Here is a 55368-nt window from a genome sequence, read left to right as displayed (position 1 = left end):
CCGCCGCGCACGCGCTCGACTACGACGACGCCGGGCTGACCATGCCGATCCACCCCAGCGCGGTGCTGTGGCCGACCGTGCTGGCGCTGGCCACGCCGCAGACGCCGACCGCGCGGCTGCTCGCAGCGGTCGAGGCCGGACACGTGCTCATCCGCGCTCTCGCCGACGTGCTGCCGATCTCCGCCCACTACGACCGCGGCTGGCACGCGACCTCGACGCTCGGGGTGCTGGCCGCGACCGCCGCCGGTGCGGGCGTCGCCGGACTCAGCGCCGGCCAGGCCCGCACCGCGCTCGGCATCGCCGCCTCGACGGCGGCCGGGAGCCTGGCCAACTTCGGCACCATGACCAAGCCGTTCCATGCCGGGCGCGCCGCCAGCGACGCCGTCCAGGCGGTCGGGCTGGCGCAGGCCGGCTTCACCGCCAACCCCGGCGAGCTCGACGACCCCCGCGGCTTCCTCGCCCGCCACGGCGCCCCCACCGGTGTCGTCGGGGTCGACCTGGGCGAGCGGATCGCGCACTGGCTCGACGCGTGGGGCGAGGACTGCGCGGTCAAGCAGTTCGCCGCCTGCTTCGGCACCCACCGGGCCCTGGCCGCGACCGCCCGGCTGCGTCCCGAGGTCGCCGACCTGACCGCGATCCGCAGCATCCGGGTCGAGGCGCACCCCGCGACCCTGCGCCCCCTGCGCGCCGCGCTGCCCGTCACCGGCGACGAGGCGACGTTCTCGATGGCCTTCAACGTGGCGCAGGTCCTGCGCACCGGCGGTGTCGGTCCGGGCGACTTCACCATGGAGGCGATCGCCGCCAACGCCGGCCTGATGGCGCTCGTCGAGACCGTCGCCGCCGACTCCCCGAGCATCGGACCCGATCTGGGCGGTCGCCGCTTCGCCCGGGTCGAGCTGGTCCTGGCGGACGGTCGTACGCTCGCGCGGACCGTCACGCTCGACGAGCCCGCGGACCGCCCCGACGCTGCCGCCATCGACGACAAGCTAGTCCGCTGCCTGACCGCGGTCGGCGTCAGCGAGACCGACGCCGCAGGGCTCCCGGCCCGGATCCGCGCCGCCGCCGCCGCACCGGCCGCGACCGCACTGGACGCCGTACTGTCGTTGCACCTGACCGAGGAGGACGCATGAGCCGTCGCGAGGACCACGGACTGCCGCGGGTCGAGATCACCGACGAGAGCCTGCGCGAGGGGATGCAGATCGAGGACGCCTCGATCGACCCACAGGACAAGGTCCGCCTCCTCGACGCCCTCTCCGCGGCCGGCGTGCCGCGGCTGATCGTCGGCTCCTTCGTCTCCCCGACGTGGGTGCCGCAGATGGCCCAGGTGGAGGAGGTCATCGCCGGCTTCACCCCACGCGAGGGCACCACGTACACGGCGCTCGCGCTCAATGCGCGCGGCGCCGAGCGCCGTGCCGAGCTGACCGAGCCGTACGGCCCACTGACCGCCCTGCCGGACGTGCCACGGTCGACGATCCACCTGTGCGACGTCTTCGTGCGGCGCAACACGAACAAGAGCCAGGCCGACGAGATCGCCGCTCTGCCGCGCATCATCGCGGCCGCGGTCGAGCGCGATGTGCACGAGGCGACGGTCGCGATCAACGCCGCGTGGGGCTCCAACTGGCTCGGCCCGTTCACCCTCGAGCAGCGGATGGCCTACGCCGCCCACCAGTACGACGCCTGGACCGCCGCCGGCATCCGGGTCTCGACGTTCTGGCTCGGCGATCCGATGTCGTGGAACACCCCGCGCGCGTTGGAGGAGACCATCGCCGCGTTCCGTGACCGCTGGCCTGAGGTCGAGCGCTACCACCTGCACCTGCACGACGCCCGCGGCACCGCGCTGCTCTCCTTCTACCAGGCGCTGCGCGCGCTCTCGGCCGAGCACGTGCTCGGGGTCGACACCGCGATCGGCGGCATGGGGGGCTGCCCCTACTGCGGCAACGGCCGCGCCACCCGGATGATCCCCACCGAGGACCTGGTCGACCTGCTCCACGAGGAGGGCGTCGCCACCGGGATCGACCTCGACAAGCTGATCGAGGCGGCCTGGCTCGCCGAGGAGGTCGTCGGCCACGAGCTGTACGGCAAGGTCGCCAAGGCCGGTCCGCGACCCCGCGGCGCCGAGCTCTACCCCATGGACATGCCTTTCGTGGAGTCGATCGAGCAGGCCCAGCACTTCCGGCTCGGCTCGTCGGTCTACGCCGGTGCACCGTCGCCGTACAAGGAGCCGATCCGCTCCCCCGCCCGCGACGCGGTGGAGGCCGGCCTCCCCGTGCCCCTCGCCGTGCCCGCTGCCGTCACTGAGGAGAAGTGATGTCGTTCCTCGACCCCGCCGACTGGGAGCGCTCGCTCTTCACCGGCCACTGGGTGCCCGCGTCGTCCAGCGCGACGTCGCGCGAGCCCGCCACCGGCGAGAAGATCGGCGAGTACGGCGTCGCGTCGCCCGCCGATGTCGCCTCCTCGGTCGAAGCCGCCCGGGTCCCGCAGCGCGCGTGGGCCGCGGCGACCTATGACGTACGCGCGGCGGTGCTGCGCCGTGCCGCGGCCGCCTTCGTGGCCCACGCCGAGGAGATCGCGGAGGTGTTCGGTCGCGAGGCCGGGGCCGCCCGCGGGGTGGCCGCGCCGCAGGCGCACATCGCCGCCGAGGAGTGCTTCGAGGCCGCCGCGCTGGCAGCGATGCCGGCCGGCGACCTGCTCCGGTCACGCGCCCAACGGCTCTCCTTCGCCCGGCACGTGCCGGTCGGGGTGGTCGGCGTGATCGCGCCGTTCAACTCCCCCATCCTCCTCGCGATCCGCGCCATCGCCCCGGCGCTGGCACTCGGCAACGCGGTCGTGATCAAGCCCGATCCGCGCACCGCGGTCTGCGGCGGCGCGGTCTTCGCGGAGGTCTTCCGCGAGGCTGGCCTGCCGGAGGGGCTGCTGCACGTGCTGCCCGGCGATGCCGAGGTCGGTGCGGCGCTCGTGGCGCACCCGCACGTCCCGGTGATCGCCTTCACCGGCTCCACCGGCGGCGGCAAGGCGATCGCCCGCGCCGCGGCCGAGCGCCTCAAGCGCACCCACCTCGAGCTCGGTGGCAACTCCGCGCTGATCGTGCTCCCGGACGCCGACATCTCCGCAGCCGCGCGCGCGGGGGCGTGGGCGTCGTTCCGCCACGCCGGACAGATCTGCATGGCCGCCGGCCGGCACCTGGTGCACGAGTCGGTCTATGACGACTACGTGAGCGCGCTGGCCGAGGAGGCGGCGGCGCTGCGGGTCGGCGACCCGGTCCGCACCGACGCCGAGATCGGCCCGATCATCGACGAGCGGCAGCGCGACCACATCCATGGGCTGGTCACCGCCTCGGTCGATGCCGGCGCGGAGCTGCTCAGCGGCGGCACGTACGAGGGGCTGTTCTATCGGCCCACCGTGCTCGGCCGACCGCCGCTCGACGCCCCTGCGTACGCCGGCGAGGTCTTCGGGCCGGTCGCCTCCGTGGTGCCGTTCGCGACCCTCGAGGAGGCTGCCGACCTGGCGGCCGACTCGGAGTACGGACTGGCGCTGTCGATCTTCACCCGCGACGTGCTCGCTGGGCTCGACCTGGCCGAGCGGATCCCCGCCGGTCTGGTCCACATCAACGACCAGACCATCAACGACGAGCCGGTCGCACCGTTCGGCGGTGTCGGAGACTCCGGCAACGGCGCACGGCACGGCGGCCACCAGTCCAACCTGGAGGCGTTCACCGAGGTGCAGTGGGTCACCATGCGCCAGGCGCCGCCCGCGTACAGCTGGTAACCCCCGAAAGGACCCCTGCGATGACTGACGAGATCCTGCTGATCGAGGACCGTGGCCGCACCCGCTGGCTCACCCTCAACCGACCCGACGTGCGCAATGCCCTCAACCGCGACCTCAACGACGCGCTGATCGACGCGCTCATCGAGGCCGACCACGACCCGTCGGTCTACGTGGTTGCGATCACCGGCGCCGGGACGACGTTCTGCTCGGGTGCCGACCTGGGCGATGCGAAGAGGCTGGCCGATGCGGGCAAGCCGTTCTACGGTCCCCTGCACAACAACCGGCGCAGCCTCTTCGAGGTCATGATCGACACCCGCAAGCCGACCATCGCCGTGGTCAACGGGGCCGCGGTGGCCGGCGGCTTCGAACTGGTGCTCTCCTGCGACCTGCGGATCGCGGCCGAGGGCGCGTTCTTCGCGGTGCCGGAGGCCAAGCGCGGGCGGGGTGCCCACTACGCCTCGGTGGCGCTACCGCAGCTGGTGCCGAGCGCGATCGCGATGGAGTGGCTCTACACCGGTCGCCGGGTGTCGCTCGAGGAGGCGTCGCGATGGGGCCTGGTCAACCGCGTGCTGCCCGCTGACGGACTGGTGGCGGGTGCCGAGGAGTTCCTCGCCGTGCTGACCGACTCCGCCCCGCTCTCGCTCGAGCGGCTCAAGCTGACCTTCCGGCGGACCGCCGGCATGGATCCGCACGCTGCCATCCGCCTCGACATCGGCCCGGACGTCTACCTCTCCGAGGATCAGGTCGAGGGCACCCGCGCGTTCCTGGAGAAGCGTGCGCCCGAGTGGAAGGGTCGCTGACCCGGCACGATGTACTGAACGACACCGAAGGGGCGGCGTGCTGCGTACGCCGGCCCTTCGGTGTCTGTGCTACTCAGACGCCCTCGGGGCGCTTGTGGCCCCAGTAGTGCGCGGAGTCGTAGCGCACCGGGAGCCACGTCTCGTCGTCGATCAGGATGCCGCCGACGCCGAACTCGATGCCGAAGCCGGAGGGGCTGCGGACGTAGAACGAGATCATCTCGTCGTTGGTGTGCTTGCCCAGGGTGGACAGGATCGTCACGCCCGCCTCCTGGACCGCGTCCCACTGCCGACCCAGCAGGTCGAGATCGTCGATCTCGAACATGAAGTGCCCGATGCCCGCCTTGCGGTGCGGCGCGTTGGCGAAGGCGAAGGAGTGGTGGCGGGGGTTGCAGTGCAGGAAGGTGCCGAGGTCGCCCGGCATCTCGATGTGGTCGCTGAGCCGGAAGCCGAGCAGCTCCCGGAACAGCGTGTTGTACGCGTCGTTGCCGTGGTGCAACGCCTGGAAGGCGTGGCCCATGCCCAGGTCGCCGGCGACGAAGGTCGCGCCGATCGGGGAGACGAAGCGCTCGATGGTGCTCTTGAGCCCCCAGAACAGCTCGTGGTCGATGACGTCCTCGGGGTCCCGGAACCGGACGAGGTCGACCACCATCCGCTCGGCGATGAGCTCAGGGCTGCCCTGCTCGACCTGGTAGCCGGCTGCGGTCAGCCTCGCGGTGAGCTCGGCGAGCGCCTCCGGGCCGCCGACGTCCCACCCGAGCGCGACGGCGCCGCTCTCCTTGGCCTGACGCACGTCGAAGCGGTAGGCGTAGTGGTCCATCCGGAGCAGCAGTCGCTCCTCGTCGCGGTGGGCCACCTGCAGGCCGAGCAGGCCCGATCCGAACGCGACCCATTCGTCCAGGTCCGGTGCCGTGACCACTGCGTAGCCGAGGGCCTTGACCTTCGCTGTCATTCCACTCTCCTCATCTAGATGTCTGCTGTGCTGCTGCGCTCGGCCACGGCGCGACGACCGGCTCGTGGCGAGGAGCGGAAGAACGGCTAGCGCCGATCGGCGGCGGCCGTCTCGGCCCGGACGCGGAGCCGGGCTGCGCCGGCCTCGGCCACGGCCTTCAGCGCGACGATCCAGCCCTCGATGCGCACCACGCCCGCGCCGCGCGGCAGCCGTGAGAGCCGGATGGCGAGCCGGGTCTGCGCTTCGCCGGTGGCCAGCGGCACGATCACCGAGTGCAGGTCGTAGGTCTGGTCGGGGTCGAGCACCGGCTCGTAGAGGGAGGCGCTCTCGGCGATCATCTGCCGGATGCGCCGCTCGTGGATCGGCATCACGTCGACGCCCGAGTAGTCGCTCATCAGCGCGACCCGGTCCGTCGGGTCGTCGGGTACCAGCGAGAGCGAGTAGCCGTTGCGCCGCACGGCGGCCAGGTTGTCCCGGAAGCTGGCTCGGTCCTCGTCGGACGCCTTGGCCCGGTCGAGCCAGCGCTCCACCTCCGAGTCGGGCGCCTGAGCGCAGAAGACCGTGCCGACCGGTGGGATGAGCGGGATGCGGTGCCCGACCGCCAGGCTGCCCGGTTCGCTGTCGCCCCGGCTCGTGGCCGTGACGAAGACCGCCTCGTCCCCGACCCGGATCATGACGCTGCAGTCGGCACCCAGGTCGCGGGCCAGGTCCTCGAGCGGTCCGCGGACGATCTCGGCCATCTGCGCGCCCTCGATCAGCTCGGGGTCGGAGCTGGCCACCGGCGACGGCAGCGCGAAGCGGCCGTAGCCGCCCTGGAAGAACAGCAGCGGCAGGGTCGGGCGCTGCACCTCGAGGTCGAGGACGCGGCCCACCACGATCATGTGGTCGCCGCCGTCGAGCTCCTCGGCGACCTCGCACTCGATCCATCCGACCGTGCCGGGCAGGATCGGGGCTCCCTGGCCGCTGGGGCGCCAGCCCACGCCGGCGAACTTGTCCTCGGTCCGCGAGGCGAAGCGAGCACACAGGTCCTGCTGGTCCGCGGCCAGGATGTTGACGCAGAAGTGCCTGCTGGTGCGCAGTCGCGCGTAGCTGCCGGAGGCGCGGGTGGGCAGATAGGCGACCAGGGGCGGCTCGAGTGACACCGAGGTGAAGGAGCCGACCACCATGCCCACCGGCTCGCCGTCGCCGTCGATCGCGGTGATGACGACGACGCCGGTCGGGAAGTGGCCCAGCGTCTCGCGGAAGAGTGCCGAATCGAATCCGTGCGTGGTCTCCATGGTCGATCTCCTGTTCTGCGGTGCTGCTTCGGGGCCCGGCGCGCCAGCGGTCGTGCTGCGGGGACCTGGTCCGATGGTCACATCCGTACGTTCGCGGGCAGCTGCCCGCCGAAGGCCACGGTGCCCGTCGCCTGATAGATCTGTTCGGCGACGTTGGCGCCGTGTCCGAGCGCGATGTGGAGGTCGCGCCAGAACCGCTGGATGGGGTTGTCGAGCCGCATCGCGGACCCGCCGGCGATGGCGACCAGCCGGTCGACCGCTTCGCCCACGCGACCTGAGGCCCGGACCTGGTTGCGCCGGATCTCCGCGCGCAGCTCGATGCCGATCGGGGCGCCCGACGCCGCGGCGTCGTAGAGCCGATCGATGTCGGTGAGGAACTGGAGCCGACTGGCCTCGAGGTCGGCCGCGGCCGCCCCCAGCGCGTTCAGCTGCCGTGGGTCCGTCGCGGCGACCAGGCCGCGGGTCGAGACCCGCGGCCTGGGTGTAGGCCAGCCACGCGGCGAGAGCGCCCTCTGCGGCGGCGAGGGTGCCGGCGGTGATGGCGCCGCTGAACATGGTGTGGAACGGCATCCGGTACAGCGGGACACCACCGCGCCCCGCCTGCTCCGCGGCGGCCCCGGACTCGAGGTCACGCGGATCGATGAGCCGGTGATCGGGCACGAAGGCGCGCTCGATGACGACGTCCTTGCTGCCGCTGCCCTTGAGGCCCACGACGTTCCAGGAGTCCGGCACGATCGTGTAGTCGCTGCGCGGCAGGATGAAGTGCCGCAGCCCGTCGGGGCGGACCGCGCCGTCCTCATCGGTGAGCATCCCGCCGAGCACCACCCAGTCACACAGGTCGGTCCCGGAGGAGAACGGCCAGCGGCCGCTGAAGATCCAGCCGCCGTCGGTCCGCGCGGCCCGCCCGATCGGCGCGTACGGCGAGGCGACCCAGACGTCGGGGTCCGCGCCCCAGATCTCCTCCTGCACCTGCCGCGTACCCTGGGCGATCTCGAAGGAGTGCACGCCCACGACCGAGGAGACCCAGCCGGCGGACGCGGAGCGGCTCCCGATCGCCAGGACCGATTCGAAGAACTCGCGCGGATGCCCCTCGGCGCCGCCGAACTCCTTCGGCTGCAGCGCCTTGACGACCCCGGCCGCACGCAGCGCGCGGTGGGTGCGCTCCGGCAGATGGCCGAGGGCATCGGCCTCCTCCGCCTGGTCGAGGAGGAGGTCGGCAAGCTGCTCAACCCGTTCGAGCAATGCGCTCATCAGTTGTTCCTCTCGGCTCTCAGAAGGTGGCCGCGGAGGCCGACTCGATGAAGTCGCACACCAGCCGGTTGAACTCGTCGGCGTGCTCGAGCTGCGCCCAGTGACCGCATTGGTTGAGCAGGACCATGCGGGCGTCCTCGATCGTCGAGACCAGCCGTAGGGCCGCCTCGAAGTGGACGACCCGGTCGTCACGACCGTGGATGATCAGCGCCGGAGCCTTGATCGCGGCGATGTCCTCGAGGGTGGACTCGCCGCGGCGGGGACGCCCCAGCCCGGCCGCGAAGTTGGTGATGTGCTCGGGGTGGGCGGCGCAGCTCTGATAGCGCTGCTCGATGAGCTCGTCGCTGGCGAAGGACTGGTCGAACGCCATCACCCGGCACAGCGCCCGCATGTTCTCCCGCGAGGGCTCGCGGTAGCCCTGATGCAGCACCTTGAGCCCCTCCGAGGGGCCGCCGCCAGCGACGAACATCCGCGGGCCGGGTGCGCCCGAGCCCATCGTGACGACGTGGCTCACGCGGTCGGGGTGGCGCCCGGCGACCTTCAGCGCGGTGGCGCCGCCCATCGAATTGCCGACCAAGGCGGCCCGTTCGATGTCCAGCGCGTCCAGGAGTTGGATCGCGGCCGCGACATGGTCGCGCTCCTCGTAGGAGACGGGGTCCGAGGCACCCCAGCCGGGCATGTCCGGCGCGATCACCCGGAACCGCTCGGCGAAAGCGTCGAGGTTGGGACCGAAGTTGCTCCAGCCGGTGGCACCCGGGCCGCTGCCGTGCAGCATGACCACCGGGTGTCCCTCGCCGACCTGGTGCAGGTGGATGCGCCCGCTGGCGGTCTCGACGAACTGGCTGGACTCGCGCTCTGAAACCATCTGATGTCCTCTCCTCGCGTCTCGGGCGACGGCCGACGGCGGTGTTGTCTCAACCCTGCTGCGCCGGGGCGCGGCGCACGGGCCTTCTCGCAGCGGGTGGAAAACTCGCTGTCGTCCTCGTCACACGCGAGCGAGGGCCGCGGCCGCGCGATCCGCGCAGCGCCGGTCGGCCTCCGGCGCGCCACCACTGACGCCGATGGCGCCGATGAGCACGCCGTCCCGGAACAGCGGGACGCCGCCGTCGAGGGTCACCGGACGGAATCCGGCCTCGTCGGTGGCGATCGCGAGCACGTCGGAGAAGTGCTCGGCGAGGTGGGCCAGCTCCACGCTCGGTCTTCCGAACCTGGCCGCCGTCCGGGCCTTCGCCCGTGCCACGGCGCCCGTGAACCACGCCGCCGTCGCCTCGCGACCGACGGCGAGGTCGTTGCCGGCCGCGTCGACCACGGCGAACGCCCCGGTAAGGGACTCCTCGGCTGCCGCCGCGCGTGCGGCCTCGAGCACGGCGAGGGCCTTGCCGTAGGTCAGCATCACCATCTCACGCGGTCGCGACCGCGGGCTTCTTGATGTACGTGTAGATCTCGCTGCGCAGCTCCGCGAACCGCGGCTCGGCCTTGGTGCCGAGCTGGTCGCGCGGCGTCGGCAGGTCGACCGGGATCAGCGCCTTCACGGTGGCGGGCTTGCCGGACAGGACCAGCACCGTGTCGGCCAGGTAGACGGCCTCGTCGATGTCGTGGGTGACCAGCATGACCGCGATACCGAGCTCGTCGCGGACCTTCAGGACGAGGTCCTCCAAGTCCGCACGGGTCTGGGCGTCGACCGAGGCGAAGGGCTCGTCCATGACGATCGCCTTCGGGTTGAACGCCAGAGCGCGCGCGATCGCGACGCGCTGCTGCATGCCGCCCGAGAGCTGCCACGGGTAGGAGTCGAGGAAGTCCGCGAGGCCGACCTCGGCGAGCGCCTCGGCGGACCGGACGATGCGCTCCTTCTTGCCGACGCCCGCCGAGCGCAGCGGCAGCGCCACGTTGTCCCGTACCGAGAGCCACGGCATCAGCGAGCGGCTGTAGTCCTGGAAGACGATCGCGAGCCCCTGTGGGGTGCCCTTGACGAGCTCGCCGTCGAAGTGCACGGTCCCGTCGGTGGGCCTCTGAAGACCGGTCAGGCAGCCCAGCAGGGTGGTCTTGCCGACGCCGGAGGGGCCGACGATGCAGACGAACTCGCCCTTCTCGACGGAGAAGTCGAGGTCCTGGAAGATCTGCCGGGGGCCGTACGCGTGCCCGAGGCCCCGGACGCTGATCAGCGGCGCGCCGGGGCCGGCGGGCGTGGCGGGGTGCTGCGTCATCAGTTGCCTCCTTGGCTGTGTGCCATCAGTCCGTAGTGCCAGGCGATGAGCCGGCGCTCGACGAGGGCGAAGAGCTTGTTCAGGATGTAGCCGACCACGCCGAGCGCGATGATCCCGGACCAGAGGCCGGTGTAGTCGAAGGACGTGCTCGCGTTGAGCGTGAAGAAGCCGAGGCCACCGCCGATGCCGATCATCTCGGTCGCGGTCATCGCGATCACGCCGATGGCCAGGGCGGTGCGGGCGCCGGCGAAGATCTGCGGGGCCGCGCTCGGCAGGAGGATGAACCGCACGCGATCGGCGGTCGTCATCCGGTAGCTGCGGGCAACGTCGCTCAGCTGCGGTTCGACGCCGTGCACGCCGTCGATCGTGTTGAGCAGGACCGGCCAGCAGCACACCAGGGCAATGGTGACGATCTTGAAGCTGTCGCCGAGACCGAAGACCAGCGAGACCAGCGGCATCAGGGCGATACCGGGCGTCGAGCGCAAGAACTCGATGTAGGGACGCGACGCGTTGCTCAGCCAGTGCACCGAGCCGAGCACCAGACCCGCCAGCACGCCGACGACGCAAGCGATCAGGTAGCCGATCGCGAGGCGGCGCAGGCTGGGCAGGACGTCCTCACGGGTGCCCTCCCAGAACCAGAGCTCGCGGGAGCGGTCGAGGATGGCGTGCAAGGACGGGAAGTAGGTGTCGGTGCTGTTCGCGCTGACGATCCACCAGGCAGCCACCAGTACGAGCGGCAGCCAGATCTCCCAGGCGATGCGCTGCAGGATCCGCATTTCAGTCGACCTTTCCGCGCTGGGAGGGGTGCCACCACAGCACGCGCTTCTGCAGCACGACCAGCCCGACGTTGAGCATCAGGCCGAGGGCACCTGTGGTGAGCATGTAGACGAACGTGGCCCGCGGATCGGTCTCACCCGAGTCACGCATCTCGACGCCGAGGCCGGGCACGCGACCCAGGTACTCGGCGGTGACGGCGATCAGCAGGCTGATGCTCGCCGCGATCCGCAGCCCGGTCATCAGGAACGGCAGCATCGAGGGCGCGTACACGAACCGGATGCGCTCGATGGTGGAGATCCGGAAGGCCCTGACCACCTGCCGCGACTGCGGCGTGATCTGGGCGACCGCATAGGTCGCCTGGACCAGCAGCGGCCACACCGCGCCGAAGACGATGAGGAAGACCGCCATCGTCCGGCCGATGTGCAGCACCAGGATGGCCAGGGGCAGCAGCGCGATCACCGGGATCGTCCGGCCGAAGTCGACCAGGAACTGCGTGCTCAGCTGGGCCCGTCGACTCATCCCGATCAGCATGCCGAGCGGGATGCCGATCGCGGCGGCGATGACGAAGCCGATCAGCGCCGTCAGAAGGGTCTCGCTGACGGCATGCCAGTAGGCGGAGGTGCGCATCAGCTCGCCGAGCTTGTCGAGCGCCTGCGGGGGCGTGGGGAAGTTGGCGTCGGCGCCTTTGGTCCTGGCGAACCAGGTCCACAGGGCCAGGACGACGACCAGGGCGCCGAGACGCTGCGCCACGGTGATGAGGCGGGCGCGGACGTTACTCGGGCGCCCACCCCGGGAGTCGCGGCCGGACGTGACCGCCCTCGACTCCCCGGAGATGGTGCTGCTGCTCATGGATTTCGACCTTGCGAGGTGATTACGGGAGGAGGTCGGTGGCCTTCAGCGAGGAGCTCGCGTCCAGCATCTGGTACTTCTTCATCCGGTCGATGGAGAACTGGACGTCGTCGGCGGAGACCGCAGCGACCCCGAAGTTTGAGTACCGGGCCTTGGAGAGGAGCTCGGCCGGCCACTTGTCGTTGACGGTACCCGCCAGCTTGGCCTTGCCCGCGGCATCGAGGGCGTTGAAGGCGGTGTTGCCGTCGATGATGGCGGTGCGGAACTTGTCGACCACGTCGGCGTTCTTGGCGGCGAAGTCCTTGGTGGAGGCGAACGAGTACGCGATGTGGCCCTCGTTGCTGACGAAGCCGGCCAGGTGCGAGACCTTCGGGTCGGCGGCCCAGCCCGTACCGGTCGGCTCAGCGGAGGTGGTGGCGTCGATCTGGCCCGACTTGATCTGGGTCAGATTCTGGGTCGGGTCGGGGATCTGGACCCACTGGATCTTCGAGGAGTCGCCGCCGGCCGCGTCGACGTTGCTGCGCACGTCCAGCCACAGCTGGCTGTTGAGCTGCGGGATGCCGAACTTGCTGTTCTGCAGGTCCTTGACCGAGGTGATCTTGGAGCCCTTCTTCACCCACACGTTCGCCGTGCCCCAGCCGTCCGAGGTCAGCGGGGTGCCCTTGGTGGCGGGAGCGTCGAAGACGAACGGGGCCGAGGAGGCCTTGGCAGCAGCCAGGACCGGGGTGGTCATGTCCATCAGACCGAACTGGACCTGGCCGCTGGAGAGCAGCGGTGCCACGTCGGCGGGGGTGTTCACAGTGACGAACGAGACCTTCAGTCCGGCGTCCTTGAACGCGCCGTCCGCCATCGCCTCGTAGGCGCCGAGCGAGCTGAAGCTCGGGTAGACGGCGACCTTGACGGTACCGGTCGAGGCGGCGTTGGCATTGCCGCTCGAGGACGAGCCACAGGCGCTGAGGGTTCCGAGAGAGAGGGCAGCGACGGCCGCGGCGGCGACGGCGCTGAGCTTGTTCCGGTTCATGGGTTCTCCTTGGGGATCGGCCTGGCTCGGCCGGGGTATCTGTGACCCAGCACACCCGACGCAGGGCGGCCAGTCAGCACCAATTCCGGTAGGTGATCGGAGCCCCGGGAACCTTGTCCTGCCGTGGCTAGCGTCACGTTTCGAAGACGCCTGTAATGACTGTGACGCGAGGAGTGTGCGATGGCGACCCTGCCCGAGACCCTGACCGAGGACGGGACCAGTAGGACCGTCGAGACGCCCAGCGGCACGGTCCGTTACAACGCGGCCGGTCCGGCTGGAGCGCCCGTCGTGGTGATGCTGCACGGCAGCGGCCCGGGTGCGACCGGCTGGTCGAACTTCAAGAGCCAGATGCTGCACCTCGCTGACCGTTACCGGGTGATCGCGCCCGACATGCCCGGCTGGGGTGCCTCGGTCCCCGCCACGTACGAGGAGCGCAACCACCCCCGCACGGTGATCGAGCTGCTCGACGCCCTCGGCATCGAGCAGGTCGCCCTCGTCGGCAACTCGATGGGCGGCGCGACCTCGCTGAAGGTCGCAGCCGACAACCCGGAGCGGGTGACCCACCTCGTCACGCTCGGCGCCGGCGCACCGGGCAGCAAGCTCTTCCTGCCCGGCGGGGGCCCGTCCGAGGGCTACAAGCTGCTGCTCGCGGCCTACCGGGACGCCTCTCCGGAGCGGATGCAGAAGTTCGTCGACGTCTTCTGCTTCGACACGAAGTTCCGCAGCCCCGAGCTCGCCAAAGAGCGCTCCGACCGCGCCCTGGCCTACCCCGAGCACCTCGCGAACTTCGTGGCCGGCATCGGCAAGCCGCGACGCGGTACCGCCAGCGAGGACGAGATCGCCTCGATCCAGGCGTCGACGCTGATCATCCACGGCCGCGACGACCGCGTCGTGGTCTTCGAGAACGGCGTCAAGCTGCTCAGCCTCATCCCGAACTCGACGCTGGTCGCGTTCAACCAGTGCGGCCACTGGGCCCAGGTCGAGAAGGCCGCCCAGTTCAACCGCCTGCTGGACGTCCACCTCGAAGACCTCCTCGCCCACTGAGCCGGGCACTCGAAAGGACACCGAACATGAGCAACGACTTCAGCGTGCTGGCGAAGGTCGAGGAGCTGGCTGACTTCTTCGCGGCCCAGGCCGAGGAGGCCGACGCCCTCGGGCGCCTGCCCGACGCGACCGTGGCCACGATGAAGGCGACCGGGATCGCGAAGATCCTGCACCCGGCCGACCTCGGCGGCCTCGAGGGCTCTCCGGTGGAGTTCTTCCAGAGCCTGATCGCGATGGGGTCGCAGTCGACCTCGGCGGCCTGGGTCGCCGGCGTCGTCGGCGTGCACGCCTTCGAGCTCGCGCAGGCCGACCGTCGGCTGCAGGAGGAGATCTGGGGTGCGTCGGGCGAGAAGGCCGACACCTGGACCGCCTCTCCGTACGCCCCGTTCGGTCGGGCCAAGACCGTCGAGGGCGGGTACATCTTCAGCGGACGCTGGCCGTTCTCCTCGGGCACCGACCACTGTGAGTGGATCATCCTAGGCGGCCTGATCACCGACGCTGACGGTGCGCCGATCAAGGGCAACCCGCTGCGTCACTTCGTGTTGCCGCGTGCCGACTACGAGATCGACCAGGACTCGTGGAACGTCGCCGGCCTCAAGGGCACGGGCTCGAAGGACATCATCATCAACGATGCCTTCATCCCCGAGCACCGGGTGATCAACTCTGCCGACCTCGGCACGTTCGACCTGGCGAAGAACGCCGGCCGGTACGACTCCCCGACCTACCGGATGCCGTTCCACCAGATGTTCAACGGCGCCATCGCCGGCGCCACGCTGTCGGCCGCGGTCGGGGCGCTCGGCGCCGCATCGGCGTACATGCGCTCACGGGTGACGGTGAAGGGTGTATCCACCTCGACGGACCCACGCCACCTGTTCGTCCTCGCCGAGGCCGCCTCGGACATCGACGCCTCCGTCATGCAGTTCCTCGGCGGCTTCGAGCAGATGTGGGACCTGGCCCTCGAGGGTCGCGAGATCCCGCTCGACCTGCGCGCCCGCACCCGCCGCGATCAGGTCCGTGCCGTGCACCGCTCCGTCGGCGCCGTCGAGGAGCTGGTCAAGCTCGCGGGCGGCAACGCGCTGCGCGGCGGCAGTGCGATCAACCGGTTCTGGCGCGACGTGCACATGGGCGCCGCACACCAGGCCAACCAGGAGGACTCGACGTACCAGACCTTCGGGCTCAGCCACATGGGTCTGCCGCTGCCTCCCTCGGCGCGCGTCTGACGCTCTGCACCGCAAGGGCCCTGCTCCGGAATCCGGAACAGGGCCCTTCGCCGTCGATGCCCTCGCCGACTCCGACGCAGCACTGACGACAGGAGGCCCGACTCCTCACGGAACCGGGCCTCCTGCCAGGTGGGGATGTGCCGACGAGGGCCTACTCAGGCAGCTCGATCACGTTCTCCGCCGCCAGCGCGGCGACGTCGGCCTCACTGAATCCGAGCGAGGCGAGCACCTCGGCGGCACCCTCGCCCAGCACCGGCGGGGCGGTGCGCAGCTCGGGGTAGTCGCCGTCGAAGGTCATCGGCAGGTTCACGACCTGCAGGTCGTCGACAACCGGGTGCGGCAGCGGCTGCATCATCCCGATGGCCTGCACCTGGGGGTCTCGGAAGACGCGATCCACCGTGTTCACCGGCGAGTGCGGCACCCCGGCGGCCTCCAACAGGCCGACGATCTCGTCGAGCCCGAACGCCGAGGTCCGCTCGGAGAGCGCGGCGGTCACCTCGGCACGGCGCTCGTTGCGCTCCGGGTTGGTCTTGAAGCCGGGCCGCTCGTCGAGGTCGAGGGCGCCGATGGCGCCGAGCAGGCGACGCCACAGCGCGTCGTTTCCGGCCGAGATGAAGACGTGGCCGTCGGCGGTCGGGAAGGCGCCGTAGGGCACCACTCCGCGGAAGCCCGAGCCCAGCCGCGCGGGTGCCGGGTTGCCGGCCGCCTGGCCGATCATCGGCGAGGTCATCCAGGTCAACGCGGTCTGCAGCAGGGAGAGCTGCACGTGCGAGCCCACACCGCTGGCGTCACGACGGCGCAGTGCCTCGTAGACCGAGATCGCCATCCACATCCCGGTGCCCATGTCGAGCAGCGAGACGGGCACCCGGACCGGATCGCCACCGTCCTCACCGGTGATCGAGACGATGCCGGAGTACGCCTGCAGCAGCGGGTCGTACGCCGGCTGCGCGGCCCGCGGCCCGGTGTGCCCGAAGCCGGACAGGTCGGCGATGATCAGCCGCGGGTTGAGCGCGCGCAGCTCCTCGACGGAGAAGCCGGCCTTGGCCAGCGCGCCGGGTCGCAGGTTCTGCACCAGAACGTCCGCGGAGGTGACCAGCTTGCGCAGGACCTCCTGGCCCTCCACGGTCTTGTAGTCGAGCGCGAGCGACCTCTTGTTGCGGTTGAACGACATGAACGCGATCGACTCGCCCGACCAGCTCGGCGGGTTCCACGACCGGGTGTCGTCACCGCTGCCGAGCCGCTCGACCTTGATCACCTCGGCACCCATGTCACCCAGGATCTGGGTGCCGAACGGTGCCGCGACCGAGGTGCCGATCTCGACGACCCGCAGCCCGGTGAGGGATCCGGGGGCGCTCATCAGAACGACTTCGGCAGGCCGAGGGTGCCGTGCGCGATGCCGGCCAGGACGAGGTTGTTCGAGATGGGGGCGGTGCGCGGGAGGCGGGCCTCGGTCCACTTGCGCGCGATGCCGTACTCCTCGGTGGCGGCATAGCCGCCGAAGGTGGAGAACGCCGCGTCGGCGGCCTGCCACAGCGCCTCGCTGGCGAGGTACTTGGCGGCGCCGACCTCGAAGCGCGGGTTCTCCCCCGCGGCGTACATCTCGGCGGCGCGCCAGCGCATCAGGGAGGCCGCCTCGAGCCGGGCGTACGCCTCGGCGAGCGGGAACTGTACGCCCTGGTTCTGGCCGATCTTGCGGCCGAAGACCTCTCGGGTGTTCGCGTACTCGACGGCGCGGTCGATCAGGTGGAAGCCGGCGCCGATGTACTCCGAGGTGACGATGACACGCTCGGAGTTCATGCCCGAGAGGATCACCTTGAAGCCCTTGTGCTCCTCGCCGATCAGGTTCGCGGCCGGCACCCGGAGGTCGCGGATCGCGAGCTCGTTCGTCTCGTGGTTGACCATCGTGGCGATCGGGGTGACGACGATCTGGCCCGACGCGATCGCGTCCTTGAGCTCGACCAGGAAGACCGAGAACCCGTCGGAGGGCTTGGTGGCGTCCTCGCGCTTCTTGGTGCGGGTCAGCAGGAGCAGCAGGTCGGAGTGCTGGACGCGGCTGATGAAGATCTTGTTGCCGTTGATGACGTAGTCGTCGCCGTCACGGACGGCGAACGTCTTGATGCGGGTGGTGTCCGAGCCAGCGTTGGGCTCGGTGACGCCGAAGGACTGCAGGCGCAGCTCGCCGGAGGCGATCCGGGGCAGGTAGCGCTGCTTCTGCTCGTCGCTTCCGTGGCGCAGGATCGCGCCCATCGTGTACATGCCTGCGCGGGCCGCGCCGGCGTGGCAGCCGTTGCGCTCGAGCTGCTCGAGGACGACCGCGGCATCGCGGATGTCCGCACCGCCGCCGCCATACTCCTCGGGGATGAGCATGCTCATCCAGCCGTCGCGGTAGAGCGCGTCGACGAACTCCTCGGGGTACGTGTGGGTGCGGTCCTTTTCTCCCCAGTACTCGTTACCGAAGGGCTTGCAGAGCGTGTCGATCGCGTCGCGGATCGCGCGCTGCTCCTCGGTGAGGCTGAAGGCGGACGACTCGATAGCGGCCATGACGGACCTCTCTGATCAGCCTTCGCCGCGACAGGGACGACGAGGGCAGGCAACGGGAACGAGTCTCAGCACACCGCTTTCGGAGCGCGTATGGCAGGACTCGTATCACTGAGAGGAAATCTTTACGCGCACGGCGTTGCCAGTGACTGTCGTCACAACTATGCTGAACGACGTTCCGGATAAAGGAACGGGGTTCCGGATTGGAACGTCGTTCCGACTTTCCCAAAGCCTCACCCGCATTCCCGGAGGATCCGATGTCCACTGCCACGGCCGAGCTCTTCGAGAGCAAGCGATCCGTTCTCGGTCGCGCGTTCGACATCCTGGAGTGCTTCGCCGGCGGTGAGCAGGAGCAGTCGATCACGGCGCTCTGCGCGCACACCGGCCTCCCTCCGGCCACCGTTCACCGGATGCTGGCCAACCTCGTGGAGTGGGGTGCGATCGAGCGTGCCGGCCGTGGGCGCTACCGCCTCGGCCGCCGCCTGTGGCGCCTCGGCAGCGACGTCCCCAGCAGCCGCGCGCTCAAGGACGTGGCGCGTCCGTGCCTCGTCGACCTGCACGCCATGACCGGCGAGGTCGCCGTCCTCTCCTCCATCGACGGGGAGCGGATGGTGGTCGCCGACGTCATCGCCGGGCGTACCGCCTTCCGCAGCTGGACCGCCCCGCGCAACATGCCGATCGCCGGCACCGCACCGGGTCGCGTGATGCTTGCCCATCTGCCCCTGGAGGAGAGCCGTCGCCTGCTCGAGCGGGCCGACGCCGAGATCACCCACCAGGCGTCCGACTTCGGACTGCGCCAGCAGCTCGGCGAGATCCGCCGCACGGGTGTGGCGGTCGCCCCCTTTGCCGGCAAGGTGTGGGTCAGCGCTCCGATCTTCGACGAGGTCGGCGCGATCCGCTCGACCATCTCGGCCGTCGCCGACCAGGACCACCACAACCTCCCCGGCCTGACCCATATCGTCACCGGCGCCGCGCGCGCCGTGAGCCAGGGTCTGCGCGAGCGCGCCGCCTCGGCGGTCTGACGTGTCGGTGCTCGAGAAGGCCGCCCAGGTCATCGACGTCCTCAATCGCAATCTCGGGCCCGCCAAGCTCGGCGTCATCGCCGACGAGGTCGGGCTCCCCAAGTCCTCGGCCCACCGTCTTCTCAACGAGATGGTGGGCCTCGGCATGGCCCGGCGGCTCGAGGACGGCAACTACACCTCCGGCTACCGGCTGGTGCAGTGGGGCCACGCCGCAGACCTCGCCCTCGGCATCCGCCAGGCAGCCGAGCCGATCATGCGCCGCCTCTCCGACGAGGTCGCCGAGAGCGTCCACCTGCACGTCCCGGAGGGCAACCACCGCGTCTGCGCCGCGGGCGTCCCCGGACCCCAGACGCTGCGCCCGGTGATCCGGCTCGGCACGATCCTTCCCCTGGGCGTGGGCGCCTCCGGCAAGCTGCTGCTCGCCTATGCCACCGACCGGGCCCGTGCCGAGGCGCGTCAGCAGGCCGACGACGCCACCGAGGCGTCCTGGCCCGACGAGGGCCAACTCGCCCTCCTGCGCGAGCGCGGCTGGGCCACCTCCACCGCCGAGGTGGAGAGTGGCCTCACCGCCATCTCGGCCGCCGTTCTGACGCGTACGGGCGAGGCCCTCGGCGCCCTCACCGTCGCCGGCGCGTCCAGCCGACTGCCCGCCGAGCGCTGCGCCGAGCTGCGTCCGCTCGTGGTCGGCTCCGCCCGCGAGATCGCCCGCGCGCTCGGCGCCTGAGTCGCGGAACGGGCGACCCGCGGCCTCGTGCTGGCGACGTCCCGGGAAACCGAGGCAACCGTCCTATGCTGCGTTGATGGAGCACGATCCGCGCCGCAGCACCGGTGGCAACCGCCGCGGCCGGCGATCGCGCGAGGAGATCCTCGAGGTCGCCTCCCGGCTGATGGCAGAGCGCGGGTACGCCGCCACCTCGCTCTCCGTCCTCGGTGCCGAGACGGGTCTGCCGAAGAGCGCGGTCTATCACCACTTCCACTCCAAGGCCGGCCTGCTCACGGCCGTGATGGAGCGCGGCCTGCACGACTTCTTCCACGCGATGCGGGAGGCGCACGCGAACCCGCCGAGCGGCGGCACCCATCGCGAGCGGATGGCGTGGTACCTCGAGCGGACCGGCGAGGTCTTCACCGCGCGCCAGGAGTTCCTGCGCCTGCACATGATCCTGATCCTGTCGGCCGAGGCCGAGGAGGTCGAGGTCGCCGACACCATCACGAAGGTCCGCGACGAGGGCCGGCTCCTGATGAACACCATGATCCGCTCGACCTTCAGCGACCTGGGCGACGAGATCGCCGCCGCGGTCGCCGACGAGCTCGACCATTTCGGCATCGCCGGCTTCGACGGCGCCTTCATCGCGATGCAGGCCGATCCGTCGCGGGCACTCGGCGGGCCCAACGCGCACCTGGCCGAGGCACTCGTCCTGCTCGGCGAGCGGATCGCCGCGAGACTGCGCGACGGCGGCGACCCTGTCAGCCCCTGAACGCGCGCAGCGCCTCGACCGCGAGGGCGTGGTCGTCCTCCTGCGGGAGACCGGAGATCGTGAGCACGCCGACGATGCCGGTCCCCCTCACCCGGATCGGGAAGGCGCCGCCATGGGCGACGTACTCGGTGAAGGGAAGCTGCGTGCTCGCCGTGAAGTTGCCGCCGTGGCGCCGGCCGACGAGATAGGAGCTCGCGCCGAAGCGATACACCGTCCGGACCTTCCGCTCGATCCAGGCGTCCATGTCGGCCGTGGTGTTCTCGCGGGCGGCGTGGAAGATCTGCTGGATGCCCTTGCGGATGTCGATCACGACGGCGAGATCGCGCTGGCTCGCGAGGTCGTACGCGATGGTGCCGAGCCGCCAGGCGTCGTCGTTCGAGAAGCCGTCGAGGACGAGCTCGGCCTCCTCGGCCTCGATGCGGGCGATCAGGTCGGCGTCGATGTCGTGGGGCACGCTGAGAACCCTCTCATGTCGTCGTGGAACGATGGCCTCATGACCGCGAGCTGGAGCCGGCGAGCGACGCTGCTCGGCGGCGTCGGAGCACTCACCGGGCTGGCCGCGTGCGACAGCCAGGAGCCGGCGGCCGCTCGATCCTCTTCGCCGGCGCTCGCCTTGCCGGCCGGCTCGGCGTCCGCCGGGCCGATCCCCTGGCGCCGCCTCGCTCGGCACGTGCCGCTGGTGCGGCCCGCGTCGTCGTCGTACGACCAGCTGCGGCTGACCCCCAACCCGCGATGGGACTCCGCCCGGCCGCTCGCGATCGCGCGCTGCACCACCGCCGCGCAGGTCGCGACGACCCTCGCGTTCGCCCGCGAGCACCAGGTGCCGATCGCGCTGCGGGCCGGCGGGCACTCCTATCCCGGCTGGTCGGCGGGTGCGGGGCGGCTGGTCGTCGACGTGCGCCCGATGACGGCGATGTCGTGGTCGGGGACCTCTCTCACCGTGGGCGCCGGGCTGACCCTGGCGCCGATCGTCGCCGCGCTGGCCTCCCACGACCGAGCCTTGCCGACCGGCTCGTGCCCGACCGTCGGTGTCACCGGCCTGACCCAGGGCGGCGGGGTCGGGGTGCTGACCCGGGCGTACGGCCTGACCTGTGATCACCTGCGCTCGGCCGAGGTGGTGCTGGCCTCGGGGCAGCGCGTCACGGCCTCGGCGGACTCGCACCCGGATCTCTTCTGGGCGCTGCGTGGCGGGGGCGGTGGCCACCTCGGCGTCGTCACCGCGCTCACCTTCGCGACCGTCGCGGCGCCGACGGTGGTCTCGACCTATCTGACCTGGCCGGCGGCTCGTGCTGCGGCGGTCATCCCGGCGTGGCTCGACTGGATCGGCTCGGCCGACGCGCGGGCGTGGTCGACCCTCAAGCTCCTCGGCGGCGCCGCCCACCCGTCCGGGATGTCCATGGGTGCGACGGTGACCTGGGTCGGGCCACCGGCCGGCTTCGACGCGATGCTCGCGCCCCTGCTCGCGACCCGGCCGACCGGTCGCTTCGATCACACCCGCAGCTACCTGGCCGCGATGCAGGCCTACGCCGGGTCAGGTGCGCGCGAGGCGTTCGCCGCGACGTCGCATGTCGCGTACGACGCTCCGGGTGCCGCCGCTTCGACGATCGTGGCGCACGCCTCGGACGTGCCGCCGGGGCTGCACGAGGCAGGTATCTCGATCGACGCCCTCGGCGGTCACGTCGGCTCCCTCGCCCCGAGGTCGACGGCGTTCGTGCATCGCGCGGCCCTGGCCACGGTGCAGTACACGGCGACCTGGGCCAGCGGGGCCGACGCCACCCGGGCGCCTCACACCGCCCGCTCGTACGTCTCGTCGTTCCGTGCGGCGATGACCCCGGCGTGGGGCCAGCACGCGTACGTCAACTACGCCGACGCGTCGCTCGCCGACCCGGGGACCTCCTACTTCGGCGCCAACTGGCCGCGCCTTCAGCAGGTGCGCGCGACGTACGACCCCGACCGGCTCTTCACCCAGCCGCAGTAGCCGCGCGTCGCCGCAGACCCGTCACGACCAGGACGAGCGCAGCAACGGCCGCCACGGCCTCCGCGTAGACGCTCCAGGTCTTCTCGGCGTACCAGACCGGCTCGTACATGTCGGGGAGCGGTCCGAGCCGGCCGGGGTCGACGGAGTAGTAGAGGACGACCGCCACGACGCCACCCGCCGCGACGGCGAAGGCGATCGCGGCCGAGATCCAGCTGCGCCAGGCGATCAGCAGCACCGCCGCGACGAGGGCCGCGGCGCCCTCGATCCGGAACAGCGCCGCCTGGCTGATGAAGCGGGTCCGGACCAGCGCGTAGTCACCCGCCAGGTGGAGGTGCACGTAGGCATCGACCGCCAGCCCCGCGACGACGACGGCCACCAGCACCCACTCGAACCCACTGCGTCGCTCCATGCCGATGACACGAGGCGGAGTGCCCCTGAGTTCAATCCGATCCGGATTGAACCGACGCGCCGCGGACTCCGTGAAGGGGTCAGGGACCCGACCCGGGCCCACGAGGAGAAGGGGACCACCATGATCCGCACAGACATCAGGCGACCGGCCTCGCGGCGGCTCGCGCTGCCGGCCGTCGCCATGGCGGCCGTGGCCGTCCTCGCCGCCTGCGGCTCGACCTCCAACAACGCCACGGCCGGCGGTGGCGGTGCGACCGCTTCGGGGTCGTCCGGCGACGGCGAGGCGGAGACGATCGGCACGGCGAGCGGCGGGTACGGCACCTACCTCACGGCCGATGACGGCCGCGCGGTCTACCTGTGGATGGCGGACAAGGGCAGCACGTCGTCCTGCTCCGGCGCGTGCGCCACGGTGTGGCCACCGGTCCTCACCGACGGCGCCCCCAAGGCGACCCAGTCGGCCGTCGCCGCCGACCTGGGCACCACGACCCGCTCGGACGGGAAGACCCAGGTCACCTACCAGGGCCACCCGCTGTACTACTTCGCCTCGGACACGAAGGCCGGTCAGACCTCGGGCCAGGGCAGCGACGGCTTCGGTGCCAAGTGGTGGCTGCTCACCCCCGCCGGCGCGGCGATCACCAGCGACGCCGGCGGATCGAGTCCGGCCGGCGGCTCCAACGGCTACTGATGCGCGACAACGCGGCCATGCGGGGAGCACCATGATCGTTGTGCCGGTCGGCCCCGCACCGGAAGGTGCCCAACTGCTGCGCGCGCTCCATGACGAGCACGGCGCCGCGCTGTGGCGCTACGCGCTCCGCCTCACCGACGGCGACAGCGCCCGGGCGCAGGACGTGGTGCAGGAGACCTTCATCCGCGCCTGGCGCAATCCGAGGGCGTTCGATCCCGAGCGGGGCAGCGCGCGGCCGTGGCTATACGCGGTCGCGCGGCGCATCATCATCGACGACAGCCGCTCCGCGCGGGCCCGTCACGAGGCGGTCCGCGAGGAGCTGCCGGACGCGGGGGTGCCGGACGGGACCGAGGCGGTCGACGACCGAGACGTCGTACGGCAGGCGCTGGCCCGGCTCTCGCCGGAGCATCGGGCGGTGCTCCGCGAGTGCTACTACCGCCAGCGCAGCGTCGAGGAGGCCTCCGCGATCCTCGGCATCGCCCCGGGCACGGTCAAGTCACGCACGCACTACGCGATCCGCGCGCTGCGCATCGCCCTCGAGGAGCTGGGAGGCATGGCATGAGCCACGACCCGTACGCACAGAGCGCCGCGGCCTACGTCATGGGCGCGCTCGGGGCCGACGAGAGGGCGTCGTACGAGGAGCACCTCGCCACCTGCTCCGCGTGCCGCTCGGAGGTCGCCGACGTCGAGTCGGTGATGCCGTTCCTCCAGGTCAGCGAGGAGAGCGACCTCGACCAGGTCGAGGAGGTCCCGCCGCTGCCCGACACCCTGCTCCCCCGGCTGCTCACGGCCGAACGGCGGGAGCGCCGACGTCGCCGGACGCTCCGGCTCGGTCTCGGCGCGCTCGCCGCGGCGTGCGTCCTCATCCTGGGGGCGGTCCTGATCGCAGGCCGTTCGGATAGCGGCGCGGACAGCCGCCCGATGGCCGCCGTCCAGCCGACGTCGCTCAGCGCCACCGCGCGTCTGGAGACCACCGACACCGGCACCCGGATCACGGTGCACTGCTGGGATCGCACCGCCACGGCGGCGACGGGGTACGCGTACACGCTCTCGGCGCGCTCGCGCTCCGGGCAGGTGACGGCGCTCGGGACGTGGCAGCTCAACGACGGGCAGCCGATCACCTTCACCACGAGCTCCTCGCTCGCGGCCGACCAGATCGCGGCGATCGACATCAGCGACACCGGCGGCACGACCCTGCTGGAGCTGCAGAACTGACCCGGTGCGAGCCTCAGTCCGGCGGCTCCGGCGAGCCGGGGACCGACGGCGCGATGTCGGACTGATCGCCGCGGTCCTTGTCGGCGAGGTCGGGGCTGTCCTTCTTCTCCGTGGTGTCCTCGCCCGGGGTGGTCGCCTCGTGCTCGGCCCTGGTCTCGAGGTCCTCGACGATCTCCCGAGGATCGTCCGTGCCGTGCGGTGACTGGCTCATCGCTCTCTCCTTCGCCTGGTCGCGGGCCGTGCCGGCCGTGCGACCAGTACCCCACCAGGGGGCGGCGAAGACGCGGCGTAGCGTGTCGGTCGCGGCCTGGAGCCGCGAGCACCGATGACAGACCCCACCATCGAAGGGCAACCCCATGGCTGATCCACGCGCCGGCACCGTCGCCACTCTCGCGGACCTCGTCGATGTGGCCCAGCTGGTCACCGCGTACTTCACGCACACGCCCGATCCCGAGGACCCGGAGCAGCAGGTCGCCTTCGGGACCTCGGGCCACCGCGGGTCGTCGCTGCGCACCTCGTTCAACGAGCACCACATCCTCGCCACCACCCAGGCGATCTGCGACTACCGCCGCCTCCAGGGGTATGCGGGTCCGCTCTTCCTCGGCCGCGACACCCACGCCCTGTCCGCGCCGGCCTACGCCACCGCCATCGAGGTGCTGGTCGCCAACGACGTGACGGTGCTGGCTCAGGAGGGCTACCAGCCCACCCCCGCGGTCTCCCTCGCGATCATCACGGCGAACGCGGGCACCACCGGCGCATCGGCCCTGGCCGACGGCATCGTGATCACGCCCTCTCACAACCCGCCGGCGGACGGGGGCTTCAAGTACAACCCGCCGCACGGCGGCCCCGCCGGCTCCGAGGCCACCACCTGGATCGCCCGGCGCGCCAACGAGCTCATCCGGGGCGGCCTGCGCGACGTGCTGCGGGTGCCGTACGAGCGCGCGCTGCGGGCGATCACCTCGTACGACTTCCTCGGCGCGTACGTCAACGCCCTCCCTCAGGTCGTCGACCTCGACGCGATCCGCCGCGCAGGGGTCCGGATCGGCGCGGACCCCCTCGGCGGAGCCTCGGTGGAGTACTGGGCGCGGATCGCGGAGCAGCACGCACTCGACCTGACGGTGGTCAACCCCGTCGTCGATCCCACCTGGCGCTTCATGACGCTCGACTGGGATGCCAAGATCCGGATGGACTGCTCCTCGCCGTACTCGATGGCGTCGCTGGTCGAGCGGCGGGCGGACTTCGACATCAGCACGGGCAACGACGCGGACGCCGACCGTCACGGCATCGTCACGCCCGACGGCGGATTGATGAACCCCAACCACTTCCTGGCCGTCGCGATCGAGCACCTCTTCGGAGGCGCCCGCCCCGGTTGGCCGGAGACCGCCCGGATCGGCAAGACGCTGGTCTCCAGCTCGATGATCGACCGCGTCGCCGACTCGCTCGGCAAGCCGCTGGTGGAGGTCCCGGTGGGCTTCAAGTGGTTCGTCGACGGCCTCCAGGACGGGTCGTTCGGCTTCGGCGGGGAGGAGTCGGCGGGCGCCTCGTTCCTGCGGCACGACGGCTCGGTGTGGACCACCGACAAGGACGGCATCCTCCTGGCCCTGCTCGCCTCCGAGATCCTGGCGACGACGGGTTCGACGCCCTCGCAGCGCTATCGCGAGCTGGTCGCCGCCCACGGCGAGCCCGCGTACGCACGCACCGACGCCGCGGCCACCCGTGAGCAGAAGGCGGCACTCGCCCGGCTGACGCCGCAGGACGTGAGCGCCGCGGAGCTGGCCGGTGAGCCGATCACCGCCAAGCTGACCACCGCTCCCGGCAACGGCGCCGCGATCGGCGGACTCAAGGTGACCACGGAGTCGGCGTGGTTCGCCGCCCGTCCCTCGGGCACCGAGGACGTCTACAAGATCTACGCCGAGTCGTTCCGCGGACCCGAGCATCTCGCCCAGGTGCAGCAGGAGGCGCAGGCGGTCGTGACGGCGGCGCTCGGCTGAGCGCTGCCCGCGCTCGCTCTGGTCTGTCGATGTCGTCCGGGGTACCGGGCTGGATGAGACTCGCCCGCACCGCCATCCTGTTCGGCCTCGCGAAGAAGGCCTACGACATCGGCCGCAAGCCTGAGAACCAGCAGCGCATCAAGCAGGCAGCGGCTCGGCTCCAGGCCCAGCGCGCCGCCAGGCGCAAGGCGTAGCCGTACTGCCGACCCTCCTGGCACCACCTCCCCAATCCTGGTTAAACCTCTCCGTGAGCGTTGAAGAGCGCACGGGCGAGGGTAAAGCCGGAGGTAAGCGAGTCTCGGGAGGAACATCATGTCTGATCTCCGCGTGCCGGACCGTGAGCCCCTCGCCGTCTTCGCCGCGGGCGTCCTCGCCGGTGCTCTCGTCGTCGGGCTCACCTGGCTGGGCTTCTCGGTGGTGCACTCGGGGCACTCCGACGACCACGCGCGTCCGGACGCCAGCGGGGCGCGCCTGCTGAGCGGGTCATCGGCGGATCGGACCGCGATCGCCCGGGCGCAGGACTGCGCCGGGGTGTACTACGCGCAGAAGCCCCCGCTCCAGGCCGCCGACGCCGCGTTGGCGCAATGGGAGGTCCACATCGGGGCGATGAACAAGTTGGTCACCGGAGCCATCTCGCTCCAGCAGGCCACCCAGTTCTGGAACGATACGAGGGTGGGTGCGAAGGCGAACCTGCAGGCCTTCGCTCGCGCGGAGAAGCGTTACAGCAAGCGCAGCGACCACTGCCCGAAGAGCTGGATGGCATCCGCGGACCAGGACCTGCGCCGCTGTCATGCGGCGGTGGTCGCACGCAACCACTCGCTGGATCTCGCCGAGGTCACCTTGGCGACCTGGCGCCACCACGTGATGAGCATGGACATGCTCCGCAGCGGAACGCTCTCCCCCCAGGCGGCCGAGAGGATGTGGCTGGACAGCTGGATGCGCGGCAACAGGCAGGTGCATGCCTTCACCCGCTCCAGAGCGGCGGCGGAGCATCTGTCTTGCTGAGGCGGTCGAAGATTGTCTGATGGGAGCCCGGTCGCGGGTACCAGGGTTCCATGACCAGGTTCAGCGACACGTTGATGACGGAGCACGGCCCACGCGAGGTGGTGAGCCACGCCCACCAGGCGGAAGACGTCGAGCCGGCCACCGGCCCGTCACCGGCGCGGCTCCCAGTGCGGGAGGCGTGATGGACCCCTCCTCCGCGGCGGTGCTCTTCGACATCGACGGCACCCTCCTCGACTCGACGTACCACCACGCCCTCGCGTGGCAGCGCGCCTTCGCGCGACACGACCTGGTCGTCCCGATGTGGCGGATCCATCGCGCGATCGGCATGGGCGGTGACCGGCTGGTCGCACACGTGACAGGGGAGGCGACCGAGGAGCGGCTCGGCGACGCGCTCCGCGAAGCCTGGCGAACGGAGTACCTACCTCTGCGGCACGAGGTCGAGCCGCTTCCCGGTGCACGAGAGGTGATCGTCCGGCTCCGAGCGGAGGGCTACCGGGTGGCGCTCGCCTCCTCTGGTGATCCGGAGTTCTCCCAGGAGGCGGTCGAGCGGCTCAGAGTCGCCGACGAGATCGAGGCCCTCACGACCGCCGAGGACGTCGAGGAGTCCAAGCCGGAACCCGACCTCCTCGGCACAACGCTCGACCGGCTCCCGGGCGTCGGGCGCGCTGTCCTCGTCGGCGACACGGTCTACGACGTGCAATCGTCCGCACGCGCAGGCTTGTCCTGCATCGGGCTCCGTTCGGGCGGCATCAGCACCGCCGAACTCCTTGACGCAGGCGCCGCGCTTGTGGTCGACACGGTCCAGGACCTGATCGAACTGAGGTGGGATGACTACCTGTCCCCCGTCCATCGCTGACGAGTTCCTCATGACTGCGTGCCGGCAAGCGCTAAGTCCCTCGGCATCTGACACGGTGTCCGCTCGCTGCTAGCGAGAGATTCTTGCTTGGTGGCTATACCGCCGACGGTGTGTTGCGGGGCGTATATGTCACCAGCCCGCTTCACTGAGCCGACCAAGGCCCGCTCAGCTCGCACACGGCGCGTGGCACTCGAACCGTCGGGCCGTCTGGGGTCATCGAACCGACGACTTGCCCTGTCCTGACCCGAAGCGGTTGCATCGACGCGGCCGTGCCACGGCCTCACCCGGAACGCCCTCCGCCGGAGGAATCTGTGCACAGTGATTGCACAGCAATCAGGGCATGCCGCTCTGACCTGCGGAAACACGCCAGATCAGTAGTACCAGGGGTACGGGCTCCAGTCGGGCTCGCGCTTCTCCAGGAACTGGTCGCGGCCCTCCTGCGCCTCGTCCGTCATGTACGCCAGGCGGGTGGTCTCGCCGGCGAAGAGCTGCTGACCGACGAGCCCGTCGTCGAGCAGGTTGAAGGAGTACTTCAGCATCCGCTGGGCCGTGGGCGACTTGCCGTTGATCATCCGGCCCCAGTCGAGGGCGACCGCCTCGAGCTCGGCGTGCGGGACGGCGCGGTTGACGGTGCCCATCCGGACGCCGTCCTCGGCGGAGTACTCCTCGGCGAGGAAGAAGATCTCACGGGCGAACTTCTGGCCGACCTGGCGTGCCAGGTAGGCCGAGCCGTAGCCGCCGTCGAAGGAGCCCACGTCGGCGTCGGTCTGCTTGAAGCGGGCGTGCTCACGCGAGGCGATCGTGAGGTCGGAGACCACGTGCAGCGAGTGGCCGCCGCCGGCCGCCCAGCCCGGCACCACGCAGACGACGATCTTCGGCATGAACCGGATCAGCCGCTGGCACTCCAGGATGTGCAGCCGCGAGAGCTTGGCCTTGTCGATCGCGCTCGGCTCGGCGGCGCCGGTCGCGGAGGCGTCGTACGTGGAGCCCTGCTCCTCGTACTGGTAGCCCGCCTTGCCGCGGATGCGCTGGTCGCCGCCGGTGCAGAACGAGTGCTTGCCGTTCTTCGGCGACGGGCCGTTGCCGGTGAGGAGCACGCAGCCCACGTCCGCGGAGATGCGGGCGTGCTCGAGCACGCGCAGCAGCTCGTCGACGGTGTGCGGGCGGAACGCGTTGAGCACGTCGGGGCGGTCGAAGGCGATCCGCACGGTCCCGTGCGCCTTCGCGCGGTGGTAGGTCAGGTCCGTCAGGTCCTCGAAACCGGGCACCTCGTCCCACTGCTCGGGGTCGAAGGTGTCGCTCACGCCGTCGATCGCACTCATGGCGTGAGGCTATCCGCCCTGGAATATCCGGCCGCGGATGGGCACTGTGGATGTCATGACTGATCTCCTCGAAGGCGAGTACGAGCCCAGCCCGGCCGATTGGGTGCGCAACCAGGTCGAGGCCTACGAGTCGACCGGCGGCAAGGAGGCCTGGCATCTGGCGGATCGGGAGGACTGGCCGATCGTCGTCATCACCTCGAAGGGCGCGAAGAGCGGCAAGCTCCGCAAGAACCCGGTGATGCGCGTCGAGCACGACGGCGCCTACCTGGCCGTCGCGTCCAAGGGCGGCGCCCCGGAGCACCCGGTCTGGTATCACAACTTCCTCGCCAACCCGGTGGTCCAGCTGCAGGACGGCCCCGAGCCGGCGCTCTACCGGGCGCGCCTGATCGAGGACCAGAGCGAGTACGAGGCGTGGTGGGAGCGCGGCGTCGAGGTCTATGAGCCGTACGCCGAGTACCGCCCGCGCGCGGAGGCGGCGGGCCGTACGATCCCGCTCTTCGTCCTCGAGAGGATCTGACCTACCACCAGCTGCCGGTGTGGACGCCGACGTACCACAGCGTCCCGGAGCCGGCCACGGCGACGAGCCAGGCGCCCAGGCGGGTGCCCGCGATGCGGATGGTGTTGAGCCTGGCCACGACCGGACGCTCGGCGAAGCCGCGCAGACCGCCGTGGCTGCGCAGGTCCCAGAACCACTCGGGTGCGGCCTTGCCCAACACGGTGACGAGTCGCTGGAACTCGGCGGTGCTCAGCCCGGCGACGTAGGCCTGGTTGGTCTGGTCGTGACGTACGACGCTCTGCAGCGTCGGCCGGTTGTCGTCTTCGCGCACGCTGAGGCCGTTGCCGGCGCGGCCGGCGCCGTCGGGGTTGGCGCGGTGCCAGTCGCGGTCGCGGATGACGTCGTCGACCGCCGTCTTGCGCAGATCGGCGTCCGCCGCCCCGCGCGCAACCGCCGGCTCGGGCTTGTGCTCGTCGACCGCGGCGTCCGCGCCCGGGCGCGGTGCCTGCTCCGTACGGGCCTTCGCCTCCCAGGCATCGGGATCGGCCAGCGCCCAGCGGGCCTGGAGCTCCGCCTTCGGCGGCAGCTTGACGCCGGTGTTGATCTCGCGGAGCACCTGGTAGGCGTCGCGGAAGTCGATGCCCGTCTTCTTCAGCACGACGATCATCCGGTCGAGACTCGAGGCCTCGCGCTGCGGGCGGGCAGCCGGGGCCTGGGCGGAGGCGTCGGGCGCCGCCTCCTCGGCCTCGTCGGCGGGTACGGCGGTCGGCTGTGCTGTCGTGCCCTCAGCGAGCGGCTCGCCTGGGAGCGGCAGACCGCCCTGGGCCGCCGCGACCGCCGGCTGGCCGGGCTGGGGCGTGACGCGGACGGCGGCCGGACGGCCGTCGACCGTCGCCTCCTCGGCGCCCTCCTTGATGTCGGCGGCGTCGAACAGCTTGGGATCAGGCGTCCCCTTGGTCTCCAAGGTGCGCTTCGTGGTGATCCAGCCGCCGACGGCCTTGAGGTCCTCGGGCTTCTCGCGCTCGCCGAGCTCGACGACGATCGCCTCGTCCTTGCCACGCGCCGAGGTGTCAGCGGTGGGCCCCGCCGTCCGGCGGCGTGCAGCCCGGTTGACGGTGCCGCCGGCACCGGCTCGGGCGGCGGTGGTGGCCGCGTTCTCGCCGTCGGTCCCGCCGAGCTCCTCGGCGAGCGCGCGCTCCGCGTCACGCAGGGCGCGCTGGATCGCCTGTTGGGCGCCGCCCCCTCCGAGCGCAGGAATGCTCATATCGCGAGCATCGGCCATCGACTGCGCGACCTGAGTGGTCGGGGCGGTCCGCGGGGCACTCCGAGGTCAGGCGGGCAGCGTCACTCGCGGGCGATCGAGCCGGCCAGGCCGACGAGATGGCCGAGCCGGGCGAGCTCGGAGTCGAGGAAGTCGGGGCCGCCGCGGCGGCCGATCACGACCACCTCGTTGCCGTCGATGCGGGCACCGGCGTAGACGGTCTCGTCGTCCTCGCCGCCACTCACGTCGAGGCGGGCGGTCCGCTCGATCTCGACGAACGGCAGATCCTCGGGGGCACCCGAGGTGGCCTTGCCGCGCCCGGTGACGCGGTGGACGCGCACCGCCCAGTCGGCGCGGAACGTCTGGGGCAGCACGTCGACCAGCCGGTCGAGCGCCTCGGCGGGCGCCTCGGTGAGGTCCTCGACGGCCTCGAGGTCGAGGAAGAGGTTGCCACCGGCGTGGTAGCGACTGCACCAGATGACGTGCACGTCGCTGAGCGCGTTGCAGGCCGACACCACCGAGTCCGGCATCGCGTTGGGGGCCATCTCGAGGAGGACGTCGTCGATGGCGGTGCCGTCGTGGTTCTTCTCCACGATCTCGATCGCCTCGATGTCACCGCCGGCCTCACCGATGGCACTGGCCAGGCGACCGAGGGACCCCGGGATATCGGGGATCTGGACGCGGAGCAGGTACGGCATCCCTTGACTCTAGCGGGGAGATGTCTCCTTCACGTTTCAGACGTCAACAGTCGGTCACGCAGCCCCGTCGCCCGCTGGGCGCGCTGCTGGACGGCTGCGATGACCGCCTCACGGGTGCCGATCACGGTGACCCTCTCCTGGGCACGGGTGACGGCGGTGTAGAAGAGCTCGCGGGTGAGCAGCGGCGAGTCGGCGGGCGGCAGCAGCACGCTGATCTCGCGGGCCTGGCTGCCCTGGCTCTTGTGCACCGTCATCGCGTGCAGCGTCTCGACGTCACCCAGTCGCGAGGTCGCGTACGAGGAGCCGCCGGCGATCTGGACGGCGAGCGCGCCGTCCGGACCGGCGACGGTGACCCCGGTGTCGCCGTTGAAGAGGCCGACGCTGTAGTCGTTGGCGGTGATGAGCACGGGGCGGCCCGCGTACCAGTCACCGAGCCAGGTGCCGGCGCGCTCGGCGAGCGCGTGGTCGACCTGACGGTTCCAGTGCTGGACGCCCCAGGGGCCGTCGCGGTGGGCGCAGAGCAGGCGGTGGCTGTCGGCCTCGCCGAGGGCGCCGGCCACGTCGCCGGCCAGCGCGCGGTCGCGGAGCTCGACGGCGTGGCTGGTCAGGCGGGCCCGGAGCCCGGCCATCGCGGCGTCGTCGTCGGGGTCGATGCGTCGCAGCGTCGGGCCGCCGGCGTCGAGGAGGGCCAGCACCCTGCCGGGGTCGCCGTCACGCAACGCCGCGGCGAGCTCGCCGATCCCCTCGCCGAAGCGATGGCTGGTGCGCAGTGCCGCCACGGCGCTCGAGCCGCGTGCGGTCAGGCCGGCGACCAGGTCCGCGAGGACGGCCCCCGCCTCGACCGAGGCGAGCTGGTCGGGGTCGCCGACCAGGATCAGCCGGGTGTCGGTGCGGACGGCCTCGAGCAGCCGGGCCATCATCGTGAGCGAGACCATCGACGTCTCGTCGACGACGATCACGTCGTGCGGCAGCCGGTTGCCCCGGTGGTGGGCGAAGCGGGTCGAGGACCCGGGCCGCCAGCCGAGCAGACGGTGCATCGTCGAGGCGTTGAGCCCGGCGAGCCGCTGGCGGTCCTCGTCGGTGAACCGCTCATCACGCTGGGCCTCCTCGACCGCCTCCTGCAGTCGGGCGGCGGCCTTGCCGGTGGGGGCGGTGAGGGCGATGCGCAGCCGCGTCCCGCGGGCGGCGGCGTCCGCGGCGATGAGGGCGAGCAGGCCGGCCACGGTGGTGGTCTTGCCCGTGCCGGGGCCACCGGTGAGGACGGTCGTCCACTGCCTGGCGGCGGCGATCGCGGCCGCGCGCTGCTCGGCGTAGCCGTCTCCCGGGAAGAGCCGCTCGGCCTGCTCCGTGAGCAGGGCCGGGTCGACGAACGGCGCGATGCTGGCCTCGCGGGCGAGCAGGTCGTCGCGGACCTGACCCTCCTCGCGCCAGTACCGGTCGAGGTAGAGCAGGTCGCCCTCGATCCGGATCACGGAGGCGTCGGCCAGCGGGCTCGTCCGGACGCGCTCCAACCAGCCGGGGCGGGGCCAGGCGAGGCCGGCGCCGAGGTCCGGCTCGGTGGCCATGAGGTCGGCGAGGTCGACGCAGACGGAGCCGGCCCGCGCCGCGCGTACGGCGAGCGCCACTGCGAGCTGGACGTCCTCATCGACGCCGCCCACGAGCGCGGCCGTACGAGAGGCGACGTGCACGTCGGCGGCGGTGAGGATGCCGGCGGCGTTGAACGCGCCCAGCATCCCGGTCGCGGCTCGCGCGAACCGCGCGTCGGCGGGGTCGGTGATCTCGTCGGTCCAGCGCTCGATCATGCGGCGCCTCCGTCCAGCAGGTCCGAGAGGGCGGTGACCAGGCTCGCCGGCGGCTGCCAGGAGAAGACCCCGGCGGGGTGGCCGTCGACGAGCGGCGTCTGGGGGCCGCACATGCCGCGGACGTAGAGGTAGAGCACGCCACCGAGGTGGGTCGCGGGGTCGTAGCCGGGCAGGCGCCAGCGCAGGTAGCGGTGGACGACGACGCCGTAGAGCAGCGCCTGCAGCGGATAGTGCGAGTGCAGCATCGCGGCCGCGAGATCGGTGTAGTCGGCGGCGGCGGTGCCCAGGAAGTTGGTCTTGTAGTCGACGATCAGGAAGCGGCCGTCCGGGAGGCGCAGCACGGCATCGACGGAGCCGGAGAGGTAGCCCTTCAGGGGCTGGTCGCCGAGCAGCGGGCGCTCGAGTCGCTCCGCGTAGGGAGCGAGCGGGTCGTCGGCCGGAAGATGCGTGCGGAGCAGCGGGGCGACGTCGCGCAGCAGGACCTCCGGGCGACCAGGCGACCGGGTGTCGCCGCCGGTCAGCGGCAGCTCGAAGTCGAGCTCGCGCAGCCGGTCGCGCAGCGGGATCGCGCCCAGGGTGATGCCGGGTGCGAGCGGGCCGAGTGGGGTGTGGTGCAGGGGCACGAGGGCGGCGGCGAGCTCACCGGGGTCGACGCCGACCGGCGCGAAGCGGAGCTGCTCGACGACGTGGCGGCGCAGCTCGGCCTCGAGGTCGCCCGCCTCGGGGTCGGCGTGCTCCAGGACCGCGTGGACCAGGGTGCCGAAGTCGGCGCCGGCAGGCAGCTCGGCCATCGGCGAGATCACCTCGTCCTGCGCCTCACCCGCTTCGTCGGTCGCCACCACGACGAGGGCGTCGTCGGCGGCCGGCTCGTCGTCGGTGCCGGTCTCCTCGGGCTCGGAGGTGACGTGCGCGCCCTCCTCGACGCGGATGAGCGCGGAGTAGGAGGTGCGCCGCCAGTCGGCGTCGACCGTACGGTCGAAGGTGCGCACGGTAAGAGCCGCAGGAGCCCCGGAGTCCTCGGGCGGCGTCGCCGCCGACACGTCGGCGACCTCGGCGTGCGGCCCGCCGAGCCGTTCGATGAGGCCCAGGACGCGCTCGGCGTAGTCGTCGTCGCCGACCTCCTGCAGCGCCGGCACGTCGCGGGTGCCGGGCTGGCGACCGAAGAGGATCCGGTGCAGGCCGCCGATGCCGGTGTTGGCGGTCGGTGCCCACCAGGCGACGAGCTGGGACTGGGCACGGGTGGCGGCGACGTAGAGACGGCGCAGGTCCTCGCCGGACTCCTCGGCGCGGTGCTCGGCGCTGTGCCGGCCGGTGACGTCGAGCGTGCGGGTGCCGTCGGCGTCGTGGAAGAGCGCGACGTCCACGTCGAACTCGAAGCGCTGGTAGGCGAAGGGGAGGTAGACGATGGGGTATTCGAGGCCCTTGGAGGCGTGGACGGTCACGATCTGGACCGCAGCGGCGTCGGAGTCGAGCCGACGGGGCCGGTCACCGGAGCCGGCGCGGCTGCGCTCCTCGCGGAACCACGTCAGCAGCGCGGTCAGCCCGAGGCGCTCGCGCAAGGCGGTGTCGTGCAGCAACTGGCCCAGGTGACGCAGATCGGTGAGGAGCCGCTCGCCGTCGACCTGGCCGAGCACCCGGGCGGTGAGGCCACGCTCCTCCGCGGCCTCGAGGAGGGCCGCGACGCCGCGGTTGCGGAGCAGGAGCGCCCAGCCGCGCAACGTGTCGGCGACCGCGGCGGTGAGCGCCTCACCGCCGGCGTCGAGCGCGGCCACGTCGTGCCCGAGGAACGCGGTGAGCGCGGCGGCCCGGACCAGCGCTGAGCGGTGCGGGGACTCGAGGGCGGTCAGCAGCGCGAGCCAGTCGTCGCCGGCCGGGGTGAGGAAGACGTCGCCTCCGCCCTGGACGACCGCGGGGATCCCGCGGGCGTGCAGGGCCTGCTGGACGAGGGTGCCCTGGTCACGGGTCGCGACGAGGACGGCCAGGTCGCCGGCCCGGACCCGCCGGTCGCACCAGGTGGCCTCGGAGCCGAGCAGCTCAGCGACGTCACCGGCCAGGTCGCCGGCGATGAACGCCCGCGCCTCGGCCGCCGCGATCTGCCCGCGCTTGAGCCGGAAGCCCCGGCGCGGCACCCGCCGGATCCGGAAGGGCTCGCCGTGGGGCGCCCCGGCCAGCCGGGTGCCGGGATGGCGGGCCTGGACGTCGTGCACCACGATCGCCGGGTCGCCCAGCGCGGCACCGCCCAGCACGGTCTGCAGCGGGGCCAGGAGGTCGGCATCGCTGCGCCAGTTGGTGCCGAGCGTGGCGGTCGTCGTGGCGGTACGGGCGGCGGCGAGGTAGGTCGCGACGTCGCCGCCGCGGAAGGCGTAGATGGCCTGCTTGGGGTCGCCGATCAGCACCATCGCGCGGCCCTCGCCGTCGGCGCCGAACGCGCGCGACAGCACCTGCCACTGCACCGGGTCGGTGTCCTGGAACTCGTCGACCAGGACGATCCGCCACCGCTCCCGCATCCGGGCGCGGGCCGGCGAGTCGGCGTCCTCGAGCGCAGCCGCGAGCCGGCTGAGCAGGTCGTCGTACGAGAGGATCCCGAGGCGGCGCTTGCGACGCTCCACCTCGGCGCGCACCGCGGCGGCGAAGTCGACCCGGGCGGCCCCGGTCTCCGCGGTGGCCGGCGCGAGCACGGCCTGCGGATCGCCCACTACCTTGCGGGCCAGCGCCAGTGCCTCGTCGCGGCCGAACGGCGGCCGCTCGCGCAACCTGCCGAAGCGGGAGAGGTAGAGGTCGTCGACGACCTCGACCACGAACTCGTCGAGCGACTCGACCAGGGTCGCGCCGGCATCGCTGTCGCCGGCCACGCCGAGCGAGCGCAGCACGAGCTGGCAGAACTGGTGGGTGGTGGCGATCGTCGCGGCGTCGAAGTCCGCGACGGCGTCGCGCAGCCGCACCCGACGCCGCTCCCGCTCCTCGTCGTCGCCGTCGAGCAGGCAGCCCAGGAGGTCGCTGTCGCCGGCCTCCCCGGAGACCAGGGCCTGGTGCGCCTCGACCAGCTGGCCGCGGACGCGGTCGCGCAGCTCCTGGCTGGCCGCCCGGCCGAAGGTGATGACGAGCAGCTGGTCCAGGGTCGCGTGGCCCTCGGCGACGTAGCGGGTGACGAGCGCCGCGACCGTGAAGGTCTTGCCGGTGCCGGCGCTCGCCTCGAGCAGGGTCGTGCCGGTCGGCAGCGGGCCGCAGACGTCGAAGGTGTGGAGGTCGGTCATCACCAGCTCCCCTGCTCGGCGACCAGGAGGGGGCTCCAGACCCGCATCGCCAGGGCTCCGAAGCGATGGGTCTCGCCGTCGAAGGCCTCGCCGCTCAGCGGCGCCTGGCTCAGACCCGGGATCGGCGCCTTCGCGCCCCACGTGCGGACCTGCTCGGCGTCGCTGCACTCCCCGGGGAACCTGCCGTCGCGCCAGTCCCAGCCGGCCTTGTCGACGGCCTCGTCGCTGGTGCCGTGGGTGCGGCGCTGGCGCGCGTAGGTGAGCGACGACTTGAGCGGGAAGGGCAGCGGCTCGGTCAGCCCGGCGTCGCGCAGCGCCACCAGATCGCGCAGCAGCGCGGCCGCGCGGTGATCCAACGGCCCCAGCTGCGAGTGCCCGTACGGGACGCGGGAGCGACTGTTCGTCGGTCGCCCGATGGTGTGCGCGCTCCACGCCCGGTCCTCGTCCGAGGCGGCGAGCGCGAGGAGCTGGATCCAGGACTGCAGCCGATGGGTGGCGCCGAGCCGGCTGAACGAGACCGGGACGAGCCGGTCGCCGTAGACCTGCGGGACCGTGCCGCGCAGCCGCCTCCCGTCGCCGAGGTCGACGTCGATGTCGACGGCGGTGGCGGGCCGGGTGCGCAGCGTGAGCGCCTGACGCGCCAGGGGCTCGGCCTTGCCGATGAGGTCGGCGAGGACGCGCCAGCCGAGGAAGCCGGGTGGCAGGACGCCCCGACGCCACTCGTGCTGGCGGGCGGTCTCGACGTCGAGGCCGCCGAGCAGGTCGTGGAGCACGCGCTCGCCGACGCCCCACTGCAGGAGGTTGTCGATCTCGACCGGCATGCCGTCGTCGAGGAGCTCCTCCTCACGTGGGATCGCCAGGTCGAGCCGGTCGCGCAGGAAGGCCCGGACCGGGCTCTTCCAGAAGGCGAGCAGGTCCTCCAGGACCACGTCGTCCGGCGCGGCGGGCACCAGCGGGCCGGGCAGGAACGGCGCGACGGGCTGCTGGACGCGGGCCGCGGTCGCCCCGGCCAGTGCGGCCCGGTCGAAGGTGAAGGCGCGCTGGGGCACGAGCTCGCCGGCGATCAGGTTACGGGCGTCGAACGGCTGTAGCGGGTGATGCACGCTCACCTGATCCGACACCGAGTCACCGCGGGCTGCCGTGGCGGTCGTGTCGAGGGCGTCGAGGAGCTCGCCCAGCGGCACGGCCGGCGGCTTGGGCTGTCCGGTGTACTCGCCGGCGCCGGAGTAGGTGACGACCAGGGTCTCGGTGGCGGCGAGGATCGCGTCGAGGAAGAGCTGCCTGTCCTCGCTGCGGGGGTCGCGCTCGCCGGTGAGCGGGTCGCGGGCGAGCACGTCGTCGCCGTCGGTGATGCCCGAGCGCGGGAACACCCCGTCGTCGAGGCCGAGGAGGCACACGACGCGGTGGGGCACGGAGCGCATCGGCACCAGTGTCGCGACTGTCAGGGTGCCGGTGCGGAAGTTGGCGCGGGTCGGGCGGCCCTCCAGCCGGTCGCCGAGCAGCGCCCGGACGTCGGGCAGGCGGAGGGCGACGTCGGAGCGGTCGGCCGCGGTCTCGCGGACCTGGCCGAGCAGCCGCTGGACCTGCCCGCTCTGCCATCCCTCGGTGGCGGGGACGTCGGTCAGCACCGCGATCCCCTCGCCGAGCGCGCTCAACCACTCCTCGAGCGGGTGGGTGCCGACGAGCCGGTCGGTGGCCTCGCGGACGCGGTCGACGAACTCGGTCAGCCGGCCGACCAGGTCGATGTCGCCGCTGCCGACGTCGTCCAGCGGCAGGGTGCGGTCGAGCCAGGTGCCGGCGTCCTCGGACATGGTCACGCCGGCGAGCAGCCGGTCGAGCCCGAACTCCCAGGTGTTGGCGACGTAGTCCTGCAGCCCGAACTCGCTGCGGTGCGCGGCGTCGAAGCCCCACCGCACGCCTGCCTCGCGAGCCCAGTCGCCGAGCTGCTGGAGGTCGTCCTCGCGGAACCGGAAGCGGCGCCGCACCGGCTCCAGGTGGGCCAGGTCGAGCACGTCACCGACCCCGGCGCGACCGCCGGCCAGGTCGAGCAGCCGGGTGGCCAGGTCGAGCAGTGGGTTGGTGCGATCGAGCGCCCGGTCGGCGAGCCGGACCCGCAGCCGGTGCGCGGGGTGCCCGGCCGGGCCGACGACGTCGGCGAGCCCGAAGCAGGCCTCGATCAGGGGCGCGTACGTCTCGACGTCGGGGCACATCACCAGCACGTCGCGCGGCTCGAGGGTGGGGTCGTCCGAGAGCAGGCCGAGCAGGACCTCGCGCAGCACCTCGACCTGCCGCGCAGGGCCGTGGCAGGCGTGCACCTGCACCGAGCGATCGTGCTCGGCCACCGTCCGAGCCCGGCGATCACCCACGGCGTTGGCGCGCAGGTCGCCCTGCAGCCACCCGAGCAGCGTCGCGGGCGCCTCGAGCGCGGCGCTCACCGGCTCGTCGACGAGCGGGATCGCGGCCAGCGAGCGCTGCAGCTCGCGGGTGTCACGACCGAGTGTGGCCAGCAACGGGTGCGCCACGCGCTCGACCGACCGGTCCTCACGGCGCAGCACGGCACCACCCTCGACATCGCCGAGGGCGTCCCAGAGCGCCGGCGACGGATGCGGCAGCCACAGATGCACGTCGCGGTGCTCGCCGAGGGCGGCCAGCAGCTCGATCTCGGTGCTCGGGAGCCGGGTGTGCCCGAAGAGCGAGAGCCGCTCGGGCAGATCGAAGGCGCCGGGCTCGGAGCGCAGCGATGCCACCGTCGCGCGCTGCCGCTCGACCGGATCGGGTCCGCCGACCGCGGCGACGAGCCGGCGCCACAGCTCCGGCTGCCAGGCCAGATCCGCGGGAAGCGCGGTCAGGTCGCCCGGGGAGTCGGCCCAGGCGGCGAGCAGGGCGGGTCGCTGCACGGCGTACGAGGAGAAGAGCCGGGCCAGTCGCCGAGCCGTGGCCAGGCGGCGGCCTGCCCGCAGGTCGGCCTCCTCGGCGGGGAGGCCGTGGCCCAGGTGCCGGGCCAGCACAGCGGCCCACGGCTGCTCGATCGCGTCGTCGATGACGCCCAACAGCGGCCAGGTCAGCGCGTCGGGCGACCAGGGATCGTCGTCGTCCGCGCGCAGCGCGCCGAACAGCGACCAGGGCGAGCGGAACTCGACGCCCGCACAGATGCCGTCCTCGCGCCCCGGAGCCGCGCCGAGCAGGTGGGAGAGGCGCTGGGAGAGCCATCGCTCCACGCCCTTGGCCGGCACCACCACGACCTCCGTGGCGAACGGATCGGCGAGCGGCACGGCGAGCAGCTCGCCGAGAGCGTCGGCGAGCTGGTCGGTGCGCGTCGCGCGATGGAGCCGGACAGCCACAGCGGCAACCTACAAGTGACCCCCGACACTTCGCCGAGGGCCCGGCTCAGCCGGCCGGTTGCTCGTCCGCCCGGTCGGCCTCCTCGATCTCGCGCTCGACCGCCTCGCGCGCCTCCGGATGGCCGTGGAACCGGCGATAGCTGAGCGCCAGCAGCGCGAAGGCGATCGCCGCGGAGATCTCCAGCGTCACGCCGGTCTCCCAGCCGCCGATCAGCCACAGCGAGTCCGCCAGCGGCCACCAGCCCGGCGGCGCGGGATCCACGATCCACAGCACCCCGGCCGCCACCAGCCCGAGCATCGCGAGCAGGGACATCGTGAGCTGGAGCGGGCTCTCCACACCGTCGGCCGCCGCCCGTACGGCCCGCAGCCGCAGCGGCGCCAGCCGCCGGCGCGCCCACTCGTACTCCCGCGAGAGCAGCGCGACGCCGAGCACGAGGAGCAGCAGCCCGGGGCCGGGCAGCACGAGGGCGGCGAGCCCGAGCACGACCAGGATCCAGCCGATGACCTCGAGGACCAGCCGACGCAACCTGCTCACAACTACGAGCGTGCCAGACGTCTCCCAGTCACGAGAACCTCGTTCTCCGGCACCTCGTGGCCGGCGGCGCAGCGCAGCGCGACCTCCACCGGCTCACCACACCCGGCGTGGCTCAGCGTCGGGCCGCCGCCGGGGATGTGCGCCTTGCCCCAGGCCGTCAGCGCCATCAGGACGGGAAGCAGCTCGTGGCCGGCGTCGGTGAGCACGTACTCGTACCGGGTGCGCTGACCGGGCTCGCGGTACGGCGACTTCTCCAGGACACCGGCCGCGACGAGCTCGCGCAGCCGCTGGGAGGCGACCGCCTCGGTGACGCCCACCCGCCGCACCATGTCGTCGAAGCGCGTCGCCCCGTAGAACGCCTCGCGCAGGAGCAGGACGGCGGTGCGGTTGCCGACCAGCTGCATGGTGCGGTCGATCGGGCAGTGGTCGCCGAGCGGCACCGTCCGCTCCGCGAGGGCCCCGGCGAGCTGAAGAGTCATGGGAGCATCCTACCTTGCCTCTTCCAAAGCCAGCCCGCTAGATTGCTGGCTATGGAGTCCACGAGCCAGCCCCGAGTGCGGCATCAGCGCGCGGCGATCGGCATCCTCACCGGCGCGGCCTTCCTCGCCAGCCTCGACCTCTTCATCGTCAACGTCGCCTTCGACGAGATCGGTCGCGACTTCGGCACCGCCTCGCTCGGCCGGCTCAGCTGGATCCTCAACGCCTACGCCGTCGTCTACGCCGCCCTCCTGGTCCCCGCCGGCCGGCTCACCGACCGCTACGGCCGCAAGCAGGGCTTCGTCGCCGGCACCGCGCTCTTCACCCTCGCCAGCCTGCTGTGCGGGCTGGCGCCCGGTGTCTGGTGGCTCGTCTCGGCCCGCGTCCTGCAGGCGGTCGGCGCCGCGCTGATGACGCCCGCCTCCCTCGGCCTGCTGCTCGCCACACTCCCGCCCGAGAAGCGAGCGGCCGGCGCGCGGCTCTTCGCGATGACCGGCGCGGTCGCCGCAGCGTTCGGGCCGGCGGTCGGCGGAGGCCTCGTCCAGATCTCGTGGCAGACCGCCTTCTGGATCAACGTCCCGCTCGGCATCGGCCTGGTCGTCGCTGCGATCCGCGTCGTCCCGGACGTACGCCACAACCAGGACGCCCCGCGACCCGACCTCCTCGGCGGCCTCATCCTCGCGCTCGCCATCGCCGCACTGGTGCTCGGCATCGTCCAGGGCAACGACTGGGGCTGGACCTCGGCCGGCGTCCTCGCGGCCTGGGGCATCGCGCTCGCCGGGACCGCCGCCCTCGCGCATCGCATCAGCCACCACCACGCCCCGGTGATCGACCCCGAGCTGCTCCGGATCCCGGCCTTCGCCTGGGCCAACATCAGCCAGCTCGTCTTCAACATCGCGTTCGGCGTCGGCCTGCTCAGCCGGATCCTGTGGATGCAGGAGCACTGGGACTACTCGGCGCTGCGCACCGGCTTCGCCGTCGCGGTCGGACCGGCCTTCGTGCCGATCACCTCGATCCTGGCGACCCGCTTCCTGCCCCGGCTCTCCTCGGGTGCGCAGATCGCGATCGGCACCACCCTCTTCGCCGTCTCCGGTCTCTGGCAGGCGCTCGCCACCGGCACCCACCCCGCCTACGTCAGCGAGATGCTCGGCCCGTGGATCATCGGCGGCATCGGCGTCGGCCTCGCCCTCCCCCAGCTGATGGCCGCCGCGACCTCGAGCCTGCCGCCGCACCAGGCCGCCACCGGCTCCGGCGTGGTCAACATGGGGCGACAGGTCGGCCTGGTCCTCGGCATCTCGGTGATGGTCGGCCTCCTCGGCACCGGCCTGCCCGACCTCGCCCACTTCCAGCGCGTCTGGGTCTTCATGGCGATCGCATCGCTCACGGCCGCGGTCGCCGCCCTCGCGATGGAGGCCGTACGACGCCCCCGCCCGGTCCGTGAGAGCGAGGCCACTACCGTGAAGGCATGACGTACACCCCCGATCCCGAGCGCTACGACGGCCGGATGCCCTACCACCGCACCGGCCGCACGGGCCTCCTCCTGCCGGCCCTCAGCCTGGGCCTGTGGCACAACTTCGGCGACGACACGGCCTTCGAGCGCCAGGAGCAGATCCTCCAGGCGGCCTTCAACGCGGGCATCACCCACTTCGACCTGGCCAACAACTACGGGCCCGAGCGCGGCTCCGCCGAGATCAACTTCGGCCGCCACCTGCGGAGCACGTTCCGGGGGCTGCGCGACGAGCTGGTGATCGCGACCAAGGCCGGGTGGGACATGTGGCCCGGCCCGTACGGGAAGCCCAGCGGCTCGCGGAAGTACCTCGTCTCGAGCCTCGACCAGTCGCTGCAGCGGATGGGCCTCGACTACGTCGACATCTACTACCACCACCGCCCCGACGCGGAGACCCCGCTCGAGGAGACGATGACCGCCCTGGACGCGATCGTCCGCAGTGGCAAGGCGCTCTACGTCGGCATCTCCTCGTACACTCCCGAGCGCAGCCGCGAGGCCGCCGCGATCCTGCGCGAGCTCGGCACGCCGCTGGCGATCCACCAGCCGTCGTACTCGATGCTCAACCGCTGGACCGAGACCGACGGCCTGCTCGACGCGCTCGAGGACGAGGGGGTCGGCTGCATCGCGTTCAGTCCGCTGCACCAGGGCATCCTGACCAACCGCTACCTCGGCGGCGTGCCCAAGGGCAGCCGCGCGACCAAGGGCGTCTTCCTCAGCGAGGACCGCCTCACCCCGGAGCTGATGGCGTCCGTACGCGGCCTCCACGAGCTCGCCGAGGGCCGCGGTCAGACGCTCGCGCAGATGGCGCTGGCCTGGGCGCTGCGCGACCCGCGGATGACCTCGCTGGTCATCGGCGCCTCCTCGGCCCAGCAGGTCAACGACTCGGTCGGCGCCCTCCGGGCCCGCGACTTCACCGCCGACGAGCTGGCCACGATCGACCGGCTCTGCGAGGCCTCCGGCGTCGACGTCCACAAGCGCGAGCGCGGCGACGTCAACGACCTGCGCAACTAAGAGATGGTCCGGGACGAAAGGGTTGTCTCAGGGTCCTGTGACCCCACCAGTTCGTCCCGGACCATCGGGTTCAGGCGGCGTCGTAGCGCGCGCCCTCGGGCTTCTCCATCGAGGCCCACCACACGATCAGGATGATCCAGCCCACGATCGGGATGAGGACCAGCAGCTGCCACCAGCCGGAGCGGTTGGTGTCGTGCAGCCGGCGGGCGCCGAGCGCGAGCGAGGGGCAGATCGTCGCCAGGCCCCACAGGTCCGTGAGGATCCCGGTGCCGATGACGGCCGCGACGATCGCGAGCACGATCGCGATGCAGAAGGCGATCAGCTCCCACCACCAGAACTCCGAGCGGCTGGCGCGACCGCGGAAGAGCGCGTAGCGCTTGAAGAAGCGCTCGGCGGCCTGCTGGGGCGTGGCGCCGCGCAGCGGCGCGACGGTGGGGTCGCCTGACGGGATCGGCGCACCATACCCGTACGGCTCCGGGGGCGGCGGCGGATAGGGCTCGTACGACATGGGGTCCTCCTGCGGACCGAGGCTGTTCGGACATCTGCACGCTAGCGCCGAGTACGCGCCCGTGCGCGCAACCGACGCGAGATTCTCCAGTCAGGTTTTCCCCAGGGTGCGGTCACACAATGGGACCATGGCACGCGTAGGCATCTGTGAGGACGACCCGACGATCCGACGGATCGTCACCGAATCCCTGCGACTCTCCGGACACGAGACGGTCGCCGCCCACACCGGAGCCGAGGCGATCCGGCTCTTCCGCGACGACGACGAGCTCGACGTCGTCATCCTCGACATCGGCCTGCCTGACGCCGACGGCCGCGACGTCTGCCAGGCGCTGCGCAGCGGCGGTCAGGTCTCGCCGGTCCTCTTCCTGACCGCGCTCGGCCAGCTGCACGACAAGGTCGCCGGCTTCGCGGCCGGCGCGGATGACTACCTGGCCAAGCCGTTCGACGTGAAGGAGCTCGCGGCCCGCGTCGACGCGCTCGCCCGCCGCGGCCGCCTCGTCCAGCCCCGCAACCCCACCGACCTGGTCCTCGACCCCGCCCGGCACGCGATCGTGTGCCAGGACAAGGAGGTCATGCTGACGCCCACGGAGTTCCGGATGCTCGCCGCCATCACCAGCCGTCCGGGCGAGGTCGTGCGCCGCCGTACGGTCGTCGCGGCCGCCTGGCCGGACGGTGCGATCGTCAGCGAGAACACCATCGACTCCTATGCCGCCCGGCTGCGCCGCAAGCTCACCGAGGTCGGCTCGCCGGTCGAGCTGAAGACCGTCCGAGGGGTCGGCTTCACCCTCAAGTGACCCACTCCGAGCAGCGAGGCGCTTGAATGAGCGGCATGCTCCGCCTGCGGCCCCGCGGCTTCCGTGCGCAGATCGTCGCCTCGACGATCCTGCTGATGGCGTTCGTGATGGTCGTGCTGACGGCGGGCACGCAGGCGGTCCTGCAGTGGAACGCCGGCAACGACGTCCGGCGGGCCCTCGACGAGCGCACCCACGCGGTGCTCGCGGTGGCGCGGACGACCGACGAGCCGCTCACCGACCAGTCGTGGGACGAGCTCGACCCCCTCAGCAAGATCTACGACTCCCACGGCGACCCGGTCGGCGGCAGCATCCAGCGCTCCGCCGCCTCGGCGGCGCGCCGGCTCGCCGCCGAGGCGCTGCGCACCGACGCCCAGCAGGACGGCCACGTCGGCGACACCCTCAACCTGCGCGCGGTCCCGTTCCGCACCGAGCTCGGTGAGCGCGGTGTCGCCGTCGTGATCGAGGACTCCGACCCGTACGAGCGAGCCGAGCTCGAGACCCTGATCGCGATGATCGTGCTCGGCACCCTGGTGGTGGCGACCGCCGCCGGCATCGCGTTCCGCGTCACCCGCCAGGCGCTCGAGCCGGTGCAGCAGATGGCCGAGCGCGCCGACGACTGGTCCGAGCACGACCTCTCGCACCGCTTCGACCTGGGGCCGCCCGACAACGAGCTGAGCCGTCTCGGCCAGACCCTCGACCACCTCCTCGATCGGGTCGCCGCTGCGATCCGCGCCGAGCAGCGCCTGACCGCCGAGTTGGCCCACGAGCTGCGCACCCCGCTGACGGCGATCCAGGGCTCGGCCGACCTGGCGCTCATGCGCGGCGTGGAGGACGCGTCCGCCCGCGAGGACCTCGAGGAGATCGCCGCCGCCGCCCGCCGGATGGGCACCGCGATCACCACCCTGCTCGAGCTGGCGCGCGAGCGCAGCGAGCGTGGGAAGGCCAGCACCCCGATCGCCGCGGTCGTGGATGCGGTCCGTCCGCTCGTGCCCGAGGGGCTCCGGCTCGTCGACGAGGCCTCCGCGGTCACCGTCCCGGTCGCCGCACCGGTCGAGCTCGTGGTGCGCACCGTCTCCCCGCTCGTCGAGAACGCCGTACGGTACGCCGACAGCACCGTCACGCTCTCCGCTCGGGTCACCCCCGACCGGATCGAGCTGGTCGTCGCCGACGACGGTCCCGGCCTGGACCCCGAGATCCGCGACAGCGTGTTCGAGCCCGGCACCTCCTCGTCGGGAAGCACCGGGCTCGGGCTGGGGATCGCTCGCCGGGTGGCGAGCTCACTCGGAGGCGAGGTCCAGATCGACGCCGAGGTGGGCGTGACGACCGGGGCCGCCTTCGTGGTGAGCCTGCCGCGCCGCTGAGGCCGCCGCCGAGATGTCCGGCACCGGCACCCGGCCGGCGCTGACCCGCCCGGCGAGGCGCTCGGTGACCACCACGTAGCCGAGCAGCAGGGCGAAGAGCACCAGCCCGAGCGCGGTCACGGTGCCCGTGGTCCAGCCGAGGCCGCCGTGCGCGTGGCTGACGGCGAGGCCGTCGGCGATCGAGGCGCCGAGCGGACGGGTGAGCGAGTACGACGCCCAGAAGCAGAGCACCGCGTTGGCGCCGAGACGCCAGCCGATCAGCGGGACCACGATGAGGGCGCCGAAGATGACGACGGACCAGCCGTAGCCGAGGTGCAGGTTGGACGCGGTGGTGTCGCCCAGCGCGGTGCCGAGACCGAAGGTCATCAGCACGGTGCCCCAGTAGAACCGCTCGCGCCGGCCGGTCGTGATCGAGTGGATGTCGAGGGTGCCCTCCGAGCGGTACCACCACAGGAGCAGGCCCGCGAGCAGGACGAGGTAGATCGCCGAGTCGACGTAGTAGGGCGTGCCGAGCGCGACGTGCGGTCCGTCGGCGATCATCGTGCCGAAGACGGCGACGAACAGGACGGTCACCCAGTAGCGCACCGGGTGGTAGCTGTCGGAGCGCAGCTGCCAGATCAGCGCGGCGAAGAAGCCGCCGACACCGACGACGCCCGCCGCGACCAGGCTGTGGGTCCCCATGAAGTCGGAGGCGGTCTCGCCGATACCGGTGGTGAGCAGCTTGATCACCCAGAAGATCACGAAGACCTCGGGGACCTTGGGCGCAGCGAAGGTCCGGGTACGGACGGGAGCTGTGGCTGTCATGGCCCCGACGGTAGGGAGGTCCTGCTGACCCCCACCTGACCAGCGGCCCGGGCCGGGGCACTCCCGGCGCACGACCAGGGTGATGACTAGTCCTCACCCCAGGGCAACTCCCGCCGATCAATACGGCGATCGCCATGAAGCACTCCGTACGACTCCTCGCCTCCGTCGCCAGCGCTGTGGTCCTGACCGCCGCCCCGCTGGCCCCCGCCCATGCCACGAAGCCCAGGGCTGCGAAGGCGACGAGCGCGCCGGTCTCGAGCCGGGCCTCGTCGTGGACGCTGGAGGACCCGTCGTTCCCGTTCCGATGGGACGGCTGCGAGGCGATCCCGTACCGGGTGAATCTCGCCGGCACTCCGCGCCGCAACCTCACGGTCCTGCGTGCCGCGCTCCGCCAGATCGCCGACGCGACCGGCTTCACCTTCCGCTACGCCGGCTCCACCAGCGTGGTGCCGTTCCGCAAGGGCCGCAGCACGATCGAGCAGGTGCCCGACGACGCGCTCTACGTCGCCTGGACGACGTCCTCGGTGGTGCCGCGGCTGGCCGGCAACGTGATCGGCCTGGGCGGCCCCGGCACCTCGTACAGCCGGATCGGCACGCAGTGGCGCGTCGAGAGCGCGGGCGTCGTGATCGACAAGAGCGCGCACCTCAGCACCGCGATCGGCAAGAACGGCGCCACCCTGCAGAGCCTGCTGCTGCACGAGCTCGGGCACGCGATGGGCCTCGGCCACAGCGAGTCCAAGGCCAACGTCATGTACGAGGGGCTCGGCAACTGGTCGCGGCCCCACCTCGGGCCCGGCGACCGCGCCGGCCTGCACGATCTCAGCAGCCGTACGAGCTGCTGACGCCCGCCCCCAGGCGGGCCCACGAACGCCGAAGCCCTGACCGCGGGGGCGGTCAGGGCTTCGGTGACAAGCAGGGGACGGCGATCAGCCGGCAGCCTCATCCAGGGCCTTGGCGACGCGACGGTGCGCCTCCCAGATCTCCTCGGGCAGGCGGAACTGCTTGAGGTGCTCCTCGCGGAAGCCCATCTCCTGACGCCAGCGCTCGACGTCGATGGAGAGCAGCTTCTCGAGATCGCCGTCCCGGAAGGACATGCCCTCGAGGTTGAGCTCCTCGGCCTTCGGCAGGACGCCGACGGGCGACACCACACCCTCGACCTCGCCGGCCTGGTACTGCTGCAGCCACAGCAGGGCCCGCACGTTGTCGCGGAAGCCGTTCCAGAGGAAGTGGCCATCCTTCGGGTCGCGCTGGAACCAGTTGACGTGGGCGAAGATCGGCGGCTGGGTGGCCTTGCCGATGATGTTCAGCCAGTGCTGCGCGTAGTCGCCCTCCTCGTACGCCATGAAGGGACGCATCGACATGGGGTCGTAGCGGAGCTGGCCGTCGAGACCGTCGGCGGCGAACGTCGCCTCCGCACCGAGGGTCATGCCGTCGTAGACGCCCTCGGCGATGTCGGTGATCGCCCGGACCAGGGGCTCGCGGTCACGCGTGCGGCCACCGAAGATGATCGCGTCGACGACGACGCCGGCCGGGTCGTCGAAGTCGGGAGCAGCGTTGGGGACGTGCGCGATCGGCGTGGTGAAACGGCTGTTGGGGTGTGCCCACGGCTCGCTCTGCTCGCCGGGACCGCGGTCGGCGATCCGCTCGCCCTTCCAGTCCAGCCAGCCGTCCAGGTCGTCGGGGTGGTGCTTGGTCTTGCCCTCCCACCACACGTCCTGGGTCTTCTCGTTGTAGGCGACGTTGGTGAAGATGGCGCCGGTGCCCGGCAGGATCGCCTCGACGGCACCCGGGTTGGTCTGCTCGTTGGTGTCGCGGGCGACGCCGAAGACGCCGTACTCGGGGTTGAACGCCCGGACCTTGCCCTCCTCGTCGACCCACATCCAGGCGATGTCGTCGCCGTAGAAGGTGACCTCGTAGCGGTCACCGAGCACGTCGGGCGCCAGCGTCATCGAGAGGTTGGTCTTGCCGGAGGCGCTCGGGAAGCCGCCGACGACGTGGAACGTCTTGCCGGTCTGCTTGTCCTTGATCCCCAGCAGCAGGAACTGCTCGGCGAGGAACTCCTTGGAGGCCCAGCCGTCGTAACAGGCCTGGCGCAGACCGTGGGCGATCTTGCCGAGCAGCGCGTTGCCGCCGTACGAGGAGCCGAAGTGCAGGATCGTGCGCTGGTCGGCGACCGTGGCGAACAGCCGCTGGTCGTTCGGGGTGCCCTGGCCCAGGTTCGGCAGGTCGCCCTCGACGTGGACCGCGCGGACGAAGGAGTCCTGGTCGGCCAGCTCGTTGATGTAGCTGATGCCCACGCGGGCCATCCGGATCATCTGGTTGACGACCGGGCGGCTGTCGGTGAGCTGCACGCCGGCGGCGTACTTCTCCAGCGCGCTGCCCTGGGGCGCCATCAGGTAGGGGATGACGTACATCGTCTTGCCCCGGGAGGCGCCGGTCATGCGCTCGGTGAGCGTCCTGACCGTCTCCTCGGCGGGGCGCCAGTTGTTGTACGCGCCCTTGTCGACCTCGTTCGAGGTCGCGACGACCGTGCGCTCCTCGGTGCGCGCGGTGTCCTTGAAGTAGGAGCGGCTGTAGTACCGACCGCCCTCCACCGGAAGGATCTCACCGGCAGCGAGGGACTCCTCGAGCAGACGGGCATCGTCCTCCGCGCTGACCACCTCGACGGCGTCCGCACCAGTGATACCGGCCCAGTAAGCGACGTACTCCCGCACGTGCTTGTTCGTGAGTCCTGCATCGTCGAGGACCTTCTCAACGTCAACCATTTCCGCAACCCTTCTTGCCGAGGATGCAGGCACGCTACCGGAGGAAAATGGGCCTCCAGACCGCCGTCCTGTTACCCAGAATGAGTCGTGCGTCACCCTCTGGACGAATGGATCGATCCAAATCTGACTTCCACTTTCGAGGGGCAAAAGGGCTGTTTCCCGCAGGCCGAGAGGCGTCCTTCGCGGGCCCTTCTCGAGGAGCTTTCGCGAGGGCGCTTGTGGTTGCGAAGGAGGGTCCGGAGAGGTCGGCGGGAGGCCGGCCTGGTGGCGCGGAGCCTCGAAATGGAGTCACGCCCGGAGCGCGGCCAATGTGGGGTACCGATGGGGTTCGGTGATGGTCGCGATCCGGGCGTGAGTGCTGGGGCGAAGGTCTCGGGTCCTCCGCCCCAGCAGGACCATCATGAACCATTCAACGACCTCCCCGCAGCCGAATCGCGAACCCGTCCCGCATCGGTCTGGACCGGTCATTCGGACCCGCACAATACTAGAACGTGTTCTCGTTCTGAACTACGATCCGGTCATGGACGACCGCTACGCGCTGGAGCGCCTGAAGTACCGCTACCTCCGCACCCTGGACCTCAAGCAGTGGGACGAGTTCGCCGCGTGCTTCGTCCCGGAGGCCACCGCCGACTACGCCGGACTCGCCTTCGGATCGCGCGACGAGCTGGTCGGCTACATGCGCGCCAACCTCGGCCCCGGGCTGATCACGATGCACACCGCCCACCACCCCGAGATCGAGGTGAGCGGCGACGAGGCGACCGCGATCTGGTACCTCGAGGACACCGTGCTCGCGCCGGAGCTGAGCTTCGCGCTCGAGGGCGCGGCGTTCTACGAGGACCACTGCGTGCGGACGCCCGACGGGTGGCGGATCGTCCACACCGGCTACCGCCGCACGTACGAGAAGTCGTGGAGCACCAGTGACGTGGCGTCGCTGAAGATCACCACGGGCACCGCCTACGAGGCGCCGCCGCGCCTCTAGCCGCTGCTATTGCCACACGGCGCCTCCTGCCGGATGCCCAGCTCGCGGACGGGCGGGGGCCTTGCGCTCGCTCCCCTCGAAGCGACCCGCGATCCAGATGCGAACGGGCCCGTGTGCAGCGCACACGGGCCCGTCCCAGGAAGGAATCGGTCGGGTCAGACAACACCCTCGGTCAGGTCGCGGACCTCGGCGTAGCGAGCGCGGACGGCCGGGTCGACCGGGGCCTCGTACGTCTCGACGCCGCCGGCGTTCCAGACCGGCGCCTCCGCGTCGCCGGAGAGCGCCCAGGCGGCCTGGCGGGCGGCGCCGTCGGCGACGTACTCGCCCGGCTCCGGGACGACGACCGGACGGCCGAGAACGATCGGGGCGATCTGGCGGACCGCGGCGGACTTGGCGCCGCCGCCGACCAGCAGGATCCGCTTCACGTCGACGCCCTGCGCGACGAGGGCGTCGATGCCGTCGGCGAGACCGCACAGCAGTCCTTCGACCGCGGCGCGGGCGACGTGGGCCGGCGTCATGGTGTGCAGCGTCAGGCCGTGGAAGGCGCCCTTGGCGTGGGGACGGTTCGGGGTGCGCTCGCCCTCGAGGAACGGGACCAGGACGAGGCCGTCGGCGCCGGAGGGCGCGGAGAGGGCCAGCTCGGCGAGCCTGTCGAGATCGACATCGAGCATCGCGGCGGTCGAGGCCAGGACACGGGCGGCGTTGAGGGTCGCGACCAGCGGCAGCGACCGGCCGGTGGCGTCGGCGAAGCCGGCGACCGTGCCGGTGACGTCAGCCGCGGGGACCTCCGAGACGGCGCAGGCGACGCCGGAGGTGCCGATGGAGAGGACGACGTCGCCCGGGATGGCGCCGAGGCCGAGGGCCGAGCCCGCGTTGTCACCGGCACCGGCGCCGAGGATGGCGCCGGCCGGGGTCGCGAGACCCGACTCGGCCGGGCCGAGCACGCGCGGCAGGACGAGGTCGTCGCGGCCGAAGGCCAGCTTGAGCAGGTCGAGGCGGTACCCGTCCTTGGCCGACCAGTAGCCGGTGCCGCTCGCGTCGGAGCGGTCGGTGACCAGGTCGTTGATGTCCGTGGAGCCCGACAGCTTCCAGGTCAGCCAGTCGTGCGGGAGGCAGACCGCGGCGACGCGAGCCGCGTTGTCCGGCTCGTTGTCACGCAACCAGCGCAGCTTGGTGATGGTGAAGCTGGCGACCAGGACCGAGCCGACCGCGTCGGCCCAGGCCTTGTTGCCCAGCTCGTTGTTGAGGTCGGTGGCGGCCTGCGCGGAACGGGTGTCGTTCCACAGCAGGGCCGGCCGTACGACATCGCCTGCCTGGTCGAGGCAGACCATCCCGTGCTGCTGACCGCCGACCGAGATCGCAGCGACGTCGTCGAGCCCACCGGCCGCGGTAGCGGCCTCCTGAAGGGCCGACCACCAGTGGTCGGGGTGGACCTCGGTGCCGTCGGGGTGCTTCGCCGAGCCGGAGCGGACGAGCGCCCCGGTCTCGGCGTCGCGTACGACGATCTTGCACGACTGGGTCGAGGAGTCGACTCCTGCGACGAGCGTCATCTGCGGTCTCTTTCGGTCAGCGGTCAGTCAGCGCAACTGGTGGAGCAGGTGGGACGGATGCTCAGCGAGCGCCGAGCAGGTGCTCCATGGCGAGCTGGTCGAGCTGCTCGAAGGCGAAGCCGTGGCTGGCCATGGCGTCGATGTCGAACTCCTCGTCGCGCACCGTCGCCAGCGACTCGCCCTCGGCCAGGGTCGGGGCGGCCAGCTGGTCGAGACCCGAGCGCTGCAGGGCGGCCTGGACCTCGGGGTCGGCACGGAACGCGGCGGCGCGCTCCTTGAGGATGAGGTAGTTGCGGATACCGCCCTCGGCGGAGGCCCACACGCCCTCCTCGTCCTCGGTCCGCGGCGGCTTGAAGTCGAAGTGACGCGGGCCGTCGTAGCCGCTGGACTCGAGCAGGTCGACCAGGTTGAACGCGCCACGCAGGTTGCCGGCGCCGAAGCGCAGGTCCTGGTCGAAGCGGGGACCGTGCTGGCCGTTGAGGTCGATGTGGAAGAGCTTCTTGTGCCACAGCGCCTGGCCGATGCCGGCGGCGAAGTTGAGGCCCGCCATCTCCTCGTGGCCCGTCTCCGGGTTGAGGCCGACCATCTCGGAGTCGTCGAGGGTGTCGATGAACGCCAGGGCGTGACCGATCGTCGGCAGGAGGATGTCGCCACGGGGCTCGTTGGGCTTGGGCTCGATCGCGAAGCGGATGTTGTAGCCCTGCTCCTTGACGTAGGCCGTCAGGGTGTTGAAGCCCTCGCGGAAGCGGTCGAGCGCGTCGCCGACGTTCTTGGCGAAGTTGCTCTCCGCGCCCTCGCGGCCGCCCCAGAACACGTACGTCTCGGCGCCGAGCTCGGCGGCGAGGTCGATGTTCTTGGCGATCTTGGCGAGCGCGAAGCGACGCACGCGGCGGTCGTTCGAGGTGAAGCCGCCGTCCTTGAAGACCGGGTGGCCGAAGGTGTTGGTGGTGACCATCGGCACCTTGAGGCCGTTGGCCTCGACGGCCTTGCGGAACGTGTCGATCTTGGCGAGACGCTCGGACTCGCTGGCGTCGAACTCGAAGACGTCGTTGTCGTGGAACGTCACACCGTACGCACCGAGCTCGGCGAGCTTGCCCACCGCGTGAGCCGTCTCCATCGGCGGACGCACCGCGCCACCGAAGACGTCGACGCCCTGCCAGCCGACGGTCCACAGACCGAAGGTGAACTTGTCAGCGGGGGTGGCCTTGTAGTCGCCCATCGCACGCATCCTTTCCAGGGAAGTATTTCGTTCAGGTTGTGAACTATTAGTGTGATCCAACCCGCATCACCGCGTGATGTCAAGCGGGCGCGGCAGAGTTGTCAAGGTGTTCAGGTCTTGGTCTAATCACCGGCATGGCCGGTCCGGTACAGCACGCGCAGATGCGGGCGAGCAACCTCGCCCTGGTCCTGCGCGCCATCGCTGACGCCGGGACGATCACCCGCGTCCAGACCGCCACCGCGACCGGTCTCACGAAGTCGTCGATCTCCGGTCTCGTCACGGACCTGGTCACCGCCGGCCTGGTCGAGGAGACCGAGGCGGTGCCCGGCCGCGCCGGCGACCGCGGGCGGCCGAGCGCGATGATCGCTCTGCATCGTGGCGGGGCGGCGGGTCTCGGCCTGGAGCTCAACGTCGACTATCTCGCCGCGCTCATGGTCGATCTCGGCGGCACCGTCCGCTACCGCCACGTCGTCACCCGCGACAACCGCGGCCGCCCTCCGGTGGAGGTGCTCGAGGAGCTGGGCCGGCTCGCCCAGGAGGCCGTCACCGCCGCAGCCGAGCAGGGCCTGACCCTGGCCGGCGCCTGCGTCGCGGTTCCCGGCGCGGCCGACGGCACCACGATCAGCCGCGCGCCCAACCTCGGCTGGGCCGACGTGCCGGTGGAGCTGCCGCTACCGCGGACGGCGTACGGGCTCGCGATCGAGAACGAGGCCAACCTCGCCGCTCTCGGCGAGCTCTGGTTCGGCGCGCAGGTGCCGCGGGACTTCGTGCACGTCTCCGGCGAGATCGGCATCGGCGCCGGCATCGTCGTCGACGGCGAGCTCTTCCGTGGTGCGCACGCTCGCGCCGGCGAGCTCGGCCATGTCGTCGTCGACCCGGCCGGACCGCCCTGCTCGTGCGGTGGCCGTGGGTGCCTCGAGAGGCTCGCCGGCCTGGACGCGATCCTGGCGGCGGCCGGCGTCGACTCGCGCGGCGAGCTCGAGCGGCGCTGCGCCGCGGGCGAGCCCACCGCTCTCGGCGCGGTGGCCGACGCGGGCCGCCTGGTCGGGGTCGCGCTCTCGTCGGCGACCAACCTGCTCGACCCGGACGCGGTGGTGCTCGGCGGCGTCTTCGCGGCGCTGGCCCCGTGGCTCGCGCCGGCCGTCGCGGACTCGCTGGCGGCCCATGCCGTCGGGCCCGAGCTGCTGGTCTCCAGCCTCGGCGCCGACGCCGCCGTCCGGGGCGCTGCCGGCTCGGTGATCCGCCGGGTCATCGACGACCCGGCGACCTTCCTCAGCGCCCAGGGCTAGTCGCTCAGTAGGGGTAGAAGCCGTGGCCGGACTTCTTGCCCAGCAGGCCGGCATCGACCATCCGGT

52 protein-coding genes (1 of these 52 only partly in view) are annotated in these 55368 nt (G+C 71.7%); 25 read left to right on the top strand and 27 right to left on the bottom strand.

All coding sequences use genetic code 11. The features are described 5' to 3' along the window. The 4 genes in view from KSO98_RS10195 to KSO98_RS10180 are tightly spaced (at most 20 nt apart) and all read left to right on the top strand, a layout consistent with a single transcriptional unit that may run on beyond the window. On the top strand, positions 1–1130 hold the 3' portion of the coding sequence (locus KSO98_RS10195; RefSeq protein WP_225285388.1) for an MmgE/PrpD family protein. 292 nt of this gene lie to the left of the window's left edge; only the last 1130 of its 1422 coding nucleotides appear in the window; its start codon lies off the left edge, out of view; its stop codon occupies positions 1128–1130. After that, positions 1127–2308, top strand: coding sequence for a hydroxymethylglutaryl-CoA lyase-like TIM-barrel protein (locus tag KSO98_RS10190; protein ID WP_225285387.1), 1182 nt, complete (start codon positions 1127–1129; stop codon positions 2306–2308). Before KSO98_RS10195 ends, KSO98_RS10190 begins: the two co-directional genes overlap by 4 nt. Next, positions 2308–3765 carry an aldehyde dehydrogenase family protein gene (locus tag KSO98_RS10185; protein WP_225285385.1) on the top strand — a complete coding sequence of 486 codons (1458 nt, stop codon included), beginning with the start codon at positions 2308–2310 and terminating at the stop codon, positions 3763–3765. The genes KSO98_RS10190 and KSO98_RS10185 overlap by 1 nt, the downstream gene beginning before the upstream one ends. A gap of 20 nt (positions 3766–3785) precedes the next feature. Further along, positions 3786–4565: an enoyl-CoA hydratase/isomerase family protein gene (locus KSO98_RS10180; RefSeq protein ID WP_225285384.1), complete on the top strand. Its 780-nt coding sequence runs from the start codon at positions 3786–3788 to the stop codon at positions 4563–4565. A gap of 73 nt (positions 4566–4638) precedes the next feature. Here the strand turns inward: KSO98_RS10180 and KSO98_RS10175 are convergent, their stop codons facing one another. From KSO98_RS10175 to KSO98_RS10135, 9 genes are all read right to left on the bottom strand, one after another. Beyond that, positions 4639–5514: a VOC family protein gene (locus KSO98_RS10175; protein WP_225285381.1), complete on the bottom strand. Its 876-nt coding sequence runs from the start codon at positions 5512–5514 to the stop codon at positions 4639–4641. A gap of 86 nt (positions 5515–5600) precedes the next feature. Further along, positions 5601–6791, bottom strand: a complete 1191-nt coding sequence (locus KSO98_RS19045; RefSeq protein ID WP_225285380.1) for a flavin reductase — start codon at positions 6789–6791, stop codon at positions 5601–5603. Between the two features lie 77 nt (positions 6792–6868). Next, positions 6869–7591: an acyl-CoA dehydrogenase family protein gene (locus KSO98_RS19040; protein WP_225285378.1), complete on the bottom strand. Its 723-nt coding sequence runs from the start codon at positions 7589–7591 to the stop codon at positions 6869–6871. A gap of 470 nt (positions 7592–8061) precedes the next feature. Then, positions 8062–8907, bottom strand: coding sequence for an alpha/beta fold hydrolase (locus tag KSO98_RS10160; RefSeq protein ID WP_225285377.1), 846 nt, complete (start codon positions 8905–8907; stop codon positions 8062–8064). Between the two features lie 120 nt (positions 8908–9027). Further along, positions 9028–9441, bottom strand: coding sequence for a heme-binding protein (locus tag KSO98_RS10155; protein ID WP_225285374.1), 414 nt, complete (start codon positions 9439–9441; stop codon positions 9028–9030). A 1-nt stretch (position 9442) separates the two neighbouring features. Continuing rightward, on the bottom strand, positions 9443–10246 hold the full coding sequence (locus KSO98_RS10150) for an ABC transporter ATP-binding protein (RefSeq protein ID WP_225285373.1): 804 nt from the start codon (positions 10244–10246) through the stop codon (positions 9443–9445). After that, positions 10246–11022, bottom strand: coding sequence for an ABC transporter permease (locus KSO98_RS10145; RefSeq protein WP_225285371.1), 777 nt, complete (start codon positions 11020–11022; stop codon positions 10246–10248). The genes KSO98_RS10150 and KSO98_RS10145 overlap by 1 nt, the downstream gene beginning before the upstream one ends. Before the next feature lies 1 nt (position 11023). Continuing rightward, the gene (locus tag KSO98_RS10140; protein WP_225285370.1) at positions 11024–11872 is read right to left on the bottom strand and encodes an ABC transporter permease; all 849 of its coding nucleotides are present in this window, start codon (positions 11870–11872) and stop codon (positions 11024–11026) included. A 22-nt stretch (positions 11873–11894) separates the two neighbouring features. Further along, a complete protein-coding gene (locus KSO98_RS10135; RefSeq protein WP_225285368.1) occupies positions 11895–12893 on the bottom strand; it encodes an ABC transporter substrate-binding protein in 999 nt (332 codons plus the stop codon). Between the two features lie 180 nt (positions 12894–13073). Between KSO98_RS10135 and KSO98_RS10130 the strand changes: the two genes are divergently transcribed. Together KSO98_RS10130 and KSO98_RS10125 are read left to right on the top strand one after the other, a co-directional pair. After that, positions 13074–13937: an alpha/beta fold hydrolase gene (locus KSO98_RS10130; RefSeq protein WP_225285366.1), complete on the top strand. Its 864-nt coding sequence runs from the start codon at positions 13074–13076 to the stop codon at positions 13935–13937. Between the two features lie 26 nt (positions 13938–13963). Further along, complete coding sequence (locus KSO98_RS10125; RefSeq protein ID WP_225285365.1) at positions 13964–15157, top strand: acyl-CoA dehydrogenase family protein; 1194 nt, start codon at positions 13964–13966, stop codon at positions 15155–15157. Positions 15158–15308: 151 nt separating this feature from the next. Here KSO98_RS10125 and KSO98_RS10120 read toward each other — a convergent pair whose 3' ends face one another. Continuing rightward, the gene (locus tag KSO98_RS10120; RefSeq protein WP_225285363.1) at positions 15309–16514 is read right to left on the bottom strand and encodes a CaiB/BaiF CoA transferase family protein; all 1206 of its coding nucleotides are present in this window, start codon (positions 16512–16514) and stop codon (positions 15309–15311) included. Beyond that, positions 16514–17698, bottom strand: a complete 1185-nt coding sequence (locus tag KSO98_RS10115) for an acyl-CoA dehydrogenase family protein (RefSeq protein ID WP_225285362.1) — start codon at positions 17696–17698, stop codon at positions 16514–16516. The genes KSO98_RS10120 and KSO98_RS10115 overlap by 1 nt, the downstream gene beginning before the upstream one ends. Positions 17699–17952: 254 nt before the next feature. Between KSO98_RS10115 and KSO98_RS10110 the strand changes: the two genes are divergently transcribed. From KSO98_RS10110 to KSO98_RS10100, 3 genes are all read left to right on the top strand, one after another. After that, complete coding sequence (locus KSO98_RS10110) at positions 17953–18717, top strand: IclR family transcriptional regulator (protein WP_225285360.1); 765 nt, start codon at positions 17953–17955, stop codon at positions 18715–18717. Position 18718: 1 nt separating this feature from the next. Beyond that, on the top strand, positions 18719–19441 hold the full coding sequence (locus KSO98_RS10105; protein ID WP_225285359.1) for an IclR family transcriptional regulator: 723 nt from the start codon (positions 18719–18721) through the stop codon (positions 19439–19441). Between the two features lie 76 nt (positions 19442–19517). Continuing rightward, positions 19518–20192 (top strand): TetR/AcrR family transcriptional regulator, encoded by a 675-nt coding sequence (locus tag KSO98_RS10100; protein WP_225285357.1) that lies wholly within the window; start codon positions 19518–19520, stop codon positions 20190–20192. On the opposite strand, the gene KSO98_RS10095 is transcribed toward KSO98_RS10100, so the two are convergent. After that, on the bottom strand, positions 20182–20646 hold the full coding sequence (locus KSO98_RS10095; RefSeq protein ID WP_225285356.1) for a heme-degrading domain-containing protein: 465 nt from the start codon (positions 20644–20646) through the stop codon (positions 20182–20184). The two genes, KSO98_RS10100 and KSO98_RS10095, sit on opposite strands and share 11 nt — an antisense overlap. Before the next feature lie 39 nt (positions 20647–20685). On the opposite strand from KSO98_RS10095, the gene KSO98_RS10090 reads away from it, so the two are divergent. Beyond that, positions 20686–22170 carry an FAD-binding oxidoreductase gene (locus KSO98_RS10090; RefSeq protein WP_225285354.1) on the top strand — a complete coding sequence of 495 codons (1485 nt, stop codon included), beginning with the start codon at positions 20686–20688 and terminating at the stop codon, positions 22168–22170. Here KSO98_RS10090 and KSO98_RS10085 read toward each other — a convergent pair. After that, positions 22154–22579: a hypothetical protein gene (locus KSO98_RS10085; protein ID WP_225285352.1), complete on the bottom strand. Its 426-nt coding sequence runs from the start codon at positions 22577–22579 to the stop codon at positions 22154–22156. The two genes, KSO98_RS10090 and KSO98_RS10085, sit on opposite strands and share 17 nt — an antisense overlap. Positions 22580–22699: 120 nt before the next feature. On the opposite strand from KSO98_RS10085, the gene KSO98_RS10080 reads away from it, so the two are divergent. Genes KSO98_RS10080 through KSO98_RS10070 form a run of 3 tightly spaced genes read left to right on the top strand, consistent with a single transcriptional unit; the run spans position 22700 to position 24478 of the window. Continuing rightward, positions 22700–23263, top strand: a complete 564-nt coding sequence (locus KSO98_RS10080) for a COG4315 family predicted lipoprotein (RefSeq protein WP_225285349.1) — start codon at positions 22700–22702, stop codon at positions 23261–23263. 31 nt (positions 23264–23294) lie between these two features. Continuing rightward, positions 23295–23825 (top strand): sigma-70 family RNA polymerase sigma factor, encoded by a 531-nt coding sequence (locus KSO98_RS10075; RefSeq protein ID WP_225285347.1) that lies wholly within the window; start codon positions 23295–23297, stop codon positions 23823–23825. Next, positions 23822–24478, top strand: coding sequence for a zf-HC2 domain-containing protein (locus KSO98_RS10070; RefSeq protein WP_225285346.1), 657 nt, complete (start codon positions 23822–23824; stop codon positions 24476–24478). The genes KSO98_RS10075 and KSO98_RS10070 overlap by 4 nt, the downstream gene beginning before the upstream one ends. Positions 24479–24491: 13 nt before the next feature. On the opposite strand, the gene KSO98_RS10065 is transcribed toward KSO98_RS10070, so the two are convergent. Further along, the gene (locus KSO98_RS10065; protein ID WP_225285344.1) at positions 24492–24689 is read right to left on the bottom strand and encodes a hypothetical protein; all 198 of its coding nucleotides are present in this window, start codon (positions 24687–24689) and stop codon (positions 24492–24494) included. 145 nt (positions 24690–24834) lie between these two features. Here KSO98_RS10065 and pgm point away from each other — a divergent pair, with 145 nt between their 5' ends. The 4 genes from pgm (at position 24835) to KSO98_RS10045 (ending at position 28330) form a co-directional block, all read left to right on the top strand. Further along, positions 24835–26469 carry a phosphoglucomutase (alpha-D-glucose-1,6-bisphosphate-dependent) gene (gene pgm, locus KSO98_RS10060; protein WP_225285343.1) on the top strand — a complete coding sequence of 545 codons (1635 nt, stop codon included), beginning with the start codon at positions 24835–24837 and terminating at the stop codon, positions 26467–26469. Positions 26470–26498: 29 nt separating this feature from the next. Beyond that, positions 26499–26663 (top strand): hypothetical protein, encoded by a 165-nt coding sequence (locus tag KSO98_RS10055; protein WP_225285341.1) that lies wholly within the window; start codon positions 26499–26501, stop codon positions 26661–26663. A gap of 118 nt (positions 26664–26781) precedes the next feature. Then, positions 26782–27474 (top strand): hypothetical protein, encoded by a 693-nt coding sequence (locus KSO98_RS10050; protein ID WP_225285340.1) that lies wholly within the window; start codon positions 26782–26784, stop codon positions 27472–27474. A gap of 181 nt (positions 27475–27655) precedes the next feature. After that, positions 27656–28330, top strand: coding sequence for an HAD family hydrolase (locus KSO98_RS10045; RefSeq protein ID WP_225285338.1), 675 nt, complete (start codon positions 27656–27658; stop codon positions 28328–28330). 371 nt (positions 28331–28701) lie between these two features. Here the strand turns inward: KSO98_RS10045 and KSO98_RS10040 are convergent, their stop codons facing one another. After that, entirely contained in the window at positions 28702–29652 is a 951-nt protein-coding gene (locus KSO98_RS10040; protein WP_225285337.1) for a 1,4-dihydroxy-2-naphthoyl-CoA synthase, read from the bottom strand. Positions 29653–29707: 55 nt separating this feature from the next. On the opposite strand from KSO98_RS10040, the gene KSO98_RS10035 reads away from it, so the two are divergent. Beyond that, positions 29708–30169: a nitroreductase family deazaflavin-dependent oxidoreductase gene (locus KSO98_RS10035; RefSeq protein WP_225285336.1), complete on the top strand. Its 462-nt coding sequence runs from the start codon at positions 29708–29710 to the stop codon at positions 30167–30169. A 1-nt stretch (position 30170) separates the two neighbouring features. Here the strand turns inward: KSO98_RS10035 and KSO98_RS10030 are convergent, their stop codons facing one another. The 7 genes from KSO98_RS10030 to KSO98_RS10000 all read right to left on the bottom strand — a co-directional run bounded on the left by KSO98_RS10030 (position 30171) and on the right by KSO98_RS10000 (position 41518). Continuing rightward, positions 30171–31412 carry a hypothetical protein gene (locus KSO98_RS10030; protein ID WP_225285334.1) on the bottom strand — a complete coding sequence of 414 codons (1242 nt, stop codon included), beginning with the start codon at positions 31410–31412 and terminating at the stop codon, positions 30171–30173. An 80-nt stretch (positions 31413–31492) separates the two neighbouring features. Beyond that, positions 31493–32107, bottom strand: a complete 615-nt coding sequence (locus KSO98_RS10025) for an ACT domain-containing protein (protein WP_225285333.1) — start codon at positions 32105–32107, stop codon at positions 31493–31495. Between the two features lie 29 nt (positions 32108–32136). Then, the gene (gene recD, locus KSO98_RS10020; protein WP_225285331.1) at positions 32137–33909 is read right to left on the bottom strand and encodes an exodeoxyribonuclease V subunit alpha; all 1773 of its coding nucleotides are present in this window, start codon (positions 33907–33909) and stop codon (positions 32137–32139) included. Beyond that, positions 33906–37163, bottom strand: coding sequence for a UvrD-helicase domain-containing protein (locus tag KSO98_RS10015; protein WP_225285329.1), 3258 nt, complete (start codon positions 37161–37163; stop codon positions 33906–33908). Before KSO98_RS10015 ends, recD begins: the two co-directional genes overlap by 4 nt. Further along, entirely contained in the window at positions 37163–40504 is a 3342-nt protein-coding gene (recC, locus tag KSO98_RS10010) for an exodeoxyribonuclease V subunit gamma (protein WP_225285328.1), read from the bottom strand. The genes KSO98_RS10015 and recC overlap by 1 nt, the downstream gene beginning before the upstream one ends. Positions 40505–40550: 46 nt before the next feature. Further along, positions 40551–41039, bottom strand: a complete 489-nt coding sequence (locus KSO98_RS10005) for a PGPGW domain-containing protein (protein ID WP_225285326.1) — start codon at positions 41037–41039, stop codon at positions 40551–40553. A gap of 2 nt (positions 41040–41041) precedes the next feature. Then, positions 41042–41518: a winged helix-turn-helix transcriptional regulator gene (locus tag KSO98_RS10000; protein ID WP_225285325.1), complete on the bottom strand. Its 477-nt coding sequence runs from the start codon at positions 41516–41518 to the stop codon at positions 41042–41044. 51 nt (positions 41519–41569) lie between these two features. On the opposite strand from KSO98_RS10000, the gene KSO98_RS09995 reads away from it, so the two are divergent. Further along, the gene (locus KSO98_RS09995; protein ID WP_225285324.1) at positions 41570–42985 is read left to right on the top strand and encodes an MFS transporter; all 1416 of its coding nucleotides are present in this window, start codon (positions 41570–41572) and stop codon (positions 42983–42985) included. After that, positions 42982–44034, top strand: a complete 1053-nt coding sequence (locus tag KSO98_RS09990; protein WP_225285323.1) for an aldo/keto reductase — start codon at positions 42982–42984, stop codon at positions 44032–44034. The genes KSO98_RS09995 and KSO98_RS09990 overlap by 4 nt, the downstream gene beginning before the upstream one ends. 70 nt (positions 44035–44104) lie before the next feature. Here the strand turns inward: KSO98_RS09990 and KSO98_RS09985 are convergent, their stop codons facing one another. After that, positions 44105–44542, bottom strand: a complete 438-nt coding sequence (locus KSO98_RS09985; RefSeq protein ID WP_225285322.1) for a DUF805 domain-containing protein — start codon at positions 44540–44542, stop codon at positions 44105–44107. Positions 44543–44669: 127 nt separating this feature from the next. Between KSO98_RS09985 and KSO98_RS09980 the strand changes: the two genes are divergently transcribed. Further along, positions 44670–45335, top strand: coding sequence for a response regulator transcription factor (locus KSO98_RS09980; protein ID WP_225285321.1), 666 nt, complete (start codon positions 44670–44672; stop codon positions 45333–45335). A gap of 26 nt (positions 45336–45361) precedes the next feature. After that, entirely contained in the window at positions 45362–46696 is a 1335-nt protein-coding gene (locus KSO98_RS09975; RefSeq protein WP_225285320.1) for a sensor histidine kinase, read from the top strand. Here KSO98_RS09975 and KSO98_RS09970 read toward each other — a convergent pair. Then, positions 46613–47500: a COG4705 family protein gene (locus tag KSO98_RS09970; protein WP_225285319.1), complete on the bottom strand. Its 888-nt coding sequence runs from the start codon at positions 47498–47500 to the stop codon at positions 46613–46615. The genes KSO98_RS09975 and KSO98_RS09970 overlap by 84 nt on opposite strands. A 134-nt stretch (positions 47501–47634) precedes the next feature. Between KSO98_RS09970 and KSO98_RS09965 the strand changes: the two genes are divergently transcribed. Further along, complete coding sequence (locus KSO98_RS09965; RefSeq protein ID WP_225285318.1) at positions 47635–48342, top strand: matrixin family metalloprotease; 708 nt, start codon at positions 47635–47637, stop codon at positions 48340–48342. An 84-nt stretch (positions 48343–48426) separates the two neighbouring features. On the opposite strand, the gene KSO98_RS09960 is transcribed toward KSO98_RS09965, so the two are convergent. After that, positions 48427–50265, bottom strand: coding sequence for a phosphoenolpyruvate carboxykinase (GTP) (locus KSO98_RS09960; RefSeq protein WP_225285317.1), 1839 nt, complete (start codon positions 50263–50265; stop codon positions 48427–48429). A gap of 520 nt (positions 50266–50785) precedes the next feature. Between KSO98_RS09960 and KSO98_RS09955 the strand changes: the two genes are divergently transcribed. After that, complete coding sequence (locus KSO98_RS09955) at positions 50786–51244, top strand: nuclear transport factor 2 family protein (protein ID WP_225285316.1); 459 nt, start codon at positions 50786–50788, stop codon at positions 51242–51244. A 155-nt stretch (positions 51245–51399) separates the two neighbouring features. On the opposite strand, the gene xylB is transcribed toward KSO98_RS09955, so the two are convergent. Together xylB and xylA are read right to left on the bottom strand one after the other, a co-directional pair. Continuing rightward, positions 51400–52794 (bottom strand): xylulokinase, encoded by a 1395-nt coding sequence (gene xylB / locus KSO98_RS09950; RefSeq protein ID WP_225285315.1) that lies wholly within the window; start codon positions 52792–52794, stop codon positions 51400–51402. Between the two features lie 61 nt (positions 52795–52855). Continuing rightward, a complete protein-coding gene (gene xylA, locus KSO98_RS09945; RefSeq protein WP_225285314.1) occupies positions 52856–54013 on the bottom strand; it encodes a xylose isomerase in 1158 nt (385 codons plus the stop codon). A 134-nt stretch (positions 54014–54147) separates the two neighbouring features. Between xylA and KSO98_RS09940 the strand changes: the two genes are divergently transcribed. Beyond that, positions 54148–55302, top strand: a complete 1155-nt coding sequence (locus KSO98_RS09940) for an ROK family transcriptional regulator (protein WP_225285313.1) — start codon at positions 54148–54150, stop codon at positions 55300–55302. Positions 55303–55368: the final 66 nt, after the last annotated feature.

The organism is Nocardioides nematodiphilus, assembly GCF_020216525.1.
In the GTDB taxonomy this organism is placed as follows: domain Bacteria; phylum Actinomycetota; class Actinomycetes; order Propionibacteriales; family Nocardioidaceae; genus Nocardioides; species Nocardioides nematodiphilus.
This window is presented reverse-complemented; position numbering and strand designations above follow the sequence as displayed.

What these genes read in the sequence shown, in the direction of transcription:
- KSO98_RS10035 (WP_225285336.1), top strand. Translation starts at nt 29,708, where the DNA reads ATGACTGATCTCCTCGAAGGCGAGTACGAGCCCAGCCCGGCCGATTGG.
- KSO98_RS10145 (WP_225285371.1), bottom strand. Translation starts at nt 11,022, where the DNA reads ATGCGGATCCTGCAGCGCATCGCCTGGGAGATCTGGCTGCCGCTCGTA.
- KSO98_RS10065 (WP_225285344.1), bottom strand. Translation starts at nt 24,689, where the DNA reads ATGAGCCAGTCACCGCACGGCACGGACGATCCTCGGGAGATCGTCGAG.
- KSO98_RS10180 (WP_225285384.1), top strand. Translation starts at nt 3,786, where the DNA reads ATGACTGACGAGATCCTGCTGATCGAGGACCGTGGCCGCACCCGCTGG.
- KSO98_RS09965 (WP_225285318.1), top strand. Translation starts at nt 47,635, where the DNA reads ATGAAGCACTCCGTACGACTCCTCGCCTCCGTCGCCAGCGCTGTGGTC.
- KSO98_RS10000 (WP_225285325.1), bottom strand. Translation starts at nt 41,518, where the DNA reads ATGACTCTTCAGCTCGCCGGGGCCCTCGCGGAGCGGACGGTGCCGCTC.
- KSO98_RS10075 (WP_225285347.1), top strand. Translation starts at nt 23,295, where the DNA reads ATGATCGTTGTGCCGGTCGGCCCCGCACCGGAAGGTGCCCAACTGCTG.
- recD (WP_225285331.1), bottom strand. Translation starts at nt 33,909, where the DNA reads ATGATCGAGCGCTGGACCGACGAGATCACCGACCCCGCCGACGCGCGG.
- KSO98_RS10190 (WP_225285387.1), top strand. Translation starts at nt 1,127, where the DNA reads ATGAGCCGTCGCGAGGACCACGGACTGCCGCGGGTCGAGATCACCGAC.
- pgm (WP_225285343.1), top strand. Translation starts at nt 24,835, where the DNA reads ATGGCTGATCCACGCGCCGGCACCGTCGCCACTCTCGCGGACCTCGTC.
- KSO98_RS10120 (WP_225285363.1), bottom strand. Translation starts at nt 16,514, where the DNA reads ATGAGCGCCCCCGGATCCCTCACCGGGCTGCGGGTCGTCGAGATCGGC.
- KSO98_RS10100 (WP_225285357.1), top strand. Translation starts at nt 19,518, where the DNA reads ATGGAGCACGATCCGCGCCGCAGCACCGGTGGCAACCGCCGCGGCCGG.
- KSO98_RS10135 (WP_225285368.1), bottom strand. Translation starts at nt 12,893, where the DNA reads ATGAACCGGAACAAGCTCAGCGCCGTCGCCGCCGCGGCCGTCGCTGCC.
- KSO98_RS10110 (WP_225285360.1), top strand. Translation starts at nt 17,953, where the DNA reads ATGTCCACTGCCACGGCCGAGCTCTTCGAGAGCAAGCGATCCGTTCTC.
- KSO98_RS10125 (WP_225285365.1), top strand. Translation starts at nt 13,964, where the DNA reads ATGAGCAACGACTTCAGCGTGCTGGCGAAGGTCGAGGAGCTGGCTGAC.
- KSO98_RS10090 (WP_225285354.1), top strand. Translation starts at nt 20,686, where the DNA reads ATGACCGCGAGCTGGAGCCGGCGAGCGACGCTGCTCGGCGGCGTCGGA.
- KSO98_RS10025 (WP_225285333.1), bottom strand. Translation starts at nt 32,107, where the DNA reads ATGCCGTACCTGCTCCGCGTCCAGATCCCCGATATCCCGGGGTCCCTC.
- KSO98_RS10055 (WP_225285341.1), top strand. Translation starts at nt 26,499, where the DNA reads ATGTCGTCCGGGGTACCGGGCTGGATGAGACTCGCCCGCACCGCCATC.
- KSO98_RS10160 (WP_225285377.1), bottom strand. Translation starts at nt 8,907, where the DNA reads ATGGTTTCAGAGCGCGAGTCCAGCCAGTTCGTCGAGACCGCCAGCGGG.
- KSO98_RS10080 (WP_225285349.1), top strand. Translation starts at nt 22,700, where the DNA reads ATGATCCGCACAGACATCAGGCGACCGGCCTCGCGGCGGCTCGCGCTG.
- KSO98_RS09975 (WP_225285320.1), top strand. Translation starts at nt 45,362, where the DNA reads ATGAGCGGCATGCTCCGCCTGCGGCCCCGCGGCTTCCGTGCGCAGATC.
- KSO98_RS19045 (WP_225285380.1), bottom strand. Translation starts at nt 6,791, where the DNA reads ATGGAGACCACGCACGGATTCGATTCGGCACTCTTCCGCGAGACGCTG.
- KSO98_RS10070 (WP_225285346.1), top strand. Translation starts at nt 23,822, where the DNA reads ATGAGCCACGACCCGTACGCACAGAGCGCCGCGGCCTACGTCATGGGC.
- xylA (WP_225285314.1), bottom strand. Translation starts at nt 54,013, where the DNA reads ATGGGCGACTACAAGGCCACCCCCGCTGACAAGTTCACCTTCGGTCTG.
- KSO98_RS09970 (WP_225285319.1), bottom strand. Translation starts at nt 47,500, where the DNA reads ATGACAGCCACAGCTCCCGTCCGTACCCGGACCTTCGCTGCGCCCAAG.
- KSO98_RS10155 (WP_225285374.1), bottom strand. Translation starts at nt 9,441, where the DNA reads ATGGTGATGCTGACCTACGGCAAGGCCCTCGCCGTGCTCGAGGCCGCA.
- KSO98_RS09980 (WP_225285321.1), top strand. Translation starts at nt 44,670, where the DNA reads ATGGCACGCGTAGGCATCTGTGAGGACGACCCGACGATCCGACGGATC.
- KSO98_RS10040 (WP_225285337.1), bottom strand. Translation starts at nt 29,652, where the DNA reads ATGAGTGCGATCGACGGCGTGAGCGACACCTTCGACCCCGAGCAGTGG.
- KSO98_RS10045 (WP_225285338.1), top strand. Translation starts at nt 27,656, where the DNA reads ATGGACCCCTCCTCCGCGGCGGTGCTCTTCGACATCGACGGCACCCTC.
- KSO98_RS10140 (WP_225285370.1), bottom strand. Translation starts at nt 11,872, where the DNA reads ATGAGCAGCAGCACCATCTCCGGGGAGTCGAGGGCGGTCACGTCCGGC.
- KSO98_RS10175 (WP_225285381.1), bottom strand. Translation starts at nt 5,514, where the DNA reads ATGACAGCGAAGGTCAAGGCCCTCGGCTACGCAGTGGTCACGGCACCG.
- KSO98_RS10085 (WP_225285352.1), bottom strand. Translation starts at nt 22,579, where the DNA reads ATGGAGCGACGCAGTGGGTTCGAGTGGGTGCTGGTGGCCGTCGTCGTC.
- KSO98_RS10015 (WP_225285329.1), bottom strand. Translation starts at nt 37,163, where the DNA reads ATGACCGACCTCCACACCTTCGACGTCTGCGGCCCGCTGCCGACCGGC.
- KSO98_RS10030 (WP_225285334.1), bottom strand. Translation starts at nt 31,412, where the DNA reads ATGAGCATTCCTGCGCTCGGAGGGGGCGGCGCCCAACAGGCGATCCAG.
- KSO98_RS10185 (WP_225285385.1), top strand. Translation starts at nt 2,308, where the DNA reads ATGTCGTTCCTCGACCCCGCCGACTGGGAGCGCTCGCTCTTCACCGGC.
- KSO98_RS19040 (WP_225285378.1), bottom strand. Translation starts at nt 7,591, where the DNA reads ATGAGGACGGCGCGGTCCGCCCCGACGGGCTGCGGCACTTCATCCTGC.
- KSO98_RS10130 (WP_225285366.1), top strand. Translation starts at nt 13,074, where the DNA reads ATGGCGACCCTGCCCGAGACCCTGACCGAGGACGGGACCAGTAGGACC.
- KSO98_RS10150 (WP_225285373.1), bottom strand. Translation starts at nt 10,246, where the DNA reads ATGACGCAGCACCCCGCCACGCCCGCCGGCCCCGGCGCGCCGCTGATC.
- KSO98_RS09990 (WP_225285323.1), top strand. Translation starts at nt 42,982, where the DNA reads ATGACGTACACCCCCGATCCCGAGCGCTACGACGGCCGGATGCCCTAC.
- xylB (WP_225285315.1), bottom strand. Translation starts at nt 52,794, where the DNA reads ATGACGCTCGTCGCAGGAGTCGACTCCTCGACCCAGTCGTGCAAGATC.
- KSO98_RS09940 (WP_225285313.1), top strand. Translation starts at nt 54,148, where the DNA reads ATGGCCGGTCCGGTACAGCACGCGCAGATGCGGGCGAGCAACCTCGCC.
- KSO98_RS09955 (WP_225285316.1), top strand. Translation starts at nt 50,786, where the DNA reads ATGGACGACCGCTACGCGCTGGAGCGCCTGAAGTACCGCTACCTCCGC.
- KSO98_RS09960 (WP_225285317.1), bottom strand. Translation starts at nt 50,265, where the DNA reads ATGGTTGACGTTGAGAAGGTCCTCGACGATGCAGGACTCACGAACAAG.
- KSO98_RS10050 (WP_225285340.1), top strand. Translation starts at nt 26,782, where the DNA reads ATGTCTGATCTCCGCGTGCCGGACCGTGAGCCCCTCGCCGTCTTCGCC.
- KSO98_RS09985 (WP_225285322.1), bottom strand. Translation starts at nt 44,542, where the DNA reads ATGTCGTACGAGCCCTATCCGCCGCCGCCCCCGGAGCCGTACGGGTAT.
- KSO98_RS10115 (WP_225285362.1), bottom strand. Translation starts at nt 17,698, where the DNA reads ATGGCCGCTATCGAGTCGTCCGCCTTCAGCCTCACCGAGGAGCAGCGC.
- KSO98_RS09995 (WP_225285324.1), top strand. Translation starts at nt 41,570, where the DNA reads ATGGAGTCCACGAGCCAGCCCCGAGTGCGGCATCAGCGCGCGGCGATC.